At 62.2% G+C, this 57,047-nt stretch carries 51 protein-coding genes, 3 pseudogenes and 1 riboswitch; of the genes and pseudogenes, 28 read left to right on the top strand and 26 right to left on the bottom strand.

What is annotated here, in order from left to right; all coding sequences use genetic code 11:
* Positions 1-86: 86 nt before the first annotated feature.
* From L286_RS41760 to L286_RS41750, 3 genes are all read right to left on the bottom strand, one after another.
* Positions 87-1,352: a glutamate-5-semialdehyde dehydrogenase gene (locus L286_RS41760; RefSeq protein WP_020817567.1), complete on the bottom strand. Its 1,266-nt coding sequence runs from the start codon at positions 1,350-1,352 to the stop codon at positions 87-89.
* A 285-nt stretch (positions 1,353-1,637) separates the two neighbouring features.
* A complete protein-coding gene (locus L286_RS41755; RefSeq protein ID WP_021223886.1) occupies positions 1,638-2,282 on the bottom strand; it encodes a class I SAM-dependent methyltransferase in 645 nt (214 codons plus the stop codon).
* Between the two features lie 149 nt (positions 2,283-2,431).
* Positions 2,432-4,723 (bottom strand): CDC48 family AAA ATPase, encoded by a 2,292-nt coding sequence (locus tag L286_RS41750; RefSeq protein WP_021223885.1) that lies wholly within the window; start codon positions 4,721-4,723, stop codon positions 2,432-2,434.
* Positions 4,724-5,061: 338 nt separating this feature from the next.
* On the opposite strand from L286_RS41750, the gene L286_RS41745 reads away from it, so the two are divergent.
* Both L286_RS41745 and L286_RS41740 read left to right on the top strand, forming a co-directional pair.
* Complete coding sequence (locus L286_RS41745; protein WP_013041435.1) at positions 5,062-5,943, top strand: LysR substrate-binding domain-containing protein; 882 nt, start codon at positions 5,062-5,064, stop codon at positions 5,941-5,943.
* A gap of 77 nt (positions 5,944-6,020) precedes the next feature.
* Positions 6,021-7,184, top strand: a complete 1,164-nt coding sequence (locus L286_RS41740) for a GGDEF domain-containing protein (RefSeq protein WP_013041434.1) — start codon at positions 6,021-6,023, stop codon at positions 7,182-7,184.
* A 42-nt stretch (positions 7,185-7,226) separates the two neighbouring features.
* Here the strand turns inward: L286_RS41740 and L286_RS41735 are convergent, their stop codons facing one another.
* On the bottom strand, positions 7,227-7,898 hold the full coding sequence (locus L286_RS41735; protein ID WP_007684379.1) for a glutathione S-transferase family protein: 672 nt from the start codon (positions 7,896-7,898) through the stop codon (positions 7,227-7,229).
* Positions 7,899-8,382: 484 nt separating this feature from the next.
* Between L286_RS41735 and acs the strand changes: the two genes are divergently transcribed.
* On the top strand, positions 8,383-10,326 hold the full coding sequence (gene acs, locus L286_RS41730) for an acetate--CoA ligase (RefSeq protein WP_031285983.1): 1,944 nt from the start codon (positions 8,383-8,385) through the stop codon (positions 10,324-10,326).
* Between the two features lie 20 nt (positions 10,327-10,346).
* Positions 10,347-10,859, top strand: coding sequence for a cytochrome b (locus L286_RS41725; RefSeq protein WP_007684382.1), 513 nt, complete (start codon positions 10,347-10,349; stop codon positions 10,857-10,859).
* A 283-nt stretch (positions 10,860-11,142) separates the two neighbouring features.
* On the opposite strand, the gene L286_RS41720 is transcribed toward L286_RS41725, so the two are convergent.
* Entirely contained in the window at positions 11,143-11,439 is a 297-nt protein-coding gene (locus L286_RS41720; protein ID WP_020817572.1) for a hypothetical protein, read from the bottom strand.
* A gap of 83 nt (positions 11,440-11,522) precedes the next feature.
* A riboswitch (TPP riboswitch) is annotated at positions 11,523-11,633 on the top strand.
* 55 nt (positions 11,634-11,688) lie between these two features.
* On the opposite strand from L286_RS41720, the gene L286_RS41715 reads away from it, so the two are divergent.
* The 8 genes from L286_RS41715 (at position 11,689) to L286_RS41675 (ending at position 19,347) form a co-directional block, all read left to right on the top strand.
* Entirely contained in the window at positions 11,689-12,096 is a 408-nt protein-coding gene (locus tag L286_RS41715) for a DUF2065 family protein (protein ID WP_020817573.1), read from the top strand.
* An 11-nt stretch (positions 12,097-12,107) separates the two neighbouring features.
* On the top strand, positions 12,108-13,967 hold the full coding sequence (gene thiC, locus L286_RS41710; protein ID WP_025161211.1) for a phosphomethylpyrimidine synthase ThiC: 1,860 nt from the start codon (positions 12,108-12,110) through the stop codon (positions 13,965-13,967).
* The gene (locus tag L286_RS41705) at positions 13,968-14,408 is read left to right on the top strand and encodes a hypothetical protein (protein WP_020817575.1); all 441 of its coding nucleotides are present in this window, start codon (positions 13,968-13,970) and stop codon (positions 14,406-14,408) included.
* A 297-nt stretch (positions 14,409-14,705) separates the two neighbouring features.
* Positions 14,706-15,974, top strand: coding sequence for a tyrosine-type recombinase/integrase (locus tag L286_RS41700; protein WP_020817576.1), 1,269 nt, complete (start codon positions 14,706-14,708; stop codon positions 15,972-15,974).
* A 50-nt stretch (positions 15,975-16,024) separates the two neighbouring features.
* Positions 16,025-16,363, top strand: a complete 339-nt coding sequence (locus L286_RS41695) for a type II toxin-antitoxin system RelE/ParE family toxin (protein WP_020817577.1) — start codon at positions 16,025-16,027, stop codon at positions 16,361-16,363.
* A gap of 4 nt (positions 16,364-16,367) precedes the next feature.
* Positions 16,368-16,691, top strand: a complete 324-nt coding sequence (locus L286_RS41690; RefSeq protein WP_020817578.1) for a helix-turn-helix domain-containing transcriptional regulator — start codon at positions 16,368-16,370, stop codon at positions 16,689-16,691.
* Positions 16,692-17,401: 710 nt separating this feature from the next.
* On the top strand, positions 17,402-18,895 hold the full coding sequence (locus tag L286_RS41680) for a hypothetical protein (protein ID WP_125445803.1): 1,494 nt from the start codon (positions 17,402-17,404) through the stop codon (positions 18,893-18,895).
* A gap of 26 nt (positions 18,896-18,921) precedes the next feature.
* The gene (locus L286_RS41675) at positions 18,922-19,347 is read left to right on the top strand and encodes a hypothetical protein (RefSeq protein ID WP_020817581.1); all 426 of its coding nucleotides are present in this window, start codon (positions 18,922-18,924) and stop codon (positions 19,345-19,347) included.
* A gap of 709 nt (positions 19,348-20,056) precedes the next feature.
* Here L286_RS41675 and L286_RS41670 read toward each other — a convergent pair.
* Genes L286_RS41670 through L286_RS47555 form a run of 6 tightly spaced genes read right to left on the bottom strand, consistent with a single transcriptional unit; the run spans position 20,057 to position 26,263 of the window.
* Complete coding sequence (locus tag L286_RS41670) at positions 20,057-20,764, bottom strand: hypothetical protein (RefSeq protein ID WP_020817582.1); 708 nt, start codon at positions 20,762-20,764, stop codon at positions 20,057-20,059.
* Between the two features lie 24 nt (positions 20,765-20,788).
* Positions 20,789-21,058, bottom strand: a complete 270-nt coding sequence (locus L286_RS48655; RefSeq protein WP_125445804.1) for a hypothetical protein — start codon at positions 21,056-21,058, stop codon at positions 20,789-20,791.
* Positions 21,059-21,070: 12 nt separating this feature from the next.
* Positions 21,071-21,598 carry a hypothetical protein gene (locus L286_RS41665; RefSeq protein ID WP_125445805.1) on the bottom strand — a complete coding sequence of 176 codons (528 nt, stop codon included), beginning with the start codon at positions 21,596-21,598 and terminating at the stop codon, positions 21,071-21,073.
* 3 nt (positions 21,599-21,601) lie between these two features.
* Complete coding sequence (locus L286_RS41660) at positions 21,602-23,815, bottom strand: peptidase domain-containing ABC transporter (protein ID WP_020817584.1); 2,214 nt, start codon at positions 23,813-23,815, stop codon at positions 21,602-21,604.
* The gene (locus tag L286_RS41655) at positions 23,812-25,071 is read right to left on the bottom strand and encodes an HlyD family secretion protein (RefSeq protein WP_020817585.1); all 1,260 of its coding nucleotides are present in this window, start codon (positions 25,069-25,071) and stop codon (positions 23,812-23,814) included. Before L286_RS41655 ends, L286_RS41660 begins: the two co-directional genes overlap by 4 nt.
* Before the next feature lie 13 nt (positions 25,072-25,084).
* A complete protein-coding gene (locus L286_RS47555; protein WP_025161210.1) occupies positions 25,085-26,263 on the bottom strand; it encodes a JmjC domain-containing protein in 1,179 nt (392 codons plus the stop codon).
* Positions 26,264-26,487: 224 nt separating this feature from the next.
* Between L286_RS47555 and L286_RS41650 the strand changes: the two genes are divergently transcribed.
* The 11 genes from L286_RS41650 to L286_RS41605 all read left to right on the top strand — a co-directional run bounded on the left by L286_RS41650 (position 26,488) and on the right by L286_RS41605 (position 37,294).
* A complete protein-coding gene (locus L286_RS41650; protein WP_115288577.1) occupies positions 26,488-27,150 on the top strand; it encodes a sigma-70 family RNA polymerase sigma factor in 663 nt (220 codons plus the stop codon).
* 133 nt (positions 27,151-27,283) lie between these two features.
* Entirely contained in the window at positions 27,284-28,231 is a 948-nt protein-coding gene (locus L286_RS41645) for a FecR family protein (protein WP_200862223.1), read from the top strand.
* A gap of 340 nt (positions 28,232-28,571) precedes the next feature.
* On the top strand, positions 28,572-31,487 hold the full coding sequence (locus L286_RS41640) for a TonB-dependent receptor (protein ID WP_084498553.1): 2,916 nt from the start codon (positions 28,572-28,574) through the stop codon (positions 31,485-31,487).
* A gap of 116 nt (positions 31,488-31,603) precedes the next feature.
* Entirely contained in the window at positions 31,604-32,383 is a 780-nt protein-coding gene (locus L286_RS41635) for a Slam-dependent surface lipoprotein (protein ID WP_025161209.1), read from the top strand.
* Between the two features lie 72 nt (positions 32,384-32,455).
* Positions 32,456-33,964, top strand: a complete 1,509-nt coding sequence (locus tag L286_RS41630; RefSeq protein ID WP_020817591.1) for a surface lipoprotein assembly modifier — start codon at positions 32,456-32,458, stop codon at positions 33,962-33,964.
* A gap of 46 nt (positions 33,965-34,010) precedes the next feature.
* Entirely contained in the window at positions 34,011-34,616 is a 606-nt protein-coding gene (locus L286_RS41625; RefSeq protein WP_020817592.1) for a biliverdin-producing heme oxygenase, read from the top strand.
* Positions 34,600-35,019, top strand: coding sequence for a YbaN family protein (locus tag L286_RS41620; protein ID WP_021223878.1), 420 nt, complete (start codon positions 34,600-34,602; stop codon positions 35,017-35,019). The genes L286_RS41625 and L286_RS41620 overlap by 17 nt, the downstream gene beginning before the upstream one ends.
* Complete coding sequence (locus L286_RS41615) at positions 35,016-35,885, top strand: energy transducer TonB family protein (protein ID WP_200862224.1); 870 nt, start codon at positions 35,016-35,018, stop codon at positions 35,883-35,885. The genes L286_RS41620 and L286_RS41615 overlap by 4 nt, the downstream gene beginning before the upstream one ends.
* A 157-nt stretch (positions 35,886-36,042) precedes the next feature.
* The gene (locus tag L286_RS49405; protein ID WP_235181743.1) at positions 36,043-36,261 is read left to right on the top strand and encodes a LysR family transcriptional regulator; all 219 of its coding nucleotides are present in this window, start codon (positions 36,043-36,045) and stop codon (positions 36,259-36,261) included.
* The gene (locus L286_RS41610) at positions 36,258-36,989 is read left to right on the top strand and encodes a LysR family substrate-binding domain-containing protein (protein WP_235181744.1); all 732 of its coding nucleotides are present in this window, start codon (positions 36,258-36,260) and stop codon (positions 36,987-36,989) included. The genes L286_RS49405 and L286_RS41610 overlap by 4 nt, the downstream gene beginning before the upstream one ends.
* Positions 36,986-37,294 (top strand): hypothetical protein, encoded by a 309-nt coding sequence (locus L286_RS41605; RefSeq protein WP_020817595.1) that lies wholly within the window; start codon positions 36,986-36,988, stop codon positions 37,292-37,294. Before L286_RS41610 ends, L286_RS41605 begins: the two co-directional genes overlap by 4 nt.
* Before the next feature lie 18 nt (positions 37,295-37,312).
* Here L286_RS41605 and L286_RS41600 read toward each other — a convergent pair whose 3' ends face one another.
* The 5 genes and pseudogenes from L286_RS41600 to L286_RS41580 form a co-directional block, all read right to left on the bottom strand.
* Positions 37,313-37,534 (bottom strand): DUF2274 domain-containing protein, encoded by a 222-nt coding sequence (locus tag L286_RS41600; RefSeq protein ID WP_020817596.1) that lies wholly within the window; start codon positions 37,532-37,534, stop codon positions 37,313-37,315.
* Positions 37,531-38,736, bottom strand: coding sequence for a TrbI/VirB10 family protein (locus L286_RS41595; protein ID WP_020817597.1), 1,206 nt, complete (start codon positions 38,734-38,736; stop codon positions 37,531-37,533). Before L286_RS41595 ends, L286_RS41600 begins: the two co-directional genes overlap by 4 nt.
* A pseudogene (locus tag L286_RS41590) lies at positions 38,733-39,083 on the bottom strand (TrbG/VirB9 family P-type conjugative transfer protein); the annotation flags it as partial. The pseudogene L286_RS41590 and the gene L286_RS41595, both read right to left, overlap by 4 nt.
* Positions 39,084-39,261: 178 nt before the next feature.
* Entirely contained in the window at positions 39,262-39,561 is a 300-nt protein-coding gene (locus L286_RS41585) for a DUF736 domain-containing protein (protein ID WP_020817599.1), read from the bottom strand.
* A gap of 293 nt (positions 39,562-39,854) precedes the next feature.
* On the bottom strand, positions 39,855-40,109 hold the full coding sequence (locus L286_RS41580; protein ID WP_020817600.1) for a hypothetical protein: 255 nt from the start codon (positions 40,107-40,109) through the stop codon (positions 39,855-39,857).
* Positions 40,110-40,235: 126 nt separating this feature from the next.
* Between L286_RS41580 and L286_RS48110 the strand changes: the two are divergent.
* A pseudogene (locus L286_RS48110) lies at positions 40,236-40,995 on the top strand (IS5 family transposase).
* On the opposite strand, the gene L286_RS41565 reads toward L286_RS48110, so the two are convergent.
* Together L286_RS41565 and L286_RS41560 are read right to left on the bottom strand one after the other, a co-directional pair.
* Positions 40,985-41,566 (bottom strand): HEPN domain-containing protein, encoded by a 582-nt coding sequence (locus L286_RS41565; protein ID WP_020817602.1) that lies wholly within the window; start codon positions 41,564-41,566, stop codon positions 40,985-40,987. The pseudogene L286_RS48110 and the gene L286_RS41565 sit on opposite strands and share 11 nt — an antisense overlap.
* A gap of 172 nt (positions 41,567-41,738) precedes the next feature.
* Positions 41,739-43,797 (bottom strand): annotated as a pseudogene (locus tag L286_RS41560) (ParB/RepB/Spo0J family partition protein).
* Between the two features lie 740 nt (positions 43,798-44,537).
* Between L286_RS41560 and L286_RS41555 the strand changes: the two are divergent.
* From L286_RS41555 to L286_RS41540, 4 genes are read left to right on the top strand one after another with little or no spacing between them, the layout of a single operon-like run.
* On the top strand, positions 44,538-45,845 hold the full coding sequence (locus tag L286_RS41555; RefSeq protein WP_025161205.1) for a site-specific integrase: 1,308 nt from the start codon (positions 44,538-44,540) through the stop codon (positions 45,843-45,845).
* Entirely contained in the window at positions 45,842-46,861 is a 1,020-nt protein-coding gene (locus L286_RS41550; protein ID WP_152520536.1) for a sce7726 family protein, read from the top strand. Before L286_RS41555 ends, L286_RS41550 begins: the two co-directional genes overlap by 4 nt.
* Positions 46,862-46,868: 7 nt before the next feature.
* Positions 46,869-47,810, top strand: coding sequence for a sce7725 family protein (locus L286_RS41545; RefSeq protein WP_020817605.1), 942 nt, complete (start codon positions 46,869-46,871; stop codon positions 47,808-47,810).
* Between the two features lie 5 nt (positions 47,811-47,815).
* On the top strand, positions 47,816-48,838 hold the full coding sequence (locus L286_RS41540; RefSeq protein WP_020817606.1) for an RES family NAD+ phosphorylase: 1,023 nt from the start codon (positions 47,816-47,818) through the stop codon (positions 48,836-48,838).
* Positions 48,839-48,854: 16 nt separating this feature from the next.
* On the opposite strand, the gene L286_RS41535 is transcribed toward L286_RS41540, so the two are convergent.
* From L286_RS41535 to L286_RS41505, 8 genes are all read right to left on the bottom strand, one after another.
* Positions 48,855-49,700 (bottom strand): DUF4238 domain-containing protein, encoded by an 846-nt coding sequence (locus L286_RS41535; protein ID WP_020817607.1) that lies wholly within the window; start codon positions 49,698-49,700, stop codon positions 48,855-48,857.
* Positions 49,697-49,996, bottom strand: coding sequence for a hypothetical protein (locus tag L286_RS41530; RefSeq protein ID WP_020817608.1), 300 nt, complete (start codon positions 49,994-49,996; stop codon positions 49,697-49,699). The genes L286_RS41535 and L286_RS41530 overlap by 4 nt, the downstream gene beginning before the upstream one ends.
* Positions 49,997-50,131: 135 nt before the next feature.
* Positions 50,132-50,359 carry a helix-turn-helix domain-containing protein gene (locus L286_RS41525; protein WP_020817609.1) on the bottom strand — a complete coding sequence of 76 codons (228 nt, stop codon included), beginning with the start codon at positions 50,357-50,359 and terminating at the stop codon, positions 50,132-50,134.
* Positions 50,356-50,511 (bottom strand): DUF2274 domain-containing protein, encoded by a 156-nt coding sequence (locus L286_RS49625; protein ID WP_084498551.1) that lies wholly within the window; start codon positions 50,509-50,511, stop codon positions 50,356-50,358. Before L286_RS49625 ends, L286_RS41525 begins: the two co-directional genes overlap by 4 nt.
* The gene (locus tag L286_RS41520; RefSeq protein ID WP_013039035.1) at positions 50,508-51,410 is read right to left on the bottom strand and encodes an ArdC family protein; all 903 of its coding nucleotides are present in this window, start codon (positions 51,408-51,410) and stop codon (positions 50,508-50,510) included. Before L286_RS41520 ends, L286_RS49625 begins: the two co-directional genes overlap by 4 nt.
* Positions 51,411-51,454: 44 nt before the next feature.
* Positions 51,455-53,680 carry an integrase gene (locus tag L286_RS41515; protein ID WP_013039034.1) on the bottom strand — a complete coding sequence of 742 codons (2,226 nt, stop codon included), beginning with the start codon at positions 53,678-53,680 and terminating at the stop codon, positions 51,455-51,457.
* On the bottom strand, positions 53,677-55,464 hold the full coding sequence (locus tag L286_RS41510) for a hypothetical protein (protein ID WP_013039033.1): 1,788 nt from the start codon (positions 55,462-55,464) through the stop codon (positions 53,677-53,679). The genes L286_RS41515 and L286_RS41510 overlap by 4 nt, the downstream gene beginning before the upstream one ends.
* Positions 55,461-56,852, bottom strand: coding sequence for a tyrosine-type recombinase/integrase (locus tag L286_RS41505; RefSeq protein WP_013039032.1), 1,392 nt, complete (start codon positions 56,850-56,852; stop codon positions 55,461-55,463). The genes L286_RS41510 and L286_RS41505 overlap by 4 nt, the downstream gene beginning before the upstream one ends.
* Positions 56,853-57,047 lie beyond the last annotated feature (195 nt).

Here is a 57,047-nt window from a genome sequence, read left to right as displayed (position 1 = left end):
GCTGAGCGCAGCGAAGGCTTCGACTTCGCTCAGCCTTGCCCTTCGACAGGCTCAGGGCGAACGGAGGTGAGGTTAGGCGGTCAAGGCTAAGGCCGCGCTTGGCCCGTTCCGCGCACCAGCCATTTGTAGGTGGTGAGGCCTTCCAGCGCCACCGGTCCCCGCGCATGCAGGCGTCCGGTCGAGATGCCGATCTCCGCGCCCAGTCCGAACTCGCCGCCGTCCGCGAACTGGGTGGAGGCGTTCCACATGACGATGGCGCTGTCGACCGCGTTCAGGAAGCGCTCGGCCTTTTCCGCATCCTCGGTGATGATGGCGTCGGTATGATGGCTGGCATGGGCGGCGATATGGGCGAGCGCTTCGTCCAGCCCGTCCACCATCCGCACCGACACGATGGCGTCGAGATATTCCGTATCCCAATCCTCGTCCGAAGCCGCGACCACGCGGCTGTCCAGCGCCTGCACGGCTTCGTCGCCGCGCACTTCGCATTTCGCGTCGAGCAGCGCCTTCACGATGGCCGATGCTTGGCGGTAGGCCTTGTCGATCAGCACCGTCTCGGTCGCGCCGCAAATGCCGGTGCGGCGCATCTTGGCGTTCACCACCAGCTTGACCGCCATATCGGGGTCGGCCGCGCCGTCGACATAGCTGTGGTTGATGCCGTCCAGATGGGCGAGCACGGGCACCCGCGCCTCTTCCTGCACGCGGGCGACCAGGCTCTTGCCGCCACGGGGGACGATCAGGTCGATGAACTCGGCGGCCTTCAGTAACGCGCCCACGGCGGCGCGGTCCGTGGTGGGGACCAGTTGCACCGCGTCGGCGGGCAGGCCCGCGGCGACGATGCCCTCCACCATCGCGGCGTGGATGGCGCGGTTGCTTTCCTTCGCCTCGCTGCCGCCGCGCAGGATCACGGCGTTTCCGGCGCGCAGGCAGAGCGCGGCCGCGTCGGCGGTCACATTGGGGCGGCTTTCATAGATGATGCCGATCACGCCCAGCGGCACGCGGACGCGGGAAAGCTCCATGCCGTTGGGGCGGACCAGCCTGTCGATCACGCTGCCCAGCGGATTGACCAGCGTGGCCACCTGATCCACGCCAGCCGCCGTCGCGAGGACGCGGTCCTCGTCCAGCTTCAGCCGGTCGAGCATCGCGGGCGACAGGCCGTTGGCGGCGGCATTTTCCATGTCGCGGGCGTTGGCGGCGATGATCTGCGGCGCTTGGTCCCTCAGCGCCTGCGCGGCGCGGCGCAGCGCGTCGATCTTCTGCGCGTCGCTGGCGGTGGAAAGCTGCGCCGCCGCGGCGCGGGCGCGCGCGCCCAGGGTCGCGATCAGCATTTCAGGGGTCTGGGTCAGGTCGTTCATCAACTATCTCGCCGTGTTTCGCGCCTGGGCTTATCATGAAGCGTGGCAAAGCGAAACCGTCGTTGCGGCTGCGGCAGGTCGATGAAGCCTGAAGCCGACAACCGGGCCATGGGTCGCAATATGGCCCGGCTGCCAGCAGGCAGAAGGAACTGCCTATTCCGCTCGCCTAGCGACCCGTCCGGGCCAGCGCATACCCCAAACAGGGTATAGGCGCGCCGACGCCGCGAAAAATTCGCAAAAATATAGTTAATTCAATGGGGAAGCAAAAGCATCAGGCCGAAAGCATCAGGCTGCCTGGGCCAGGATTTCCCGCTTCATCGCGACGAACATCCGGCAGGGCGGGATGTTGCGCCATTCCACCCGTTCCCGAATCTCCTCGAACAGGGGGGAGAGCAGGCGGCGCATATAGCCGGAATATTGATAGACCAGGAAAGCCCCGCCATCCTTCAGGACCGACCGGGTTTCCGCGCAGATCGCCTGCCCCACGCCGTCGGGCAGGGTGGAGAAGGGAATGCCGGACAGGACATAGTCCGCCTGGGCATAGCCCGCTTCCTTGATGAAGCGGCGGACGTCGGCGGCGGAGCCGTGGACGATGCGCAGCCGGGGATCGGCGATCTCCGCCTCCAGATAGGCGACGAAATCGAGATTGAGGTCGATGGCGAGCAGCGTCGCGTCAGGGTGCAGCCTGTCCAATATGGGCCGCGTGAAGGTGCCGACGCCCGGCCCATATTCCACGAACAGCCGGGTCCGCTGCCAATCCACCCCCTCCAGCATGCTGTCGACCAGCTTCCGCGATGACGGGATGACCGATCCGATCATGCCCGGATGCTTGATGAACTGCCGGAAGAACATGCTCCATTGACCCAGGAAGGTGGAGGATCGCTTGCCGGGAAGAACCCGATTTTTCTTCTTCAAAGGAATGGAGGCCATTCATTCTCGCCTGTCTGCCTTGCCCGTCGACTCGCAAAAATCGCACAGGCATGCAAGCGCCTTCGCGGGGGAGGGCTGAAATCGATAGGAGTTAAGCGCCACATGTTCCTGCCTTCGCAGGAACATGTGGTGCGGGGGGAACCGCAGGGTCAATCCCTGGCGCGCCCCCGCAGCATGCCCGGCGACACGAAGCCGATGGGATCGATCTGCATCACGCTCTGCTTCAGCGTCGCCTGTATCTGCTCATATTCGCGCTCCATCTCCGGCGTGACGGAGGCGCGGGTGTCCTCCAGCGCGGCTTCGAAATGCGCCTGGCTGACCTTGTCGACAGACAGCGACTGGCGCAGCGCGACCAGGCCGGCGCGGCGGACCAGATCCTCCAGGTCGGCGCCGGTGAAGCGCTCTGTCCGCTCGGCCAGCAGGTCCAGATCGACATCGTCGGCCAGCGGCATCTTGCCCGTATGGATGGACAATATCCGCCTGCGCCCCGTCCGATCCGGAACCGGGACATAGATCAGCTCGTCGAACCGCCCCGGCCGCAACAGCGCCGGATCGATCAGCGTCGGCCGGTTGGTCGCGCCGATGACGACCACGGACTGCAATTCCTCCAGCCCGTCCATCTCGGCCAATATGGTGTTCACCACCCGCTCCGTCACCTGCGGTTCGCCCAGGCCCCCGCCCCGCGCCGGGACGAGGCTGTCCAGTTCATCGATGAAGATGACGGTCGGAGCGACCTGCCTGGCGCGGGCGAAGAGGCGGGCGATCTGCTGTTCGCTCTCCCCATACCATTTGCTGAGCAGGTCGGACGATTTGGTGGCGATGAAATTGGCCTGCGCTTCCCGCGCCACGGCCTTCGCCAGCAGCGTCTTGCCGGTGCCGGGCGGACCGTAGAGCAGGAAGCCCTTGGCCGGACGGATGCCGATGCGGCGGAAGGCGTCGGGGTCTTTCAGCGGCAGTTCCACCCCTTCCTTCAACCGCATCTGCGCTTCGTCCAGACCGCCGATATCGGCCCAGCCGATGTTCGGCGCCTGCACCATCACCTCGCGCATGGCGGAGGGCTGGACGCGCTTGATCGCGGCCATGAAGTCGTCGCGCGCTACGGACAGTTCCTCCAGCACGTCGGGCGGGATCGTTCCCTCCTCCAGGTTGAGCCGGGGCATGAAGCGGCGCACGGTTTCGATCGCGGCCTCGCGGGTCAACGCAGCCAGGTCCGCACCGACAAAGCCGTAGGTCATGCGCGCCAGTTCGCCCAGGTCGACGCCGTCGGCCAGCGGCATGCCGCGGGTGTGGATGCCCAATATCTCCCGCCGCCCGCGCTCGTCGGGCACGCCGACGATGATCTCCCGGTCGAAGCGGCCGGGACGGCGCAGCGCCTCGTCTATCGCTTCCGGCCGGTTGGTGGCGGCGATGACGACCAGATTGGTGCGCGGCTCCAGCCCGTCCATCAGCGTCAGCAATTGCGCGACCAGCCGCTTTTCCGTCTCGCCGGTCACATTGCCGCGCTTGGGCGCGATGGAATCGATCTCGTCGATGAACAGGATCGACGGGGCCGCCTTGGCCGCCGCCTCGAAAATCTCGCGAAGCTGCTTTTCCGATTCGCCATAGGCCGAACCCATGATCTCCGGCCCGTTGATCAGGAAGAATTCGGCTTCCGATTCATTGGCGACGGCGCGGGCGAGACGGGTCTTGCCGGTGCCGGGCGGGCCGTGGAGCAACACGCCCTTGGGCGGATCGACGCCCAGCCGTTCGAACAGTTCGGGATAGCGCAGCGGCAGTTCCACCATCTCGCGCAACTGGTCGATGGCCTCGGCCATGCCGCCGACATCGTCATAGGTGACGTCGGCCCGGCGGGATTCGCGGGGCTCCTCATATTCGGCGCGCAGTTCGACCTCGGTCTCCGCGTCGATATGGACGACGCCCTTCGGCACGGTCGACACCACCACCAGCCGGATTTCCTGCAGGGCATAGGCGGGCGCGGCGAGCATCTGGCGCAATTGGGGCGGCATGTCGCCGGGGGGCACCTGCTGCTGCCCGGCGGTGGCGACGACATCGCCGGACGCCAGCGGCCGCTGGAAGAAAACCCGCTTCAATGCCTCCGGATTGCCCTGCAACCGCAGATTGTTTTGTGCAGGCGCGAAGACGACGCGCTGGGCGGGGCGGGGATCGACCTTCCGGATGACCACGAAGTCGCCCGATCCGACGCCCGCATTGGCCCGCTGAAGCCCGTCGAGGCGAAGGACGTCCAGCCCCTCATCCTCCTTGTAGGGCCGGACCACGCGCGCGGGGGTGGACCGCTTGCCCGCGATCTCCACCACATCCCCTTCGGCAAGGTGGAGTTCCGCCATTACCGCCAGCGGCAGCCGGGCGAGGCCGCGCCCCGCATCCTCCGGCCGGGCGTTGGCCACCTGTATCCTGCGTCCTGCGGTGTCTTCTTCGGCCACTTCGCCTTCCCCGTTCCGTTCGCTGCGTAACGAGATAGGGAACGTCGCGGCGGACGGAAAGGGGCCATGGACAACCCCGGGACGAATAAAAAAAGGGCTGGTCCGAAGGCCAGCCCTGAAAGTTTCTAGGAGAGGATGCCTGAAAGGCCTTTTCTATGTGCACTGCGGGATGTATTTTCGCAAGTGCGAAAAGAATAGAGGAGTTGCAATTTTTGCATCTTGCCAACCACCCTGTTTTGCTGCTCAGTGGAAGAAGGATGCTTGGAGCCGGTTTGCGCGCCGTTCGAAAAGAAGCAATGACGCGTCGCAGCGGACCGGCCGGATGAACATGACGGTTTATGCGTAGATTGCCGCCCCTTACGGCCCTGGAGGCCTTCGTTCAGGTCGCCCGCCTTGGATCGGTCAAGGCGGCGGCGGAGGAACTCGCGCTCTCGACGCCCGCGCTCAGCCGGCGGGTGCAGGCGCTGGAGCGGTTCATCGGCCGCCCGCTGTTCGACCGCAAGCATCAGGCGCTGGAGATCAACGCGGACGGGCAGCGGCTGCTGGACGACATCGCCCCGGCGCTCGATTCGCTGAGCCAGGCGCTGGAGAATATCCAGAGCGGCGGCAACCAGTTGCGCCTCAGGCTGGCGGTCATGCCGCTGTTCGCGACGCAGCGGCTGTTTCCGCACCTGGGCGCGCTGCGCCAGCGGCATCCGCAGCTTCACATCGACATAGAGACCACCCCCTATGCCGTGGCCCGCCTGGGCGAAGGGCTGGACGCGGCGATCGTGCTGGCGAAGGACATCGATCCCGCGCTCTACGCCCATGAACTGGACCATGACGAGGTCTATCTGATCGGGCGCAAGGCATTGCTGGAGGCGCCGAACGCGCTGACCGCCCCGCAGGAGCTGGCCAACCACACGGTGCTGCTGCATCGCGACATGGCGCTCGCCTTCGATGCGTGGAAGGACACGGTGCACCTGCCCGACCTGCAACCGCTGGCGATCGACAATTATGATTCCGGCCAGTTGATGCTGGAGGCGGCGGCCCAGGGCCTGGGCATCGCCGTCATGCACGCCAGCCATTATAATGAAGCGCAGGATTCGCGGCTGGTCCGGCTGTTTCCCGAACATCGGGTCGAAAGTCCCTATCGCTATTTCTTCGTCTGCCGCCCGCGCGCGCTGCAAACCCGGGCGGTGCGGATTTTCCGCGACTGGCTGATCGGCGCGGACATATAATCATGGTCGATCAAGGTCTTGGCGCTTTTCGCTTGGGGCGTCCTTAACCTTGTTTATTCCCGGTCGTTCTAGCGGACATGACTGGGGCATCATCTTCCGCAAACGCGCAACATGGTCTGACCGACCGCCTGGCCCGCTGGGCCCGCGGCCTGTCCGGCAAGGCCGACGACGAAGCCATGGACCTGCCGGAGCAGCCGCAGCGCGCCCGGCACGGCAGCGCTTCCAGCCGGGAAATCATCCGGCGCCGCAAGCTGTACGAGGATATAGGCGACTTCCTGTTCGCCCATGACCTGGACCTGACGCCGCTCAATTTCGGCGTGGCCCATGATTATCTGACCGGATCGCATATCGGCGTGGAAAAGGCCGTGAAGGCGGTGCTGACCGAACGCGGCAAGATCACCAACGGCTGGGTCGAAAATGTCGCCGCCGAACAGCGCAACGACGAAGTCACGCCCGAAGCGCTTGCCTCCATGCTCGACAAGGTCGAGGAAAATCTGTCGCAATTCACCGGCCTGATGACCGAATCGCGCAATTCCGCCAAGGATTATGGCGCGGCGTTGCAGGAAGAGGTGAAGGGCCTGGCCGCCGGATCGGACAGCCAGCCGGTGCTGGCGCGCCTGGTGGCGCTGACCCGGTCCATGGTGGAAAAGACCCGGCAGGTCGAAACACAGCTTCGCGACAATCAGAAGCAGACGCAGCTCCTGAAATCCAATCTGGAAAGCGCGCGCCGCGCCGCCGAGCACGACCATCTGACCGGCCTGCCCAATCGCCGCGCCTTCGAAGGCACGCTGCGCGAGGAACTGGCCCAGGCGCAGAAGGAGGGGCAGCCGCTGGCCGTCGCCTTTTGCGACATCGACCATTTCAAGCTGATCAACGACACCCATGGCCACGACACCGGCGACCGGGTGCTGAAATTCGTGGCGGGACTGTTGTCGAAGGCGAGCAACGACCAATGCCATGTGGCGCGCCATGGCGGCGAGGAATTCGTCATGCTGTTCCGCGGCAAGACGGCGGCCGAAGCCTGCGAGGCGGTGGACGGCGTGCGGCAGGATCTGTCCACCCGCAGCCTGGTCAACCGTTCCAATGGCGAGCGGATGGAAAGGGTCAGCTTTTCCGCCGGGGTTGCCAATGTGCTGGCCTATGAAGACCCCCGCGCCGCGCTCAAAGCGGCGGACCGGGCGCTCTACCTGGCCAAGGAGCATGGCCGCAACCGGGTCTACCTGGCCGCCGAACTGGACTGACCGCCCTCTCCCCCTCCCGCGGGCGGGAGGGGAATGCCTGCCTCAAAAATCCGGCTTTTCATAATGGGGCGGCGGGGTGATCACCTCCATCCGCTCCGACAGCAGGGGCCGGAAGGACGGACGCGACTTGAAGCCGGCATACCAGCGCTTCACCGTCTCATGCCCGGCCCAGTCGATGCCGCCCAGATAATCGGCCACGGAAAGATGGGCCGCCGCCGCGATGTCGGCCAGGCTCAGCGTTCCCCCCGCCATCCAGGCGCGATGGTCGAGCAGATAGTCCATATAGTCCATATGGACGTTGGCCCGCTTCATCGCCTCGCGCAGCACGCGGGCATCGGGCGGCGCGCGCTCGATCAGGCGCTTCTTCATCCGCTCGTGCAGCAGCGGGCCGACGACATCGCCGTAGAAATTCTGGTCGAAAAAGGCGGTCAGCCGCCGCACCTCCGCCCGGCCGGCCGCCGTGCCGGAGATCAGCGGGAATTTCTCCACCGTCTCCTCGAAATATTCGCAGATCGCCTGGCTGTCGATCAGGGTGACGCCCTTTTCCTGATCGACCATCACCGGCGTCGTGCCGGCCGGATTGAGGTCGAGGAACTCGTCACGCCCCTCCCAGGGCGATTCGCGCACAAGGTCGTAACCCACGCCCTTCTCGCCGAGCAGCAGGCGGACCTTGCGGGAAAAGGGGCAGAGCGGAAATTGGAAAAGTTGCCACATATTCCCCTCCTGTTAGGCCGGGCAGGCCCTTGCGAAAAGCGGCAAATGGCGGATGCCGCTCAAAACCCGGCCGGCCACGGCCGAAACCGCGGCGCGGGAAGCGAGATCCCATCCTCCTGCGATCGCGCCCTGGCTGGGGTGCGTGGACAAATTCCAGACGGGGCGGACTGAGCGATCTGGGCATCGGCGGACGTTTCCCTATTCGCAACCCGGCCCCTATTCGCAGCCCGGCCCCTATTCATCACCCCGGCCCCTATTCGTCACCCCGGGCTTGACCCGGGGTCCCGCTTTTCTTGTAACCCAGCGCCCAAAAGGCAGCGGAACCCCGGATCAAGCCTGTCCTGAGCATGTCGAAGGGGCAGGAAGTGGCGCTCCGCCTTTTTGGCGTCGCGTCGTTTCAAGCGGAAAACCAATTCCCACTTTTCCGCGCGATGTTCTAGGGAGTTGCGCAAGCGAGGGTTTCGCAAAGGAAAGGATGCGCGCCATGTCTGACGATTTTTTCCCGGTTCCTGCCGAATGGGCGGCCTCCGCGCTGTTCGACCGGGATCGGCGCGCGGCGGATTATGCGCGGTCGGTCGAGGATGCCCACGCCTATTGGCTGGAGCAGGCGGGGCGGCTCGACTGGGTGAACTTTCCCGCGAAGACCAATGAGAGCAGCTTCGACGAGGCCGATTTCGGTGTGAAATGGTTTGCCGACGGCGTGCTGAACGTCAGCGCCAACTGCATCGACCGGCATTTGGCCACCAGGGGCGACCAGACCGCGATCATCTGGGAACCGGATTCGCCGGACGCGCAGCCGCGCCGCTTCACCTATGCGGAGGTGCATGAGCAGGTCTGCCGCTTCGCCAATGTGCTGAAGGCCGCGGGCGCGAAGAAGGGCGACCGCATTACCGTCTATATGCCGATGATACCGGAGGCCGCCTTCGCCCTGCTCGCCTGCGCCCGCATCGGCGCGATCCACAGCGTCGTGTTCGGCGGTTTCTCGCCCGAGGCGCTGGCCGGGCGCATCGCCGATTGCGATTCGACGCTGGTCATCACCGCCGACGAGGGCTGCCGCGCCGGCAGGAAGGTGCCGCTCAAGGCCAATGTCGACGCGGCGCTCAAGCTGTGCACCAGCGTCCGCAAGGTCGTCGTCGTCCAGGCGACCGGCGGCGCCATCGCCATGGAGGAAGGCCGCGACCTGTGGCTGCATGAAGAAGCGGCCAGGGTATCCGCCGACTGCCCGGCCGAGCCGATGAACGCGGAAGACCCTTTGTTCATCCTCTACACGTCTGGCTCGACGGGCAAGCCCAAGGGCGTGCTGCACACGACCGGCGGCTATCTGCTCTGGGCCAGCCTGACGCATGAACTGTGCTTCGACTATCGGCCGGGCGACATCTACTGGTGCGCGGCGGACATAGGCTGGGTCACGGGGCACAGCTATATCGTCTACGGCCCGCTGGCGAACGGCGCGACGACGCTGATATATGAGGGCGTGCCCAACCATCCGACGCCCAGCCGCATCTGGGAAGTGGTGGAACGGCACCAGGTGCAGACCATCTTCACCGCGCCCACGGCGCTGCGCGCGCTGATGAAGGAAGGGGACGATTTCGTGACCCGGACCAGCCGCGCCTCGCTGCGCCTGCTGGGCACGGTGGGCGAACCGATCAATCCGGAGGCGTGGCGCTGGTATCATCATGTCGTGGGCGAGGATCGCTGCCCGATCATCGACACCTGGTGGCAGACGGAGACGGGCGCGGCGATGATCGCGCCGATGCCGGGGGCGACCGACCTCAAGCCCGGCTCCGCCACCCTGCCCATGCCCGGCGTCGTGCCGCAGATCGTGGATGCGGAGGGCAAGGTGCTGGACGGCGCGGCGGAGGGCAATCTGGTCATCGCGCAAAGCTGGCCGGGGCAGATGCGCACCGTCTGGGGCGATCATGAGCGCTTCTTCCAGACCTATTTCACCACCTTTCCCGGCAAATACACCACCGGCGACGGGGCGCGGCGGGACGAGGACGGCTATTATTGGATCACCGGCCGCGTCGACGACGTCATCAACGTGTCGGGCCACCGCATGGGCACGGCGGAGGTCGAAAGCGCGCTGGTGCTGCATGAGGCGGTGGCGGAGGCGGCGGTGGTGGGCTTCCCGCACGACATCAAGGGGCAGGGCATCTACGCCTATGTGACGCTGAACAGCGGCGAGGAAGCGAGCGACGAACTGCGCCAGGCGCTGGTCAAATGGGTGCGCGGCGAAATCGGGCCGATCGCGACGCCCGACGTCATCCAGTTCGCGCCGGGCCTGCCCAAGACGCGCTCCGGCAAGATCATGCGCCGCATCCTGCGCAAGATCGCGGAGGGCGAGGTGTCGGCACAGGCGCTGGGGGACATTAGTACACTTGCCGACCCGTCGGTGGTGGATAATCTGGTCGCCAATCGTCAGGGGTAACGATCAGGCAGGAGTAAGGGATGGATCGCTACGGTAAGGTCGCTCGCGCGCTGCACTGGATCATGGCGATCCTCATCCTCTTCAACCTGTTCCTGGGCTTCGCGCACGATGCCTTGCCCCGGGATTGGAAGGTGATGCCCGTCCATAAATCGATCGGGCTCACCGTCCTGGCATTGGCGGTCGCGCGCATATTGTGGCGCTTCACCCGCAGGGCGCCGGCGCTGCCCGCCGGAATGCCGGCCTGGGAAAGGGGCGCGGCCCATGCCACGCATTTCGCCTTCTACGCCTTCATGCTCGTCCTGCCGCTGACCGGATGGATCATGACCTCCGCCGGGGACCGGCCCTTGAGCTGGTTCTTCCTGTTCGATGTGCCGAAATTCGCCGTTTCGAAGGGCGACGCGATCGTCGGAATTTCAGGCGAAGCGCATGAGATATTGGGTTTCGCCTGGGCGGCGCTGCTGGTCCTGCACGGGCTGGCGGCGATGCGGCATCATTTCATCCTGAAGGATGGCGTGCTGCGGCGGATGATCTGAACGGGGCGATGGGCGGACGGCCGACCTTCTTCCCGCCCCGACCGGAACCGCCTTCTCCTCCCCTCATCGCAGACCCGGATCATGCGTAACCCAAAGGCGACAGTCCCCTGAAAAAACGTCCTATTTTTCCAACGCAGGCGGATTTGGCCTGTCCTATTCCGCTCCGGCCGGCATAGGCAGCATCTCTCTTTGAAACGTCCGGACGCATGGCGCCCATGCTCACGCGCGCGCGGGCACGCGCGCGCGCATATGGTGTGAACTTCGGCGGAAAACGGCCAAAATCTCACCCCTTGATCCGCCCCACCATCGCCTGCCCAGCCATCCTCTGCCGCAGATAGCGCCGCTTCAGCACAACGCTCGCCACCAGCAGCGGCACGCCCAGGATCACGCACAGCGCCCCCAGCATCGGCGGCCAAAGCCCGAACAGGCTGTGCAGGTTCAACGCGGAGGGCGCCAGCACCAGCAGGAACCCCGCCGTCAGCAGCCATAATCCCCAACGGCGTGGCCTGACCGCCACCATGCGCATCTCATGCCGGTGCGCCTTGCGCCCTTCCTTCGTCGACAGATCGGGATGCTTCATCGCGGGCCGTTAAAGCGGAAAAGCCCGTCTGCTGTCCAGCGCCACAACGGGGCTTTCGCTCGCGCCCGGCATCGGCTACATGCGGGACATCCCCGGGGGACCGTCCACAGACGGTTGAGAGGCGGCTGACGTGGCCGCGACCCGCTGAACCTGATCCGGATAAGACCGGCGTAGGGAGGGAAGGGCCATCCGCATCCGGCAGCCCGCGCCCGTCCTCCGCCCCAGAGCGCGAAAGGAGGACGGCACGACATGGACACGATTTCCGTTCTGACCCTGCGCCTGGCCGAAGCCATCGGCCTCTACATGATCGTCGTCGGCATGGGCGGCCTCACCGCGCCCCGGCGCTGGCGGCAGATGATGGACGATCTGGAACGCTCGCCGGGCCTGGTGATGGCGCTGGGCTTTCCGGTCTTCGCGGTCGGCGCGGCGCTGGTGCTGATCCACAGCATCTGGCGCGATCCGCTGTCGATCATCGTCTCTGCCATCGGCTATGCCGCGCTGGTCGAAGGCGCGCTGCTGCTCGCCGTTCCCGGCCCCCTCATCAAGATCGGCCGCTGGTCGCTCAACTTCACCCGCGCCTGGGCGATGGTCAGCATCGTCCTCGGCATCCTCCTCTTCCTCGCCGGCCTCACGGGCCGCGCCACCGTCATCGCCTGAAAGGAACCCAAATGGCAGACATACCAGCACGAACAGAGATGCGCGTCACCACCGGCCCCATCCGTGGTTCGCGCAAGATCCATGTCGGCCCGCTCAAGGTCGCCATGCGGGAAATCGACCTGGAACCCGGCAGCGGCGAAGCGCCGGTCCGCGTTTACGACACGTCCGGTCCCTATACCGACCCCAACGCCCGCATCGACATCATGGCCGGCCTGCCCGCGCTGCGCCGGGACTGGATCATCGGTCGCGGCGATGTCGAGGAATATGACGCCCGCGCCATCCAGCCTGAGGATAATGGTCTGAAGGGGCCGGACCGCAGCGGCGGCGTCCAGGCCTTCCCGAACACCGTCAAGCGTCCCCTGCGCGCCAAGGCGGGGGCCAATGTCAGCCAGATGCACTATGCCCGCCGCGGCATCATCACGCCGGAGATGGAATATGTCGCGGAGCGCGAGAATCTGGGCCGCGCCCGCCTGGCCGAATATGTCCGGGACGGCCACGACTGGGGCGCATCCATCCCCGACTATGTGACGCCCGAATTCGTCCGGGAGGAGGTCGCCCGCGGCCGCGCCATCATCCCCAGCAACATCAACCACCCGGAATCGGAGCCGATGGCCATCGGCCGCAACTTCCTGGTGAAGATCAACGCCAATATCGGCAATTCGGCCGTCGCCTCCGACGTGGCGAGCGAAGTCGACAAGCTGGTCTGGTCGATCCGCTGGGGCGCCGACACGGTGATGGACCTGTCGACCGGCCGCAACATCCACGACACCCGCGAATGGATCATGCGCAACTCGCCCGTGCCCATCGGCACCGTGCCCATCTATCAGGCGCTGGAGAAAGTCGGCGGCATTGCCGAGGAACTGACCTGGGACATCTTCCGCGACACGCTGATCGAGCAGGCCGAACAGGGCGTCGACTATTTCACCATCCATGCGGGCGTGCGCCTGCCCTATATCCCGATGACGGCGAAGCGCGTCACCGGCATCGTCAGTCGCGGCGGGTCGATCATGGCGAAATGGTGCCTCGCCCATCATAAGGAATCGTTCCTCTACGAACATTTCGACGAGATCACCGAGATCATGAAGGCCTATGACATCGCCTATTCGCTGGGCGACGGCCTGCGCCCCGGCTCCATCGCCGATGCCAATGACGAGGCGCAGTTCGCCGAACTCTACACGCTGGGCGAACTGACGAAGCGCGCCTGGGAACAGGATGTGCAGGTGATGATCGAAGGCCCGGGCCATGTGCCCATGCACAAGATCAAGCAGAATATGGACAAGCAGTTGGAGGCCTGCGGCGAAGCGCCCTTCTACACGCTTGGGCCGCTCACCACCGACATCGCGCCGGGCTATGACCATATCACCAGCGGCATCGGCGCGGCGATGATCGGCTGGTACGGCACGGCGATGCTCTGCTACGTCACGCCCAAGGAGCATCTGGGCCTGCCCGACCGCGACGACGTGAAGGTCGGCGTGGTGACGTACAAGCTGGCCGCCCACGCCGCCGACCTGGCCAAGGGCCATCCCGCCGCCAAGGTCCGCGACGATGCGCTGAGCCGCGCCCGCTTCGAATTCCGCTGGCGCGACCAGTTCAACCTGTCGCTCGACCCCGACACGGCGGAGAAATATCACGACCAGACGCTGCCCGCGGAGGGCGCCAAGAGCGCGCATTTCTGCTCCATGTGCGGCCCCAAATTCTGCTCGATGAAGATCACCCAGGAAGTGCGCGATTTCGCCGCCAAGCAGAACCAGCCTGCGGACAGCTTCATCGCGGCGGAGGATGCCGAAAAGGGCATGGCCGAGATGAGCGAAATCTTCCGGCAGACCGGCAGCGAGCTCTACATGGGCGCCGGTGGGCGGGAGCATGATTGAGTGCGGCCGCCTTTGACCGGGCATGGATTGACGGCGACTCTGGCCGGGGCGCTCCTGCTCCTGGCCAGCGCTCCGGTTGACGCTGCGCCCCGAAAGGGGGCCAGCGAGGAGACGGTGAAGCCGGACTTTTCCTCCATCGAGACCGCCGGCGCGGCGAAGGCGCTGGCGGCGCAAGGGCGGCTTGTCCGGGTGCTGCTCTTTCCCGCCGAGGTCGGCGGGCGGACAGTCCGGGAGAATATGATCTATATCACGCCCGAAGCGGCGGCGGCGCGGGAGCTGGTGATCGGGACTCTCGTCCGGCTGATAAGCGAGGGCAGCGTGGACAAGATGGAAGTGACGCCGGCCTATAGGGGGCGTAGCCTTGTTCCGGCGGCGATCACCCTGCGCGCCTGGCACAGCAGCAAGGCCGGCAGTTTCGAACCGACGATCCAGATCTGGTAACTGGGGGATGTCCGCCTCAGGGCGAACATGCGTCCGTCGCCACAGGGAGACTTAGTGTCCATTCCGGGAAAACTGGAGCGGGCGAAGGGATTCGAACCCTCGACCCCAACCTTGGCAACTTCGATATCCGCCTACTCCACAGTTTTCGATTATACGATTTTCTACGATATTTTAATTAGATATTGATTCATTCTGCGACGCACTATCCTCCAATTCGCTGCGAAACGGCTCATTTCTATTACGTCCTTATTACTTTTGGGTCGGCCGAAGCCCGCGTAATAAATTGGAGAGCTTCCGATGGCGCAAGCCAAGCTGAACAAGCGGACGATTGATGCACTCGTCCCCCCGAAGGCGGGCCAGGACTTCATCTGGGACACCGAGATCAAGGGCTTTGGAGTCCGGGTCGGCTCCACGGGCGCGAAGACCTTCGTGATCCAATATGCGAACACAGAGGGGCGCCTGCGCCGCATCAAGATTGGGCGCTTCGGTGTCCTCACGGTCGAGCAGGCGCGCGATCTGGCCAAGATCAAACTCGGAGCGGTTGCCGCTGGTGAAGATCCAGCGGAAGAAGCGCGCCGCGCCCGCAATGAGATGAATGTCGCCGAACTTTGCGACTGGTATCTGACCGAAGCACGGGCTGGCCGAATCCTTGGTCGCAAGAACCGGCCGATCAAAGGGCCATCGCTCGACATGGACGAGAGCCGGATCAGAACGCACATCAAGCCGCTGCTTGGCAAGCGGATTGCACGGCATCTGACGATTGCCGATGTCGAGGCGATGCAGACCGATGTTATGAACGGAAAGACCGAGAAGGCGCGGACAGGTGGCCGTGGTGGCAAGGCCACCGGTGGCCCCGGTGTAGCCGCACGCTGCGTGGGAACGCTCCAGGCGATTCTCGGACATGCCAAGCACAAAGGACTTCTCGCCGAACATCCGACCAAGGGGGCGAAGAAGCTGGCGGGGAAGAAGAGAACGCGGCGCCTCAGCGTTACCGAGATCGAAGCGCTGGGCAAGGCGATGGCCTATGCCGAGCACAACGGTGAAAATCCTACTGCGCTCGCGGTGATCCGCACGCTTCTCCTCACTGGCTACCGCCGCGAAGAAGCGCAGGCGATGCAGCGGACCTGGGTCAATCCGATGGGCGGCTTCGTCGCCTTCCCGGATACCAAGGGCGATGCGCAGATTCGCGCGATCGGGCCGGAAGCGATCAAGGTCGTTGTCGCGCAAGCGGAGATCGCGGGCAATCCCCACGTGTTTCCATCGACGGCGGCAGATGGTCCGTACACGGCGGTCAGCGCCTGCCTCAAGCGGGTCTGCCAGCTCGCCGGCCTCGCCGGTGTCACGCCTCATACCTTGCGGCATACCTTTGGTAGCATCGCCGGCGAACTCGGTTTCTCGGAACTGACGATCCGGGCAATGCTGGGCCATGCGTCGCAGAATGTGACGCAGGACTACATCCATATCGACGAAGCCTTGAAGCTCGCCGTCCGGTGCACATCGGACGAGATCGCTCGGCTGCTCGCTGAGGGCGCGGCCAAGCTTGATCGGCTGCGGCTGGTCGCCTGATCTCCCTACTGGACATTTGGTAACGTATATGTTACTTGAAAGGCGATGAGTTGATCGTTCAGGAGTATATTCGCGAGGACGGCTCAAGCCAGTTCCGATCATGGTTCGATGATCTCGATTCCCAGGCTTCGGCCAAGGTGGCGACTGCCATCGTTCGGATGGAATTGGGCAATCTGTCGAACGTCAAATGGATCGGTGGCGGGCTCGGGGAATGCAGGATCGATTGGGGACCGGGCTACCGCCTCTATCTCGCCCAGGATGGGGATGACCTCATTATCCTGTTCGTGGGTGGGACGAAGAAGCGGCAGCAATCCGACATCGAACGGGCCGGAGTGCTGCTGAGCGAATATAAGGCCCGCAAGGCGGCGGCCAGGAAAGATAGGAAGTGACGAGATGGTACTGACCCGCGATTTCAAGGAAACTGTGAAGGAGCGCGCCGCGCGCGATCCCGCCTTCGCCAAGGCCATGCTGGATGAGGCCGCAACCGCGTTCCTCAATGGCGAGCCGCACATTGCGCGGTTGATCCTGCGCGATCTGGTCAATGCGTCGGTCGGCTTCGAGGAACTGGCGACCGAGACCAACCGCCCGAGTAAGAGTCTGCACCGGATGCTGTCGGAGAAGGGCAATCCGAGCATGGATAATCTCGCCGCAATTTTCGGTGCAGTACGCAAACGACTGGGCGTCGCCTTCGAAGCCCATGCGGTTGAGGCCATGTAGGCAGGGAAGAACAAGACTTGGCTGTCCTCAATTCGGTGCTTTGTGAGACCGCTCTTGGCTGAATGCGGCGGTTGAGCGAACCGGTGTGTTCCGCACCATGTATGCATCAGCTTTGCGTCCCCGCTGTTACCAGTTTCATCGCCCCTACTCAGAGCCTTCTTGCCGTTGTGATGCGCTTGTTGATGAGGGAGCAGGGGCAGGTTGATGATAGCGTTTTTCCTTTTTGCGCAGGCGTCGTTGCCCGTGATAGGGGAGCCATCTCCGCATGCGAACATGCCGTCCAGCAGTTGGGCGACGCTACGGATTGAACCGTCCTTCGCGGAAACCCGCACGGAAATAGCCATCGGTACGTTGCGGTATGATCGCGACAAGAAGCAACTCGACTATTGGATGCGCCGCGAGGTGCGAGGGAGCCGAGGTGGCGGCCTAACCGTTCGCTGGGCTGACAGCCGTACCTGTGCAGTCATGCGCCCAGCAATCAGCGCCATGCGGCATGCTGGATCGACGCATGTTGCGCCGCCTGGTTTTGTCGAAAGCTCGCCTCCGCCCCTGGACGGCACGCTATACACTCTTGAGGCGCCCGGTGTTTATCCTGGAGGCCCCATCGCTACGCTGCGAATTACCGCAAACGTTGGAACCCCGCTCGCGGCTTGGGCCGAGCGCCTGCAATCCGACATGGCGGGTTGCTGGACGGCGAAGGCGCCTTTGGCATGAGCGCCGTGATCAAGGCGATGATCCGTCGATTTGGCCTGTTCTGTCTTGCACTCGGGGCTATGACCCCATCCGTTGCCCATGCCCGCTGGATGGAAGCCCGATCGGACAATTTCATCGTAACCAGCGACGGCAATGAAGCCGATCTGCGCGAATCCGCAACGCTGCTAGAAAACTATGATCAGTTGCTTCGGTCACTGACGGGCACCAGCGCGCCACCATCGCCTGCTCGTTTGAAGGTCTATATGGTCAGTTCCGCCGGAAAGCTGCGTCAGGTCGCTCGCCTCCCCGATGGCGCTCGGGGTGTCTATATGGCGCGGGTGGGGGGCACGGCGGCGCTGGCGGTCCGGGGTGATCGCCCCGGCCTAGGCGGCGAAGAAGTGCTTCTGCATGAATATACCCATCATTTCATGACCCGCTATTACCCGGCGGCCTATCCGGCATGGTACAGTGAAGGCTTTGCCGAATATGTGATGACCGCTCGCTTTCTGGCTGATCGGATCGAGATTGGCCGTCCCAACCCGGGTAGGGCGGCATCTCTGCTGAATGGAACGTGGCTGCCGGTCGAGCGCATCTTCGCTTCGGGTCGCAGGGGGTTGTCCGCTGCGCAGCTTCCGCAGTTTTATGCGGAAAGCTGGCTGATCGTGCATTATCTCTTTGCCGCACTCGAGCGGCGCGAGGCTCTGATCCGCTATCTAGCCGATCTGCATCGCGGCATCGCCGAGCCGGCGGCGTTCCGGAGCGCCTTTGGCAAGGATCACGCCGCATTCGAAATCGATCTCAAGCGCTACAGGGACGGCGGCCTCGGTTTTGGATCGATGGGCCGCCATCAGGGGCCGTCCCCCGCGATCACGGTCAGCGCACTGCCGGCATCGGCTGACGATCTTCTGTTGCACCAACTCGCGCTCAATCTTGGCATGGCCGACCCTGCCCTCGAGGCGGAGACGCTAGCAGCGATCCGCACGGTTGCCGCGCGTTATCCCGACGATCCCTATGCCCAGCGGGTGCGGGCGCGAGTGGAGATAGGCTCAGGGGATCGAGCCGCCGGTGTCGCTATGATCGACAAGTTGATTGCGCAGATGCCCAGCGATGCGGAACTGCTCTATTATCGCGGGATTGCGGACTTCTTCACCGGACGTCGTGATGAAGCCCGACGCCCGGAACTTTATGCGGCCGCACATGGCTGGTTCGCAAAGGCCGTCGAAGCGGACCCCGGTTATTACACCGCACTTTACCGGCTTGCGCTCACCGCGCCGGACACGAGCGCGGGGCGGACGGATAAGGTCGTCGGACAACTCCTGGTCGCGCACAGGCTTGCGCCGCTGGTTGGTGACATAGCTATCGGAGCGGCAACGGCTCTGGTGGCCCGCCGTCGATATGCGGAGGCGACGGCCGCTATCATGCCGATCGCCGCCAATCCTCACGGCGCCAATGTCCAACGCGCCCAAGCGTTACTCGACAGGATTCAAGTGGAAGCAACTGACAGGCAATGACTCTCATTCCAACGAATTGGTGCGCTATGCTGATTGCCAGCCTTGCTGCTCTTTTCCTGGCTGGGAGGGCTCATGGCGACCGTTCGATTTCGGCGGCCCCGATGCAGAAGGACCATATAGCAGATCTCGCCCGGAGAGCGCATGCCGGTGACATTGCAATTATTGGTATGGGCGAGAGGAACCGAGAGCCAAGGCCCGTAGTCGATGTTGATGCAGCGGGTTGCAGTGTTGCCTTCAAGACCGCCATTTCCACCGCCGGCTTCCGCGCGCAGATCGCGGATTTTAGTCGCGATCTAATAATTGAAATGGTCAGTTCGAATGAGGTCCAGGTCATCTACAAGCGCGACCCGTCACAAGGATTCACATTGCGCTCACGACGTGGGGACACTTCGCTCCACGATGAACTGCGGGGTATTCAGGAGGTCTGTCGCGCTGCCAATATGCTCTTCTGAACCGATGCCGCATCATGCGGGCCTGTCAGGATTTATATGTCTTTCGACAGGCAGCGGCACTTGGAAAAAGCGAGAGTCTAATGTCGCCTGGTTCATCAGGTGCCCGTACGGCTTATATGGGGCGCGTTTTTGACGCCCCATATAAGCATTTATCATCAACCTTATGCCGTTGACGCTGTCCCAGTTCTGCCACCGGCCAGAACGAGAGATCCGGCGCTTCTAGCTAACCAAACCAGAAATCTTCCGGGGAAACCCGCTCTTCTCCGTGGAAGGTAGTTCCGCCTCCCGCTTTAACCGTAAAGCTTCCAACAGAATATATAATCCTGTCACTCGGCCTTCTGACGGAATAAATGCGAACCCTAAGTTCCTCACGCTCTACTCCACAAAAGGCGACTAACTTCCGGATTCCGTCACCGCGCTGCAGCACTTCAGACAGTGCCGTACTTTGGACCGGTAGAGCCCTTCCATTTAGGCTTAACTTAGTCACCGGCAAATCACGGCCGGTGCCACCCGCTCCTTCACTGGCTATTTGAAGTTCAAGGCTACCGCATCTCGCCACAAAGTTTGAGCTATAGGCAGCCCTCATATCCGGGCCGGTCGAAACGGTGATATCGCCTCCGCTGCTGCCTTTCCCAGGAACCACGCTCTGGCTAGAAAGAGCCAGCAGCGCGCTGATGAGAGTTATCATGTGTCAGATCCTCAAACCGACCTAGAAGCCGCAAGAAGGGCTGTTCTGGTTCTTATCGGTATTGTCGTACGGCCTGACCTTATTGTCCTGGTCGGTGGAGATGTAGCTCAACATGTTGCTGTCGAAAGTCTTTCCACCGATCGTTTTGCCCGCCAAGGCATCATAAGTGTCCCAATCATGTGCCGAAGGGAGGCGTTGGTCAGCACCGCCGGTGCCATATGGCTGATTATGGATTATCGCGAGCACGTGAGCACCGGGAGGAAGCGTTGCCGTGTTGAACGCCACCTCGCTACCGTTCTGGCTTGTAAACGGCGGTGTGAACAAGACGTGTCCGCCATACTCGTAAATGAACGCTCCATACTCCCATTTCCAGGCATTTCCGGTGGCGTCGATCGCGTCTGCCGCCGCCTGTGCCGCATTGTTCACGCGATCGACAGAGATGTTTGATGCTGAGAATGTCGTTTCGACGCAAGGAGTGTCGGGGGTGTCAGGATAGTCATCCTCGGGGCCGTTGCCTCCACCTCCGGCACCAAACCCGCCGCCGCCAGTCACGATCGGAGGGGTGTAATAAAAGTTATTCGGTAACCGCTGGCCGTTGACAATGATGTCGTCGCCCTCAACAGGCGGAGGAACATCATCCGTGTCCTCACCTTCGCCGCCTGCGATGAGATCAAGCTCGTCTTCCATGAGAAGGCGGAGTTCGGAAAATTCACCACTGAAGTGTCGCATGATAGCCTCCTATATAACGGGTATTCAATGGTTTTTCTTCGGCGGATTACGTGCGCGACGTTTTTTTACGAAGTTGTTAACAGTTTTGTAGGAGATGACGGTAAATAGACCGCTTAAAATCAGAATGGCCGCTAACATCGTCCACATATGGCCAAAGTCCGGGTTGCAAGGAGAGGGTCGCCCTTCGCAACCACCTCCTCCCATCACTGATCCTACAAATATCACGAACGCCGTAAACAATCCGATCAATAAAATTGGGATTGAAGCTACAACCCCCCAGTTTATCTGTTTCATGGCGATATTACCTTATCCTCCACAGGACATATTGCTGCCCTGCATTTGATTTGCGAAAGACTTGGCATTTATCTCAAATTGATTTCCATCATACATTCCTGCCCCGAAGAATCCGCCATACACCGATGATATTCCATACAGAGAATAGAAATCATCACCATACTGCCTGAATTGAGCTGCATGAAATACTTCTTCGTAGGCCGCCTTGTTCTGGAATGTAACAAAATCGTTGAACAGTTCCGGTTTCACATAAATTGTGTTGCCTTGTGTAACAGCGGCAGTGCCGGATTGTAGCCAAGCTACCGCAGTGTATATATTCTCTGCGCCATCAAGCCCTGATTTGAAGGTAACCTGCCCCAGGAAATCATTAGGCATCCCCTTAGCTTGAAGCTGGTTCCTCAGGAAATTGATCTGGCAAGGATCAAGAGCGGCATCGGCTGGAACGTCGTCGGTATCCTCGCCTTCGCCACCCGCTATCAAGTCCAGTTCATCCGCCATCAGGGGACGGATTCCTTCAAATTCACCACTAAAATGCCGCATAATCTATCTCCTTTGTTGGATGAAGAGTTCTTGCTTGCCGCTTGATAAGACTGCCGTGTCCTCCTGGACTTCATGATCTGATGATGTCGCCACGATGGAACTTCTCTCATCCGGCGCCTGAGGGGCGACTCGGATCGCCTGACCATCGACAATCTGGTAGATGATGTCGGCCATTCTGATCGTTTCAGGACGGTGCGCTACGAGAATACGCGTGCCGCCAAGCTGTTTGATGGCTTCGACCACACGGCTCTCTGTGGTCACGTCGAGATGAGCCGTGCCTTCATCGAGCATCAGCACGCCGGGATTGCGATAGAGCGCGCGCGCGAGCAGGACGCGCTGCTTCTGGCCGCCGGAGAGGTTCGATCCCATATCGCCCACGGAGGTTTCATACTTCATCGACATGCGCATGATGTCGTCATGGATGGCGGCGCGACGACAGCAATCGATGACGCGGTCCATGTCATAGTCCGGGTCGAAGAAAGCGATATTCTCTGCCAGAGACCCAGCAAACAGCGTGTCCTCCTGGCTGACAGCGCCCAGATGCATGCGATAATTGCGAGCACCGAATTCCTGGATCGGAATGCCGTCGATCAACATCCTGCCCGACGTCGGTTGCAGGAGGCCGCACAATATCTTGAACAACGTCGTCTTGCCCGCGCCGGAAGGTCCAACGAGCACCGTTGTTTTGCCCGGCTCAATGCGAAGCGACACCCCTTTGAGGACAGGCGGCTGCCCAAAACCATAGGAAAATGTCACATGTTGTAGCTCGATGACGCCGATCTGGGAGAGCGGGGCGCTTCCCTCTTCCGGTTCGCGCTGCTCCAGCGCGATGTCGGAGATGCGGTCGAGATGGACATCCAGCAGACGATAGTTCAGCAACTGGTCTATCAGCCGCGTCATGGCCCCTATGAAGCTCTGCTTATAGGCTTGGAAGGCGAAGACCATACCGAGTGTGATCGATCCGCCCAGCACCATCCGGATCGCTACATAGATGAACAGCAGATTCTCGATGGCGACGATGAAGCTGTTTGCGGTGTCGAAGCTGCCCGTTAGGCGACCCAGCCTGATCGTGCCGTTGACGACGTCAGCCTTCCTGTTTTGCCACTGGCGCTGGCGATTGCCTTCCTGGCAGAACATCTTGATCGCAGAGATGCCGCGAATATTCTCGATGAAGGCAGATGTCTCCAACGCTTGGGCGGTCAGCACATTGGCGTTGGCCAACTTCATCGACTTGAACGATGCGAGCTTCAGAAGCGCGTAGATGAACACGACCCCGCCGGTGAGGCTCGCCAGCACCGGCGAGAAGACAATCATCAGGCAAATCGTGGCCATTGCCAACGCGCCGTCGACGACCGAGCTTACCAGCCCTCGGGTTAGCAAATCCGTGATCGGCTGAAGCGAAGAAAAGCGCGACGTCACGTCACCCAGGTGCCGTTTCTCATACCATGCGGTCGGCAGGTGGATGGCATGGCGGAAAAGGTTCACCGCTGTCTGGATGCTCAGGCTGTTACTGAGACTGAGGACGAGGCGGCTGCGCACCCACATCGCGGCCGCGTTCAGGAGAAGAATGCCCGCAAAGCCAATGGCGATGATATTGAGGAGGTCGAAGTCGGAGCCGGGGAGCGCGGTATCGATCGCCAGTTGCGTGTAGAAGGGCACGACGAGCGTTACGATCTGCATGATGATCGACAGGGCCAGTATTCGCGTCAGCGCCGGCCCGATTCCCCGGATGCGCGACCATAGTTGGCTGAGGTGCAAGCGGGTGCGCTTGACCACCGGCGTAAAGGCCGTGCCTGGTGTCAATTCCAGAACGATGCCGGTGAAGTGGCCCGAAAGCGCCGCTTCGTCGAGGAGCAGCATGCCATTTGCAGGGTCGAGAACCGAATATCGCGTACCCCGCAGGCCTGGCCGCACCTGATCGAGCACGACATAATGGTTGAGGTCCCAATGCAGGATCGCAGGCAGCGAAAGTTGTTGGAGTGAAGCTATGTCGCTTTTCAGCGCGCGACTATGAAATCCCATCTGATCGGCGATCGCAATCAGATCCTTGAGCGAGCTACCACGAGTCGATAGTGGGAAACGGCGGCGCCAGGCGGATAGGTCTAGCTTATCGCCATAATGGCGCGCGACCATCGTCAGGCAGGCGAGCCCGCATTCACCGCCCTCCGCCTGACGGACATATTTGTCATGCCCGAAGAGAAAACCGCTGCCGCTCATGTCCGCTTTCTCACCGAATTAAGCGGCTGCAGGAGCCAGTCCACGAAAGACCGTCGCTCTAGGATCACCGTACCCTGCAAGGTCATGCCTGACTGGAGCGGCACAGGCTTGCCAAAGGCGGGCACCGTCTCATTGGCGAGGCGTACACGGATGAGGTACACCGGCTCCTCAATCTTCACCGGCACGTCGATTTCGCCGGGCGCATAGGCAGTCCGCGAGATTGAGGTGATGGTCCCGGCAAACGTGCCGAACTGTTTGTAGGGGAAGGCATCGTAGGAGATGCGCACTTGCTGCCCCATGCGGATGAACCCCACGGCCTTGGAAGGCGCATAGAGTTGTACCTGGAAAATCGAGTGCTGTGGCAGGACGCTCAACAACGGTACGCGAGGATCCACGCTGCGCCCCGGCGATGCCTGAAGGGCTGTGACGCGGCCATCAACGGGCGACAGGATCATGTAACCGACATCAACCCTGGCGCGCGAACGCTGTTGGATGAGGGAGCCGAGTTCACCCTGCAGTTCGGCTCGCTGGCGCAACTCATCCATCGGCAACCGCCGCAACTGCGCGGCGGTCTCGTTATGCCTCGTGGTGAGTTGAACGATCTGCTGCTTGATCTGCTCGGCGCGCTGCCGCTCGGCCAGCAAGGATTGCCGCCGCCGATCCATGTCCATCTGGCTGATGAAACCTTTCTCGGCGACAGGCGTGATCCGCCGTAGTTCGTCTTCCTTCGACCGGATGATCGCTGCCTGAATCACCGACTGCTCGCGCAGCGTGGCCTGTTCGCCCGCGTTCGTCTCGAGCAAACCCAATAGTTTTTCCCGTTCGGAGGAGAGCGCGTCGTGCGCGGCTTGCATCTGCGCCTTGACGCTATCCGTCTGGTCGGTGAGCGCCGTGAGACTGTCCTTGGCGGCTCCGCGCCGCTCCTCGTCACGCATGTCGACGCCGATGAAGGCGAGGGGCTGACCACGGCGCACGGCCGAGCCCTCGCGCACGAGAACACGCTCCGCCACGCCGGAACGGAGCGCGAAAACCTTGGCGGAAGGTTGGGAGGTCATGACCACGCCGGGCACGGCCTCTGTTCGGGGATAAGTCGCGGTCGTTGCCCAGACAATCAACGAAAGGCTGATCGCACCCATTGCTATGACAAGGCGAGAGCTGATGTGGCTGTCGGACAGGACGACATCGCCGTAGAGGCGCTGACGACGCCGTTCAGTCACCTGTTCCCGGAAAAGATTGTTCGCCGTTGAGACGGTCATGGCAACGCCCCCGTTATGCGAAGGCAGGGATCGGGGTTGCCTGCGGCACGGCGATCTGGATGATGTCGGCCTTCGCCAGGTCGCGGATTACGGCTTCCAAGCTTCCGGGTTCAACGTCCGGCATTTCCTGTTGAAGGCCATCCAGATCGAGCGCTGTGTGACGCGCGAGAAGGATCACGACACGGTGATGATCGCCTGTGAGCTGTAACGGTGCACCATTCACGTCAAACCGCTCGGCGTTACCATCAGCGTGGCGCGTATTCAGCATCAGCCGGGTGCCGGTGGAGAGCGGCGTTTCGGCCTGCTTGAGGAGATCTGCGATATTGAATGGGGAAACCACGCGCTCACGTTGGCGCGAACGAGCATAGAAGGCCTCCAAGGTGGCGGGGTGCATTAGCGCCTCGCTGACCGCCGACACGGCTTCGGCCACATGGCGGGGATCTTGCGCATCGCCCATCACCGCGTGGCGAACCTCGAGAAGGCCGGGCAGGATCGAGCCGCAGGCCCAGACGAAATAATCGAGAATCAACGGCGTGTGGATCGCCACCGTCAGGTGGAGAGTATCGCTGCCTGCCACCGGTTCGACCTTGTGCCACCAACCCCGGGGCACATATAGTGCATCGCCCGCTTGCAATATCTCGTCGATCACCGGCGCGCTGGGAAGCTCGTCCTTGCGATCGTTGCTGACCTGGCTGCTGATAGGAAGGGGGTGGGTGGGCTCGTAGATCCGCCAATGTTTGCTGCCGCCGATCTGCAAAACGAAGACGTCATGCGTATCCCAATGGACGTTGGTCGCCGGCTCGCCGCCCAGGCATGCGTAAGCGTTGGATGTCGTCTGAGCGCCTACAAAGCGGCCGATCTCGGTGCAAACTTCCCTGACGATAGGCGAGACGAGTTCGATCCGGTTCAGCACGACGGTAGCGCCTTTGGACATCATCTCATAAAGCCGCTCCTTACGAATCCGGCGAGTCCTGATCCCGATGTCCACATATTCTTCGACATAGTGGGACGGATCGACGCGGCCATTATGGAGCACTTTTAAAAGCTCTCGGGTAGGATCCTGAAGATCCAGCGCCGCATCGATTGTCGACCAACTGAAAGGTGACGGATCAAAGCACTGACGTACGATCCAAGGCTTCCGCTCGAATAATTGTTCACGGAATTCCCTTCGGTTCAAACCGAAATTAAACATTTCTACCCCCAAGCACTTCTGCTTTAGTATTATTATAGATATATTATTTCCATTCATCAGTATAAGGATTTCAACTGAATCATGGGTTTGAAGCGCGTCCCTGTTGTGAGAAATGCTATATTATGTCTGGTTGCGGTCAACTCCATTTAATTTCGCTTCGGACAATAAAGTCCCGGAATTTCAGGCGAGTTGTTCGTTGTTTATGCCGCATCGAATGAACTATCATGATTGCCCCCCTGCGGCCGTTCCGTCCTGCCGAAATTTGTCGGCCTCGAAGACAGCGCCAGCGTGGCTTCGGGCATTTGCGATTGGTTCGCAACAAAGATAATGCTACTCGCGCTGGTTGGTATCGTCGCAAGGTAGGGGCGTCGTGTTGGGTGTCTAAAATCGATAGCCTTCAGGTATTTCTTGCTGCTCAAGCGGACCTTCTCCGTTACGCAACGCGGATCACTGGCGATTCTGCAGAAGCGCAAGATGTGGTTCAGGACGCCTGGTTGCGCTTCCGCGCGACCGCTAGCTCGCGCACCCTTGAAGAACCGAGCGGCTATCTTTTCCGGATAGTCCATAACCTTGCGCTGGACAGGCAGCGGCGGGATGGACGTGAAAGTCGTATCTTCACAACCGAAGCAACCGTTGCGACCGAGCTTATACCGAGCGACGAACCCTCCCAGCAAGCGAGCACGGAAGCGAAGGACGAACTCGCCATGCTATACAGAGCCCTGGGACAATTACCGGTCCGGACCCGCCGGGCATTCGAAATGCACCGCTTCGAGGAAATGAAGTTGATTGAGATAGCGCAAGAGCTTGGCATATCGAAGAGTCTCGCCTCGGAACTGGTGATCGAGGCCGTCGAATTCTGCAAGAAGGCCCTGCGGCGGCGCCATTGAGCCATTCTCCGATAAATTTCCGGAAATGTGGGAGTCTCGTTCGTTAAATGCATAAAGCGATGGAAGCCGCGCGCGGTCTGCTCAGATGGAAAATGCTGGAAACAGGATGACTGGGGAAAAGGAGGTGGACCCAATGGGGAGCGATCTCAGTCGCCAGGCCACCGCTTGGCTGGTTCAGCTCGAGGATGAGCCGGACAATGAGGCACTGCAAGCCCAATTCATAGATTGGCTCGCCACCAGCCCCGCGCACCTCGCCGCATGGGAGGAGACCGTGCATGTGTCGGGGTTGATGTCGATCGCCGGTCCTTTACGCGCGAGCACGCCACCGTCGCTGTCGAGGCAACGAGCTTGGCTTCCAAGGTTGGGGCGCGTCAGGAATTTCGCGGGGCTGGCACTGGCGGCATGCTTCGCGTGGTTCGTTGCACCCGACCTTTCGCTTTGGGTGCGCTCGGATGAGATCACTCGAACCGCCGAACTGCGTGTGGTCAGGCTCAAGGATGGTAGCATTGCCCATCTCGCTCCGTCGACGGCTATCGCCTTTACCGGTGACGCGAAGGGGAGAAGGCTGGATCTGCTGCAGGGCGAAGCCTGGTTTGATGTCGCGCATGACGAAGCGCGGCCGTTCCGCGTCGTGGCAGGGGATAGTCGGGTGACGGTCCTCGGCACGGCCTTTTCCGTCGAAAAGATAGGCAGCAACACCGCCGTCGCGGTTCAACGAGGACGTGTGGCGGTGGAAACGCGCGATGCTGCGTCACCTCGCCGTGTCGTGCTGATTGCGGGTCAGTCAGTATGGATAAGTGAAGGCACTGCATCACGCAGCACGATCAGACCGGACAGGGTCGCGTCTTGGCGTGAGGGGGTGGCAATCGTCAACGATCAGCCGATCGGGGACGTCATCGATCAGATCCGGCCTTGGTATAAGGGCTACATCGTTGCCAGAGGGCCTGGGTTGAAGAACCGGCGGGTCAGCGGCCTCTATGATCTGCGCGATCCCGATCTGGCGCTGGAGGCGCTGAGGCGAGCGCACAATGTGACGATTTCGCGAGTGTCTCCTTGGCTGCGGATCGTCACCATCGGCTAAGCCAGCACAAGAAAATTCCCTCTCCCTTCATTTTTTCCGGAATGAGGCGGCGTTCAAACGTTGAAGTTATGCAACTGCATCGCAATAGCGATTTGGTTGGTGGTCAACGTCGATGCGGGGGTGGGTTAGGTGAGTTCGGGGAGCAGCTACAGGAAGTTCGGAAGCCGCCCGTTTTGGGCTGGGGCACTGCTCGCTTCGGCGGCGGTCGCTGGAGTGAGTGCGCCGACCGTGACTCAGGCGCAGTCGGCCGCGCCGGAGCGCGCGCGCGTTCGACATAGCGCCGCAGCCTGTTGTCGATGCGCTGACAGATTTCGGGCGGCAGTCGGGGCTGCAGGTTAGCATGGATGCCGATCAAGTTCGGGGCCTCTCGTCCCCAGGCGTTCAGGGCACGATGACGCCTTCGCAAGCGCTCCAGCGTCTTCTTGCCTCCACCGGTTTGGCGGCCCACATCGAGGGCAGGATCGTTTCGTTGCGCAAGGTCTCGGTCACTGCAGTCGATCAACCTCGGTCCGACACTATCTTCCTTGGTTCTCTTCGTGTCGAGGGTGCGCCCGTCGAAACCGCTGCTTCTGAAACTGGTGCTGAGCGCGATGCTCGGCAGAAGGCCTCCATATATGATCAGGACATCTCATCGACCTATGCCGGCAAGGAGGAGATCGAGCGCTACAAGGGCGTCAACACTGCCGACGTGCTCAAGGGCATGGTCAACGTGTTCAGCGGCGACGCCCGCAACGGCGGCGCGCTCGATCCCAGCATCCGCGGTATCCAGGGGCCGGGCCGGGTGCCGGTCATCATCGACGGCGCCGAACAGGCTCTGACCGTTTGGCGCGGCTATAACGGCGCGAGCAATCGCAGCTATGTCGATCCAAGTCTGATTTCCGGCCTTCAAGTGCTGAAGGGGCCGGTTTCGACGCGGGGCGTCAACGGCTCGACCGGCGGTGCCGTGGTCATCAATACGCTCGATGCGACAGACATCCTGAAACCCGGCAGAAATTTCGGGATCGAGCTCAAGCTCGAAGGCGGCAACAATGCAACCAATCCACGCGTGCCGACGCTACTGACGGGCCAGGATTATCGGACGATACCGGGCTTCGTCTGCACGGGGATCGGTGCCTCACCGACTTACGCCTATTGCGACCCTTCGCTGCGAGTGAACTTGCGCACGCCCGATGACAACGAATCGTTCTCAGCCGGAGATCGTGCGATCCGTTTGGCTGTTGCGGGCCGCGTAGGCGATTTCGATCTCTTCGGCGCCTATGCGTTCCGGGAACGGGGCAACTACTTCTCGGGAAAAACGGCTCCGGGCTATTACAGCCAAGAAGATCTCCCGCTCAACTCGCACACGTTCGTCCGCAAGCTCGGACTCAACTACGAGCCGGGTAACGAGGTTCCCAATACGTCAAGCGAGTTGGAGTCCTTCCTAGTCAAGTCGACATGGCGGATTGCGGACGATCAGGCGCTGCAGATCGGTTTCCGCGACAGCAAGTCGACCTTCGGCGACATTCTGCCGTCGCGCATCTTCACGGTGGACGGGCCTGCGTTCGGGAATGTCCAGTGGCCGCTCAGCAAGGTGCATGCGAAGGCCTATAACGCCGAATATAAGTGGCAGCCGGACAGCCGCTGGATCGATTTCCGCGCTACGGCCTGGGCTACCGATACGGTCAGCGACACCTACAGCTCGGGCGGATTTCCCAATGCGGCGGCCGACCCGCTCTTCGGAGGCGATCCGACTATCGTTAACACCGCCATCTCCAATTCCGACAATGACCGGTACGGCTTCACCGCCAGCAACCAGCTCAACCTGTCATCAAAACTGAGTTTCCTTTTGGAAGGAAACTGGCAGCATGAGCGCCTGCGGTCCGGTGACGAATATTCGACCGCTGCCGCCAATGGCTGGCGGCAATTGCCGCGCGCTGGGCGGCGCGAGGAATATCGCATCAACTTCAGCGGAGAATGGCGGCCGACGAGCTTCATCAAGCTCAATGCTGGCCTGTCATACTCCGGATACTGGGCTGAAGACGACTTCCTGCCGGAATATCTAAGGCAACAGGGCGGATCGATCAGCCGGCCAGTTACGACGAGCTGGAGCACATCCTATCAGACTGTCGGCTCCAGCTTCGCCGATTATGAGACCTATTGGCGTAGCCAACTCGCCGGCTTTGGCTTTTCTTCCGAGGATATCGAAGCGTTCCTTCCCGCTTTTGTGGCAGACTATGATCCAAACATCCCTTTCAACATAACTCACAACGGCCCTGACTGGGCTCCAGATGTTGAGGGTCGATTCAAGCGAGCCGACAACATCTGCCTCAATGGCTCACTGAGCAGCGTCGCGAATTATTCGGGAACCTGCGTCGCAATCGCGAATAACACGCTCGTTCCCATCACAGAGACCAGACGAAAGTCCGGCCATGGCTGGGCGCCGACGGTTTCGGCCACCGTTTATATCAGCAGTGCGAGCCGGGCCTATGTCCGCTACGCTGAGGCCTATCGCTTCCCGAGCATGTTCGAGAGCACGATTGGGTTCTCGGCCTCGATCAACCCGCTGCGCGATCTGAAGCCCGAGCGTATCCGGTCTTGGGAAGCTGCCTGGATTCAGGATCTTCGGCCGCTGTTTCGTCTCGGTGAAGGGCAGCATGCTGATCTCAAGCTGACCTGGTTCCACAACACCACCCACGATGTGATCGAGCGGAGCACCGGCTTGATGTTCAGTAACATCGACAAGCAGATGATAGCCGGATTCGAGATGCAGGCGCGCTTCGACAATGGCAGCTTCTTCACTGACCTCAGCGCCAGCCACATGACCACCAACAAGGTCTGCGATGAGAGCGTCGCAACCCAGTTAGACCCGTCGCGCGGCCGCATTCCGGATTGCGTCAAATATGGCTTCCTGTCGGGCTTCCTGCTCACGCAGGCAACCCCCGAGGAGACGGTCAACTGGACGGTGGGAGGGCGCTTCTTCGACCGCCGGCTCGAAGTCGGTGGGCGCTTCACCTGGTATGCTGGCTATGACAATCCGCAGCTCGCGGAATTCACTAATGCCGACGACTGCATCGGCGGATGCTTCCTCAACATCCCCTACACCTGGGGCGAGATCATCACGCTGGATGCCTATGCCAAGTTCAAGATCAACGACCGTTTCAGCGCCGAGCTGTCGGGCCTCAATCTCAACAACAGCTATTATCTCGACCCTCTGTCACGCTCCATGCTGCCCGCGCCGGGTCGAACGGTGCGGCTCAGCCTGACCGGGAGGTTTTGACCGAGATTCAGGGCTGCCGCCCACATCCATCAATCCTCGCAAGACCGGGATGATGGGTGACGACCCTGGATGAACGCGCTCGAAAGGTCGGGCGCTCCAACAAGCAGGAGAATAGTATGAACTTCGCACATCTCAAAGCCTTGGGTCTGGCACTCGCCCTCTCGAGCGCAATGGCTGGAGCCGCCCAGGCTCAGGTCGTCGGCGGAACCAGCGATTCCTCCAAGGTGACGATCGCCGCCAGTACCGTCGTGGGGGGACCCCACTCTGCCGGCAAGGTCGGCATCCATGTGCCCAATCTCGCGGCAGGCCAGTATATCGATTTTCAGGGCCTGCAGAGCGTCCTTGGGACGGATGCCAATGGCGTAACCACTTTCACCGCAGTCACCGGCACCGTGACCGATCACAGCCAATATGGCCGCTTCGATTTCGCCAAGGTGAGCGGCTATGATATCTATTTTGGTGAGTGGAAGCAGACTGCGAGCGTCTCCGCCGGCGATCATACCGTCTATTATGGTGGCACAGGGGCATCGACCTCAGTCCCGTCCAGCGGCTCGGCCAGCTACTCGGTCAAGGGCATCAGCGACTATCAGGGCAAGGGCATTCTGAACGGCACGTTCAATGCATCGTTCACCGGCAGCGGCGGCACGCTCACGGGCAGCCTGGCTAATGCTGGCGGAACCTATGGCGTGAACATCGGCACGGCGACCATCACGTCTGGCGGTGCCTTCGCAGGCGCTGGCGGAAGCGCGACCGGCGCCGGCGGTACACCGCTGGCCTCCAGCGGCGTGGTGAGCGGCCGCTTCTTCGGCTCGAACGTCAATGCGCTGGCGGGCACCGTCGCGTTCAGCGGTACGAACCGCCAGTACAGTACCGCTTTCGGCGGCACTAAGAACTGATCACCCATGTTGGGACCGGGGCCTCCAAAGGGGCTCCGGTTTCCGTCACCAATGATCCGGCCTGGCGTCTTTATGGACATATCAGCCTTTCGCATTTTGATCTCGTACGAGCCGCTGTTGCTTGCTCTGGCGGCCAGCTTGTGGGCGACCGTTGCCAACACGCAGACGACAAGCGGGCAGGACACGCGCCTGCGGCTTGACCAGCAGGTCGATCGCCAGCGCGTGAACCAGGAATCCCGCGCGATCGAGGACGCTGAAGCGCTCGACGGTGATACATCTTCGCTGACCGTAGACGGTCAGACTTACGCGGTTGGCAACACTGTCGATGACATCGGACAAGCTCTCTATATCTCAGTGACGCGCAAACAGTGGCCCGACGTTCGCCGTTTCCTCGCCGCCTATCAGAAGCTGGATGGGCATGATCCCATGCTGGTCGAATATGCTCTTGGTGCGCTCGCGCGCGAGAAAGGCGACCTAGCTACCGCGGAACGGCATTATCGGGCGCTGTTGGCGATAAAGGCGGATTTTGTCCCCGGTAGGCTGGAACTCGCACGCGTCCTTTTCGACAATCACAAGGATCGTGAAGCTGACAGCGCCTTCCGGGCAGCGCGCGATATGCTGGCCGATGATGGGTCACAGGCGCAGGGTGTGATCGGCACGGTCGATGCCTATCTGGGGGCGCTCAAGCGCCGCAGGAGCTGGCAGGGAAGCCTTGCTGTCGGGCCCGGATACAGCAGCAATCTCAATCAGTCGTCGGCGAGCTACACCTGCCTGCTGGCGACCGACGACGGCACCTGCCTTGTCGACCGACAGGTTCCGCCCGCGATCGCGGCCGCTGGCGTCAACTTCGAAGCCACGCTCGCGAAAGATGTTCCGTTGAGCGGACATGGCGGCCTCCGGGCGCGGGCGATCCTGTTCGGCGATGTCTATCCGGAACATCATGCCTATTCCCAGGCGACGGCGATCATGCGTCTAGGCTATCAATATCAGGCCGCCCGCAACGCCGTCTCCCTCTCGCCCTCATTCGAGATCGGTTCGCTCGGATCGTCGGAGCTCTACAGTGCGCCAGGTCTGAACGCGGAATGGACGCACACGGTCTCGCCGCGGTCGCTCTTCAAGGTTGAGGGAAATTACCGGGATTTCCGTTACCGCGATGCGGCTTTTGCTCCGCAAAATGGGCCGCTCACGGATGTTGCTATCACAGGATGGTATTCGCTGACGCCGACTTTGACCGTGTTCGGTGGACCCGATGTCATTGTGAAGGACACGCCAAGCCTTGTCGAAGCCTATCGCCAATGGGGTGGTCGGCTAGGGATCAACAAGGCTTTCGGCAATGTCGCGAGCCTCTTCCTCATGGGATCATATCGCTACCGCCGCCACCGCGCTTACAGCGAATTGTTCGAGGCGCAGCGCAAGGATCGCCAATTCAACGTTATCGGGATCGCCCGTCTACCCATCCTGAAAGTCGGGCCGCTCGTTCCCGAAATCGTTGTCCAGCACACCCGCGTCGAGAGCAACATCGACTGGCTTTATTCCTACAAGCGCACGACCGCGAGCGTGAGGCTCAGCTATGCCTTCTGATCGCCCGTGGCGCTCTTCCCATCCACATAACACAGGAGAAACACTCATGACCGTAGTGACTGCTGAACTTCCCGGTGACGAGCAAAGCCGCGCGAAGCGGCTCAAGGCGCTTACCAGCATCGTCCATGAGGGCGTCGATCGCTCGATCATGTCGGCGTCGTCTTTCGCCAGCATCGAGCGCTACAAGCATTTTCTAGCGATCCAGTATCTGTTCCACCGCGACGTGGCCACCCTCTATGCCGACCCACGGCTCCAGGCCGCTTTCCCCGATCTCGTCCAGCGCTGCCGGTTGCCGCTCGTCATGGCCGACATGGAGCATCTCGGTGTTGCGGTGCCTGAGGCCGGCTTGCCTGCTTTCGGTGCCAATGATCCACTGGACATGGGCACCGCGCTGGGCTGGCTCTATGTCGCCGAAGGGTCTAACATGGGCGCGGCCGTGCTGCGTAAGGAAGCACAGAAGCTCGGGCTGACCGATGATATCGGTGCGCGTCATCTTGCGCCCGCGCCCGAAGGACCTGCGCCCCACTGGCGCGCATTTACCGCCGCGCTGGATGCAGTCGAACTGAGCGAGGATGAGGAAAAGCGTGCCAAGGAAGGCGCACTGGAAGCGTTCGCGCGGGTCCAGGCCCATGTGGATGCACGGCTTGACTGAGGCTACCAACGCCGACCTGCTCCGGCGCGGCCGCACGAGTCGCGCTGGTTGGCTCGTCCTGGGCCTGGCGCTGGTGGCAATCGGCTTCATCGGCATCTTCGTGCCGCTGCTTCCGACCACTGATTTCATGCTGCTGGCGCTGCCCTGCTTCGCGCGGTCCTCGCCCCGGCTCGAAGCATGGTTGCTGGGTCATCCTCGCTTCGGGCCGGGGTTGCGGGCGTGGGGCGCGGAGGGCGCAGTGCCCCGCCATGCCAAGATCGCGGCGTGCATCGGCATGGCGGTGGGGTTCGGGCTGTTCTGGCTCCACGTCAGGCCCGGCCTGCTGACCGACGCCGTGGCCGCATTCATGCTGTTCTGGGCGATCTGGATCATTCGGCGACCCGAGCCGGGAGAATCACGATGAAGCCTGGAGGTTATCGCGGGGCGCAGCTTGCGGCTGCGAATGATGAAACGGCTCTCTTTGAGGGCCGTGTCGTCTTCCGAACCTATTATGTTGACAGCCCTCGGCGACGGGGAAACACGCTGCCCACGCCTGTGGCGAGACTGGAAAATGGCGAGCTGTCGCGCGGCCAGAGTCGGTATTGCGATCAGCCGATGGACTGGCGCACACGCCTATTCGGCCTTGCCGGGACTGTCTCGATCATTGGGCTGGTCCTTGCCGCCGCCTTGTTCACTTGGAAGGCCGTTTATCAGCCCGCGCGGGCCACCTCCCAGCCGCTGACAGTGATAAAGCTGCAACCGCTGGCGGCTCCCCCTGAGCCGGTCCGCAACGTAGCGCCAGGACCGGAACAAGTGGAAAAGCAGGAGGCTGAGCTTGAGCCCGTCATCGAGCCGGGCCCGATCCCCCTCGTGCAGCTCGCCGCGCCGACGGTTTCGGCAGACTTGCGAGAGCCGGGAAAAATCGTTGATCCCGGCCCCGCCGTGCCGGAAACGACCGCGCCCAAAAGCGTCGTCGCGCCGAGCGCCAACCGATTGTCCAATGACGCCCGCCCCAATTGGGAAGGCTTGATCCTGGCCCATCTGGAAGGCTTCCGCCGCTATCCTGCCCGCGCTCGGGCCGCCCGCCAACAAGGGACTGTCTCGATTCGCTTCAGAATGAATCGCGCCGGCATGGTGCTGTCATCGGCTATCGTAAAGAGATCCGGTTCGTTCGATCTCGATCATGCCGCCCTTGATACACTTCGGCGCGCGCAGCCTTTACCACATATTCCGGTAGATATGCCCGATGAAGTCGAACTGTCAGTCCCTGTGGAATACTATCTTCACTGAAGGAAAATTCAGTGCCGATCAGCGATCTTCATGATTCCGGCCCTGTCGAATGCTACGTCGCCGTAGGCCAACCATTAAACGCGCACTGTTTCGGGTGCTTGGACGAGTGCCCTCATATGATTTCGGTAGGCAAGCTAGACGTAGCCGGTCTATGTAAATGATCGAGTTGCGTCAGCTCCGCTACCTAATCGCCGCCGCAGAGGCAGGGAGCTTCAGTCGGGCCGCTCGCGGCATGAACATTAAACAGCCTACTCTCAGCCGGCATATCATCGACGTTGAGAAACGGCTTGGAATGACGCTGTTCGACCGCAGAACGCGCGGAGACACCCTGACTCCTACGGCAAAATTTATCTGCACGCGGTGCAACGGATCGTGAAGGAATTCGAGGAACTGAACGCTTGGGTGCGGGCCACGCAGAATGGTCATGCCGGTAGGCTGGCTATAGGCTTCTACACCTCTTGCTCCGCCGGCAATCTGCGCGCGACTCTCAGCGAGTTCGACGAACGTCATCCGGAGGTAAAACTGCGCGCCTTCGAGCGGGACCGCGCGATGCTGCTGGCGGGCATCGAAAGCGGCCTGCTCGACATCGCGATCATGATCGGCGAGGCACCCTATCCTAGCCTCACGAGTCGGCCACTATGGAGCGAGCGCATCCTGGTAGCGATGCCGGAAAGTCATCCGCTGACTGAGCGTGAACGCATCTACTGGACCGATCTGATCGGCGAACGGTTCCTGCTGACCGAACGAGATCCCGGCCCGGAGACGCGCAACATGCTTTTGGGCAAGCTTGGAATGCCCGGTTACACGCCGGAGCTTGACATGGAAGACATCGGACGCGATTCGGTACTCAGCGCCATTGCACTCGGCGGGCGCCTCTCAATCGTCGTGGAATCCGCGCTCGGCATCCAGGTTCCGGGAGTGGCATTCCGGGAGGTCCACGAGACCAACGGGCATATGCGGGTCGGATTCTCGGGTTATTGGCGGGAGGACAATGAGAACGCCGTGCTGCGGCGCTTCCTCGATTTCGTGGCCGTCCGCTATTCTCTGCCACCTGTGCCGGGGCCGCACCCATCGACAGAGCAATCGGGAAAGGAACCGTCATGACGCGTGGCCGGACGCTCATCATCGTGCTGGTCACGCTGACCCTCGGGTTTGGGGTTGGCTTCGTGCTGCGCCCGGTGATCGTGCCGGTCGGTCCAACGGCAACTGCCACGAGTCCGCCCGCCGCAGCGGTGGCGCCAGCCGCACCGCGCGGAACACAGTATTTCGCAGTGCATCTCGACGAGGCGCGACAGGTCGTAACGCAATGCGCGGAAGGCTCGGTAAGGGGCGACGAATGCGCCAACGCTGAGCAGGCCGTCGTCGAGGCGGAAGGTCGGGATCGTTTCAAGCGGTTCATGGGAAACTGAAAGCAGGCGAACACGCCTTCACGTCTCCTGCGCGCGGCGTCGGCGGAAGGCCCGGTCGGTTTCCATGAACCGGGTGAGCATGGGTGCTATCAGTTTCTCGGGCAGGACCGGCGCTGCCCCGGTCTCGGCGGCGAGCGCCGCAGCGTAGGCGACGAGATCACGGTGAACCGGCGCGGGCAGTTCCACGGAGAGTTTGACCGGACGGTCGTCGGCCAGCGGCCCGAGCTTCAGTTTCGTCATCGCATCGCTCCGATGGGTTCGAGCACCAGGTCGCGTGTAATGATCACGCGCAAGGGGTGCCCCGGCCGGATGGTGAGCGTCGGCTGCACATTGAGTTGTCGACGTACGATCTGTTGGCCGGTCTGATTGATGGTGTCCTGCGATCCACGCCGCAGCGCGCGGGTTAGATCGTCCTCGCTGTCGGCGCCCAGCTCGGCACCCATGCCGAGCAATGTCGAGATGGCCGCCGCCCTGAGCAGATTGCCCCAATGCTGGTTCACTCGATCCTGTAGGCCCGCAAAGCCGGCTCCGTCCGCGCCAGGCTGACGCTCGAGAACGATCGAGCTGCCATCCGGCATGATGAGCCGGTCCCAAGCCAGCAGCACGCGGGTCTGCCCGGCGGCGATCTCGCTGTCATACTCGCCGATCAGCCGCGCGCCCTGCGGGATGAGAAGGATACGGCCCGTGGGGCTGTCATAGACATTCTGCGTCACCTGCGCCGTGATCTGGCCGGGAAGGTCCGACCGGATGCCGGTGATGAGCGCGGCCGGGATGATGTTGCCGGCCTGAACGATGTTGGGCGACGTGGGCGGGGTCAGGCGCTGGACGCTTACAGTGCGCTGGTTCGACGCCTGCGCCATGAAGGCCTGCTTGGCGGCCTGATCGTTCTGAGCGGCGCTCGCCGGCTGCGGTTGCGGCGCAGCTTGCTCTGGCAGGACCAGCGAAGACGCTGGCGCCGTTCCGATATTGCCAGCGTTCCCGCCAAGGAACACGCCGCTCATGCGCGCCACGTCGCGCTCTTGCTGCGCGCGCGGGCGGGCGGCTTCTGCGGCCTGGGCACGCGCATCGGGCTGCGCACCAACCGGAGGCACCGGGACATTCTCGCCGCGCCGCTGGGCGGAGACGATGGGACCGCCGAGGTCGCCGGGGAGCGGCGGCCCGAGCTTCGGCGCCTGAGCATAGTCCCTCGGTCCAGAGGTGATGGTCTCGGATGTGGCGCGGCTGTCGGTGCTGTAGAGTTCCTTCGCTTCCTTCTCGCCTGCCGGTCTGAGCGCATAGATCAGCGAGCCGCCGATACCGAGGCCGGCGGCGATGCCCATCGCGGCCAGTGCTTTGCGCGACAGACGCATGACGCGAGGGGGATCGCCGCGAACCTGAAAGGCTTGGGGATCGGGACGCGGCGCCAGCGGTTCGGGCGGGGCATTATCGATGGGGTCGTTCACGGCCGCCGCTCCCTTCCGTCGTCGCGCACGATGCGGACGCGCTGCTCGCTGCGACGCTCGCCCAAGCGGAGCTCAGCGGCGGCGAACAGGCGATCGATCACCATGTAGCGGCCTCGCACGCGATAGTTGACCAGCTCGGCACCGCCGGCTGCGCCAGCCACGAACAACGGCGGCATCTCGCCTTGCGCGATCCCGCCCGGGAACTCGATGAAGACCTGGCGACTATCGTCGAAGGCGCGAACTGGCTTCCACGGCGCGCGGTCGCCCTCGATGCGGTAGCGAAAATTGAGCGCAGACACTTCCACGCCGTTCGCCACCGGCGCGGTGTTTGCCGCCGCGGCGTTGCGGCCTTATCGGGTCGCTGGTGAAGACATCGAGGAAGCGTCACTGGAGTCAGTTCTGTCGACCAGCTTCACTTTTGTGTGCGGCGTGATCGCTACGAGCCAGGAGTATCTGGCGCCCCTTCCTTTCCCAAGTTGACGGCCGAGCGCCCCGCTCGGTTGAGCGGGGCGTCGTCGACCCCGGCTAGCGGGACCAAATGAGGGCGTATTCGCCAGCGGTCTCGGTTTCGGACAGGGTCGCATAAATGGGAGCCGGGAAGATCGGGTCGTCCAACTTGACCGAGATGTAGTCGCGGCCTTCGCGGCTCGCCTTCTTCCAGGCGGCGCCGATATCCATGTCGCCGACGCTGGCCCGGAAGTCGGGGGATTTCTCGCTATCCTTCTCGACCGGGCGAAGGGTCGCCTTGGTGTTGAGCGTGAGCGTCTTGATGACGCCGGTGAACTCGCCCGTGGCATTGGCGGTGAAGGTGCCGATGGTGGCCATGTCGTAATCTCCTGCTTGCTCGGACCGCGTCCATCGCGGCCTCGATGGTGGTTCACGGGCCGGAGCGATCGACCGCGCATCCCTGCGGGACCGCAGCGAAGCGGAGGATAGCGGGGCGCAGCTTTTTTGATCTCGCGATGCAAAGCCGCAGGCGGCGGAAAAAAGCTGCGCCTCCGCCATTGCGCTCCGGGAGAGCGAGGCTAAGCCGTCTCCGGTCAGACCGACCATGCAAGAGGCCATGTGGGCAGCGTGCGTCACACGATCAGGAGGTGATGGCGGGCAACGGCCCTGCGCTATGGCAAGCCGTGCTTGGCGCATGCAGCCTCGATGGCGTCTTGGATTTGCTCCGCTACACCGGGATCGGCCGGCTTGCCCTTGGGAACCTGGACATTCGCGAGGAACCACCGAGCAATCTCGATGCCTTCGGCTGCCCAGCGCGGGTCGTCGCTTGCTAGCGGGTCGAGGATGTGCCGGATGATGACAGGATTGCGGGCCGAACTCCCGCTTAGCATGGGCTCGTGCGGATAGCCCTCCGGTGCGAACGCCATGTTGAGGTTCAGGGCGGCATGGCGCCGATCCGATTCCTCCCTGGCCCAGACTAGGCTCAGGACCTATTAAATGGCTTGCAGAGATACAGATTGGTTGATTCGATGGCGTCGCAAGGAGGCGTTGCCATGAGTGATCTGATCTGGCTTTCAGAGGCGCAGATGCGCAGGATCGAGCCATATTTTCCGCTGTCTCACGGCGTTCCGCGGGTGGATGATCGTCGGATCATCAGCGGCATTATCTTCGTCATCAGGAACGGTTTGCGATGGCGCGATGCGCCTGCCGACTATGGTCCGCCCAAGACGATCTACAATCGCTTCATTCGGTGGAGCTGGCTCGGGGTGTTCAATAAGATCTTCTCTGCCCTTTCAGCGAAGGGCGGGAAGCCCGACCAGTTGATGATCGACGCGACGCACCTCAAGGCACACCGGACGGCGGCCAGCCTGCTCAAAAAGGGGCTGTTCCCAGACGTATCGGACGCACCAAGGGCGGCCTGAACTCGAAGCTCCACGCTGTATGCGATGGCAAGGGCAGGCCATTGGTCATGCTGCTGAGCGAAGGGCAGATGAGCGACTATAAGGGGGCCGCCCTGATGCTCAACGCCCTGCCTCGGGCCAAAGCTCTGCTCGGTGATCGAGGCTACGACGCCGACTGGTTCCGCAAGGCGCTCGCTGAACGCAACATCACCGCCTGCATCCCGTCAAAGAAAAACCGTAAGGTCCCGATCCCACACGATGCCGTGCTCTATCGCCAGCAGCACAGGATCGAGAATATGTTCGGCAGGCTCAAGGATTGGCGGCGCATACACACTCGCTACGACCGCTGCGCACACACCTTCATGTCCGCCATCTGCATCGAGCAACCGTTATCTTCTGGCTCAATCAATGAGTCCTGATCTTAGGTCATCAAGCGGCATCGCCATGCGACCATAATATTCGGCCTGCTTTGTCAGAATGTCGCGATGCGTCACGGTGGGCGCGCCGGGATCGTTGCGTGGGAACATCCGCTGGTCGAGCGGGCAAATTAGCCTGCGGAGGGCGAACACCATCGCGTCGAGCATGTGGACGTCTTCGCTTCGGGTCGTATAGCCATAGATCAGATAGCGGTTGTCGGCGTTCCCGTTGCGCAGCAGGTGCGCGATGAAATCCTCAGCCGAGCGCTCGAACCAGTGGTGGATGTCGAGATCGGCAGGGCGCTGAAGGCTATCGGGGAGCAACGGCCCGGCGAGGGTTTTCACGTCTGCATAGAGCCGCACAATGTCGTGGCTATAGCCCTTCGACGAACCGCCGTTCACCAGCAACACGGCTTTCAGATATTTTTCGAGCGCGTGGACAGCCAGCCAGAGGAAGTCCGTGTTAAGCTGGTTGATCGCGCACCAACGCGCCGCGATGTAGTTCTCGTCGGCTGTGCGCACGAACAATTCGTGGACGAGATTATTCTTGGATGCCGAGACGCTCACTCGCCGCCTTTCATACCGAACAGGCCGACTTGGATTCGGCCCCTCATTTACTTAGTCCGCGACGTGGCGCCATTCAAAAGCAAGAGCGACCGCGCCCGAAAAGGGCGAGGTCGCGATTTTGCGGACAGCGAGTGAAAGGCCGGGACCGCTCGCGCGGCCCCGGCCTATGCCGCTATTCGGCAGCGATGGCATAGGACGCTTCGCCGTCCTCCGCTTCGGACTGCTGCTCTTCGGTCCCCTCAATCTCGGCCTCGACGGGTCCGGGTTGCTCCACCTCCGGCTCGGGCGTCCGCAGCACGGCGGGAAGCCAGCCGGTCCCGGCCAGAAGCTGTTCGGCGGCTCGCGCCATGTCCGGCTTCTTCATGTCCGCGATACGGCGGGCGGCGTCCTCCGACACGCCTTCGGCCACGGCCTCGACGATATGCGCCTTGGTGACGCGGCCAAGGTAGCTATCCACGGTCGGCGTCCAGTCCTTCGACACGTCCAGCGACAGCGCGCTCGCTAGCCTGTCTGCCGTTTGCAGCGACCGGGGCTTGCGATCCCACGGCAGGCGCAGCCCGTTGACGGTGCGGGCGGCGCAATGCGCCAGCAGCGCCAGCCGCTTCTCATCGTCCAGTCCGACGATGAAGCCCCACAGGTCCGCCACGTCGCGCGGCATCCGCTCGGCCCACGCTTCATGCGCCTCGCTCGCCCTCGCCGCTAAGGGCGTGTCTTCGATCCCGTCCGCATGGCTCCCCAGCGGGGGCACGGTCGGACGAACCTCAAGGCAACCGGCCTCGGCATAGCTGTAGAACGACTGCGCCGTGAGCGTGTGGGTCAGCGCGATCAGCGCCATGTCGGGCCGCTCGGCCAGCGCTACACGAAGCGCCAGCGTCCAGTGGGCGGACAGGTCGCGGGTGAGGCTGTCGGAAATCGGCTTGCCTGGTTCCTCGTCCTCTTCCTCGACCGGCTCGATCTCGCCGCCGTCATCGTCCTGCTCGGTCTCGGCTTCGCCGCTGATGCCGTCGCCGCTGTCCTCGCCCTCGCTTTCGGGCTGCGGGAAGGCCAGCGCCTCGTCCTCGGGCCGGATAAAACCGCGCTCGATCCGCGCCGCGCCGTCATGGTTGAGCACAACGAACACGCCGCCATGCGCTACCGCATTGCTGTCATAGACGTAGCGCTTGGCCGAAAGGGCGTCGATCTCGTCGGACACCGCCTCCAGCTTCGCTGCAACATCCTCGGGCATCTCGTCATAGGACGAATAGCCCTCGGTAAGCTCGTCATGCTCGGTGGACAGCGCTTCCAACCGGGCCTCCTCGTCGTCGGACAAGGCGACGGTCTGCTGGTAGACCCGCCGCATCCCGTGGGCGTGGGGATAGTCGATATGCGCCTCGGCCCATTTCCAGCCCTCGGCCTGCACGGTCGCGGCGACCTCGCGCAGCTTTTCGATGGCGAGCATATCGAGCAAGCCCGCATCCTCGAAGAACCCGCCCCGGTCCTCGCTGAACAGGTCGCGGATAATGTTACCGCCTGCCTCGACATAGGCGTCGGCCCCGACGAACACCGCGGCGATCATCGGCAGACACGTTGGCGGCGGTCATGTCGCGCCGGATGATCCACGGCTCGCGGTTGTGATGCAGGTTCTCAAAAACCTGCTCTTGCCGGGCGTGGTCCTCCGAAATCCCGAAGGCCATAAGCTGGTCCAGCGTAAGCCCGTCCTCGCGATAGACCTGCAACAGCTTGGGCGACACAGCGCCGAGGCGAAGCCGCTGCTTCACGACATGCGCCGACACGCCGAACCGCGCGCCGATCTCCTCCGCGCCCCAACCATTGGTTTCCGAAAGCTCGTGGAACCGCTCGAATTGGTCGGCAGGGTGCATAGGCTCGCGGGTTACGTTTTCGTCGAGGCTGACCTCGGCGGGATCGTTCTCCGTATCGAGCCAGCACCGGATCGGATGGGTTTTCTTGATCTGCTTGCGCTTGGCGCGCAACAACTGCGCCAGCCTGCGGCCTTCGCCAGCGGTGACGAGATAGGAGCCGGTCGGCGTCCCGTCCTCACGGACCTCCGGCTCGATCACAAGGTTCTGGATCATCCCCTTGTGCTGGATGCTGCCTGCCAGCGCCTCGATGGTGGCCTCGCTATGCGGCACCTTCCGGGCGTTCTTGGGGGACTTCTTGAGCTTGTTCAGGGGCACGAAAATCTCGATGCCCGACACAGGCTCGGCGGCTGCGGTTTCGGTCACAGCGTTCATCACACTTCTCCTTAAAACCACACTCACCCCGGAATGGGGTGGGCGGCGAAGAAGCTTGCCGTTGGCCCGCCGGCGGAGCCGGGCAGCACCCGAAGGGCCGGAACGCAGAGGAGGTAAGCGCGGCACGCGCGTTGCGGCCCGGCGCGGCGGGCCTAAAGGGAAGCGTCGCCCACCCCATCGCGGGAGTGAAACGACCAACGACGCGATCAGGCCGGCGCAGCCCTGGCCCGATCACCGAAGCTTCAGGAAAACACAAATCCGCCGAGGCGGATTGCTGAATGGGGTGTTGCGGGGCGGAACCCCGCTCGAAGGGGTACGGTGAGACATCGGCTCACCGTCAGGGGAAGGCTTTCCCCTCCGGAATCGTCGCCACTTCCAAGCCAAGGACGCCGAATGTGCGCCAGAATAGTCCAGATACACGCTCCGAGCTCATTACGTCCTTATTACGCGATGCTTGCGAGTGCCCCACGTAATAGAAAAACCCTTCCGTCGAAGGGTGCATCTAACTAATTTTCATAGGAAATCTGGAGCGGGCGAAGGGATTCGAACCCTCGACCCCAACCTTGGCAAATTTAGGGCGATGCTATTTCGGGTTACGCTCGACTACGCTGTAGCGTGGCAAGTAACTGTTTTCGCTCGATTCCAGATGTGCTACACTCTGCTCAGATACGACCCAATGCGCATGACCGTGGACCCGCGGTGGACCCGCAGGCGATACGGGTCCACATGGAGCGATGCAAGTGGGACAACGATCGACAGTCAAGCTTACCCGCGATCTCTGCGAGAAGGCAGAGAAGCGCGCAGAGCAGTACGAGCTATGGGATTCGGAGATCGCCGGCTTCGGCCTTCGGGTAATGGCGAGTGGCGTGAAGTCCTTCGTCGTGCGCTATCGTGTCGACGGCGGCGGTCGCACGGCCAAGCGCCGGACCTACACGCTGGGCCGGTTCGGTGCGTTGACGATCGATCAGGCACGGAAGGGTGCCAAGGCTATCCTGGGCGCCGTCGCGAACGGGCAAGACCCTGGCGAGAAGCGGATCGCCAAGCGCGGCGAGATGCTGATCTCCCAGCTGCGCGACCTCTATGAGAAGCGCGGTTGCGTGATCCAGCGGGGCAAGAAGATCGGGCAGCCGATGAAGCCGCTCACCAAGAAATACACACTCGCGCGTATCGACCACCACATCATCCCGCTTCTGGGCCGCAAGCGTATCGGCGACGTCACCATCGCCGACGTTGAGCAGTTCTCCAGCGACGTTACCGGCGGTAAGACCGCCCGTGACGAGAAAGTCGGCTTCCGCCAGCGGATCATCGTCAAGGGCGGCGAAGGAGCAGCCCGCAAAGCCGTCCGAGACCTGTCGGCGATGTACAGCTTCGCAATGCGACATGAGCTGACCGACCGCAATCCGGTCGACAAGGCCGCCGTCCGCAAGACCGACAATGCGCGCGAACGCTTCCTCACGCTGGAAGAAGTAAAGAAACTGGGCGAGGCATTCGACAAGCTCGAAGCCGAGGGCACGAACCCCAAGGCAATCGCCATCTCGCGGCTGTGGGCGCTGACTGGCTGTCGACGCAACGAAATCGCCGGCCTCAAATGGCAGGAGGTCGATCTCGAACGCGGCTTTCTGATGTTGGAGGACAGCAAGACGGGCCGCTCCGTGCGCCCCCTCGGCCGCGCCGCAATCGAAATCCTGCGCGGCATCGCTCGATGCGATGATTCCGATTTCGTATTCCCGGCGACGGCGGGCGAATCCTTCTTCCAGGGCACCAAGGGTATCTGGCCCAAGGTGAAGAAGCTGTCCGGTTTGCTCGACGTCACCCCTCATACGCTCCGCCACACCATGGGTTCGACCTCGACGTCGGCTGGCCAGGCGCTTGCAATGACCGGAGCCATTCTCGGCCATCGCAATCCGCGTTCGACGGCGATCTACGCCCATATCCAACTCGCGCCGGCAAAGCGGGCCGCTGAGCGGGTATCATCCAAGATCGCCGTTGCTCTGGGCCGGTCGGCCGCTCCGCCGCGGCGCAGGACGCCGAAAAGCGTCACGGCATGACGCAAGTGAGCGTCTCTCTGCCAGCCCGGCATCTCGAGTTCGGCGATTTCCGGGATTCCGCCGCCGACCGTTCTTCGCTAAGGAGATCGCAGCCGCCCGGTGCGACGGGGGGCTCGTGCGGGGGAAAAGCCATCTACAGCGCAGCGCAACTTTCCGCCTTGACGCGCCTGTTCTCCGCAACCGTGTTCCGTGAAATGGCGAAGAAAGGCCGGTCCGGCCTGTTCCGCCGCCTCCTTGACCAGACCGATCTCCTGGAGCGGGCTGACGCCAACACGACCGTCGGCGATACATTCGACTCGGCCTTCGATATCCTGAAGGTCGCAGGCCACCGTGACGAATATATCTATCGCGCGGCGATCAGCCACAAAGTGCTGATGGGCACCCATTCGCTCCGCACCGCCTCGATGCTCAACGAGTTTCGCGCAGGAAGCTGCAAGGCCGACCTTGTCATTCTGAACGGCACCGCGACCGTCTATGAGATCAAGTCCGAGCGCGATTCCCTAGCGCGCCTTGCCAACCAGGTCGAAAACTACAAGCGCGTGTTCGCCAAGGTCAACGTGATCGCGAGCGAGGGCCATGTTGATGGCGTGCTCGCGACCGTTCCCGACGATGTCGGCGTCATGTGCCTGTCGAAGCGATACCGTATCTCGACGGTGCGCGATGCGGTCGATTGCCCAGCCCGCATCTGCCCGGTCACCGTCTTCGAATCGCTGCGGTCCGCGGAGGCCGTTGCAATCCTCAAAGCGCTGGGCATGGATGTGCCGCAGGTTCCGAACACGCAAAGGCACGCGGCGATGCGCGATCTCTTCGCTACGCTCGATCCGACTGCGCTCCACATCGAAATGGTGCGAACCCTGAAAAAGACGCGCGATCTTGCGCCGCTTGGCGAACTTGTCGATCACCTGCCCGCGTCGTTGCAGGCGGCTGCCCTGTCGGTATCGGTGCGCCGCGCCGACCATCCGCGGCTGGTCGACGCCGTCGCAACGCCGCTTCATGCGGCATTGGCCTGGAGCTGACCTGCGCATGTATCACCCGTATTTTCGTGGAAAGCAGTTCGAACTTCTGACCATTCGGGAAACTGCCGGTTTGCTGGCGGCGAAGAATTTCGTCCCGGTGATAGAGCCGGTCAAGGAGTCGCTCGGTGGTCTTGAGAAGGCGCTCAAAGCGATCTGCGATGCGCATGGGCAGGCGATTGTCATAGTCAATCCCTATCATGGCGATCACCAGGATGACGGGACCGGGATTACCCAGCTGCTGCAACAAGGCATGTTCGGCGGTGCGATTTCCGCCGGAATTCTTCTGCGCGGCAGCATGAACCTCGCCGATGCGGTCACCTGCCACCAAGCCCATCTGAGTCATAATCCGACCTTCATCCATGCGGGCTTCACCGAGCAGAAAAGCCTGGCCGGCTACTTGGGCAGTACGCTGCCGCAAACCCGGCATGTCTTTATCGAAGACCACGCCAACACGCTCTACCGCAAGCACTTCGAAGGCAGCACGCGGATCCTGATCCGCGACGGCTTCAAGCCGCGCAAAAACGCGGAATTCACGAAGATCCCGGTCGAGGAATTCTCCGAGCTGCACCTTACCTTCCAGAGCGACCTTGGAATGAACGGCTTCGGCGATTTCCTCATGGTCGGCGATGTCTTCTCCGAAGGTGGCGGCCCAGCCTATGCCGTCGCGATCCACCTGACCTTCATAGACCCTGAGGCCGACGAAGTCATGTACATCTATCATTTCGTGTCGACGACGAACGATACGCCCACCGACCCTGCCGGCAAATTCGGGCAGGCATTGCAGAAGCTCATCCTCAAGCTCAATTCGGGGACGTCGAACCTCCTCGAAACGAGTGCGATCAAGGAATTCCGCGACCTGCACGCCAAGGGCCACTTCCCCGGCCTCGGCTATGTCAAAAAGCTCTCGATGAAGCATCATATCGAGACGCTCGCCGACTATCTTGGCTAAGCGCCATGGCCCAGCGCTTCTGCTGTCCTGAATGCTTCGACGATCGCGGCCTGCGCGATCAGCTGTTCCCCTCGCTCGATCCGGTTCGAGGGACATGCGATTTCTGCGGCACGCACGACACGCAGCTCGTCGAGCCGAACAAGCTCGCCACCTATTTCGAACTCCTCGTCAACGTCTACGAGCCGAGCGAAGACGGAAAATCGCTTGCCGAGTGGCTGAAAGACGACTGGCAGCTGTTCAGCCATGAGCGCATGGACCTCGCCCACGCCAAGGAATTGCTTGGCGAAATCCTGGACGACGGCGAAATCGTCCGGCGCAGTTTCGCGCCGTCCGCGAGCTATATCAGTGAAGGCCTGGCGCAGTGGGATAGGCTGCGCGACGAGATGATGTATGCCAACCGCTGGTTCCTCGGGGTTGCCATCGATCTCGATCGGCTTCGCCAATTGCTCGACATGTTGCTGGCTCCGCCTTTGCCCGAAATCTGGTATCGGGCGCGCATTCGCACGGAGGATGAGATGTTCCCCATCGACAAGATGGGGGCACCGCCCAAGCGCCGATCTTCACACGGCCGCGCCAACCCAGCAGGCATCCCCTATCTCTATCTCGGGTCACTGCCCGAAACAGCAGCGGCCGAGATCCGGCCGCACACCGGCGAAGTGGCCTGCGTCGCCGATTTCACCATCCCGCAGATCAAGGCCGTGGACCTGCGCAATCCGCGCAAGTTGGTGTCGCCTTTCATCCTGAGCGATGCCAGCGAGATCGGCCAGCTGCGCGCGGACCTGCCCTTCCTGGAACGCCTCGGCGAAGAGCTGACGCGGCCGGTGCAACCAGCGGGCGCGGCAATCGACTATATTCCGAGCCAGTATCTTTGCGAGTTTATCAAGAAGAGCGGTTTCGATGGTGTCGTGTACCGCAGCTCGGTCAGCGACGGTATAAACCTTGCCCTGTTCGATCCAGCACAGGCGACTGGCGGCGCCGTATCCCTCTTCAACGTTACCAAGGTCTCGGTTGCCGTGGCCGCGGCATAGGCCCGCACTTACCCGGTTACAGTCGGCGAATGGATCGCGCGAAGCGCCGTTCAGTATCAAACTTGTTCTGGGTCGAGAACAGGAAGCGCGTCGCCATGAAAACCTGTCCGCTATTCTCGCTGTCGACCATCCCATCGTCGATCGCGACCGGGGACAGCTTGTCGGCGTAGCGATCGAGCTGGTCCCATGGCGGTTCGTCCGGATAGCAATAGAGGATCAGGTCGGGCGCCAAGGCGAAGCCCGCATATGTGCCGGGCGTATAGATCCCGGCCCGGACCCAACGACGATTGTCGGCGCTCCGAAAGGTTATGGGATTGTCGGAGGTGACGAAGGGGGTCGGCGTTTCGTTTCGGGCGAACAACCAATGTGATGTCCGAATGTGCGCCGCGAGTCCGTTTACGAGCGCTTCGTCCCACAGCAATTCAGTGTGCATCTGTTGGACGGCGTCTGGTGTGGGTGCCACTGCAGCATCGGCATGGCTCAGTCTCGCCAAAATATCGCGCGTATCGGCCGTCCGCAGGTATTGAACGGCGAGGAACAGCGAAACGATCTCGCGGTTCACCGCCGGTATCGGTACCTGGTCCAGCGGCTCCATGTCGCGCAGCCACTCGATCCACTGCCCGGTAATGGTTGCTACCTCACCTTCAAGCGCGGAAAGCTGTCGTTCCATTTCGAGCGGATCGTGGCCGTCAGCTTCATATTGCGTGAGGCGGTAGAATTGCGTTTCCGCCGCGACCGAATTGGCTCCGGTGCGAAAGACGCGATCGGCGTCCCTATCCCAAACCCACAATCGCTGCGTCGCGTCGACAAATCGCCGCAGATGAAATTGCGGCACATAGTGATGGAGTTTGGGCGCATTCACCGCCGGTCGTATCGGCTGGGCGCCGCAAAGCGCAGCTGACCATAGGGATCGACGACCATGATCTTGCGCACGCCAGCCTCGTTCGCCCGCGCATGTGCCTTATGCATGACGTCGCCCGCGGGAAACTCAAAACCACTGAACCGGCGCGGCGCAAGCCTGTCTGCCGCGATCGGGCCGACCTCATCCATTTCGAGATCAGCCAAAATCGTATCTCCGACCGGCGCACGACCAACATGGACGAGAAACACGCGTTCGCCGTCTTCGATCATCGACGGATCATAAATGAGTTCAGCCATGACGCCCCCTAATTCATGGGAACGAAGATAGAACGAAATGAGCCCGGAATAAAGAGGAAGCGGTCGGCGAACGGCAAAGGTTGCGCCTATCTCCGTCTGCTTGATCCGTTGATTGCGGCAGATGCGGAACGCACGTCAAAATCCCTTGTCCGACGTCGACGCGCGGCGGCGGGCCGAGGCCCAACCCTGCAAATCCTCCAGCGCATAGACGACCCGTTTCCCGAGCTTCAGAAAGGCCGGTCCGCCGCCAACGATTCGCAGCTTCTCCAGCGTCCGCGGCGACAGGTTGAGATAGGCCCCGGCCTGCGCAGTGGAAAAATAGCCCTGAGGCTCGGTGGACGAGATGGCATCATGGCCGCTCATCGCCCGCCCCGGCGAGCGTCCTCGCGCGCCTTCGCAAATCCGCGATCACCATCGAGAAAGGCTGTGAGCATCGCCGGGATCAGTTCGGCGACATATCCTGACAGTCCAGCCCTAATGTGACTTCTACCGCAAATTTTCGGGGCGCTTATCATGCGGCGATCTCCTCAGGCTGGGGCTGCTGGGCGTGCATCCAATCGGCGGCCGCCTGCGCCTTGCTGGCGGCGGTGAAGATGGCGCGAGGGTCGTCTTTGAGTGCGCGCAACCACGATGCTACGTAGGCGGCATGATCGGCCCGCGGATGGTGAGCGATCCTGAGGTCGGCGAGTACGAACGATGCGGTCAGTTCAGCGCAAATTTCCTCGATCGCCAAGCTGTCGCGCTTGAAACGTTCGGCAAAGTTGCGGTCGAGCCGGTGCTTTGCCCCTGTGGCGTGGGCCGCCTCATGCAAAAGCGTGCCCATCTGTGCTGATGCATCCCGAAACGAGGCAAAGGTCGGCATGAAGATGTGATCGAGGTCGATCCGGTAGTGCGCATCGTAGGCGCCCTCGGTGATCGGGATCTTGAGGGCCGCGACGAAAGCTTCGGCGTGCCCGAACCGCTCGCCCTCGGGTAGAACTGCGACAGGTGGGGGTTCATAGCCCTCGACCTGGGCGAGGTTGAACACGGTGAAGGCCCGCGCGAACATGCGGCCGGGTCCGGCTTCGCCATCGTCATGATCATCATCGGCGCGCGATGCGGCCTGTTTCCAGAACACAACCGTCGTTCCGCGTTCACCTTTGCGGACCTGTGCGCCAAGCGATGCCCACTGGCGATAGGTCCCCCAAAGACCGCTGGAATAGGCAGCCGCTTCGGCTGCGATCCAGAGCGCGAGCACGTTGACGCCGCGATAGCGGCGGCGAGAGGTGACGTTCTGCGGCCTGGTGGTGGCAGCGCCATCATGGTGCCAGGGCATGCGCCAATCGCCGGCCCCGGCTTCGATGGCAGATACAATCTCGGTGGTGATGCGCGAATAAACGTCGGCTCGCGGCGTCGCAGGGTAGGATCGGGACATGGCAGGTCTCCACGACGGGCGGAGGGAAACTGTCTTCCGCTCCTTCAATCCGTCACCCGCAAACCCGCCTCCTCTTCCTCTCCCGCCATACCGTTATGCGGTGTGGCGGTACCCGGTGCGATCTGTTCAAGAACACGCTGGATTCTGGCCACCTCGGCCTGAAGCGTCACCCGCTGCGGCTCTGGAAGCCGCTTCTCGCGCAACAACAACCGTGCCTCATCAGCACCGCGCTGCCATGCCGGGCGATGCCGTTCGGCGATGCAGGCATTGGGGCAGCGGACCGGTTCGCACATGGAGATCATTGGCCCGCTTGCGCCTGGCTCCGAACTCCGGTTCAGGCACAGGGCGGTTGCCGGATCAAAGAAGCAATCGGCCAGCGGGCCGACATGCAATGTCCGCGCGAGACTGCCCAGCATGGTGCGCAGACGTGGACGGTCGGCAATCATGGCAGGTAGCGGCGCCAACTCGTGGGCGGCAGTATCAAGCACAACTCCGACCCTGTTCGCGGCAGGTCCGCCAAGGCGTGCGCCACTTTGCCGCTCGTCGAAGTAGACAAGGATATCGTCAATCTGGCCAAGCGCACGCTGGGCTTCGATCTCTCCCCGAAATCCGGACCGGCTGCTGCCAGCATAGCCTTCGAAAGCCGCAACGCTCGCATGCTTGTACTGGATCATGCCGGCAATTGTTCCGAAGGGCCGGTTGGCGATGTGCCAGGCGATTGTGCGGCGAAACTGACGCGTTGTCAGACGCCATGGTCGGCCGTCGGGTCCGGCAGGAATGACGGGTGCCTGCGCGGATCCGAAGTGGTCATTGAGGTGATCGCGGAACCGGTTGAGTTGCCGGACTATCTCTGCAGAGACGTGCGTCTTGGTATTGGCCCGAAGCGTGAGGACTGGCCACAGGGTCGTTGTTCCGCGCGCTTGTCCCGCCCGCGCGGAAAGGCGTTCGAGGACATCGATGGCTTCAGCGACCGGCGCGATGGTAACCCACTCGGTCTCCTCGCCGCCGCCGCGCTTGCCCTTGTAAGCAGTGGACTTGATACGATGCCGCAAGATCGTACCGTCTTCGGCTTTGGTAATAGACAGGCATCCCCGCCTCATGGCTTGGATCTCGCTGTCCCGCATGCCTGAGAGAAAGGCACATACGATATAGGCTGCGGACTGCAGCATGACTTCCTCGAGGGGCAAAACCTTGGCATCGAAGCGGGTGCGCCAAGGCATGCCCGTATCGGGATCGGCAGAATTGGGCGTATCCATGCCGCCAATCTCGGTGCCGAGTTCTGCGATGGCAGCGGCGATGAGGTCTGGTGCACCCGTGGCCAGGCCAAGGTGCATGGCAGGTTCGGCCTGCGCGTTGATACCGGCATGGAGGTGGATCAGGTGGTAGTTGATCGGCGGCGTGACGGCGCCGGTTTGCGGATCTGTTCGCGTTGCGCCGTTATGTGCCGTGGTCCAGATCGGAATGCCGCGCCCATGCTGCCGCAAGGATGCAACATAGTCGAGGAGGCGTTGGCGTTGCCGTAACCGACGAACAGCGGGATCCAGACCTTCCTCAGCGGCAATCAGACGGTTGCGCGTTGCTTCAAGGCAATCGAGTTCTGCCCGTGCGGCAAGGATATCGCCTGCGTAGCAGGTCACGTAGCGCAACGACCAGGAGAGCAGCGGCGTCATGATCGCTTCAGGAATGCGCGGCGTCCGGTTCTCCCCTGCAATATGCTTTGCGCCCGCCACGGAAAACGGACTTCGTCCCGGCCACGGTTCGAAGGACAGGCGCGCAGTCGGCAGATGATGCTGCAACTCGTGCAGGTCAAAGACGATCCGCAGCAGCGCTGCCGCTGCAACTGGGCGCAGCCCGGCTAGGCGCAAGGCTCCGGCGTAGCGATCGACCAGAGCCTGATCGACCCGGGCGAGATCGAAACGCCCCAGCTGAGCCTTGACGAAGTCGAAAAAGCGCAAGGTCCGGTTGGCCTCGCCGCGCACCCCGGCCGGCTCAAGCCGCGAACGGTGACCGGGGAGATCGACATTGAGCCGCGCATGGAGAATCTGGCGCAGGGCATCAGCAATGGATGGGTCTTTGATACCGCCGAAATGTACCGTGACATGGCAGCGCCGCGCGTTGTCGCGAAATACGCCGGGAGCCAGATCCCACACTGGATCGCCGTATCGTGAAATATGCGCGCGATCGCAGCCGGGGCGCAAAGGCGCGGACATAAGCACAGGGAGGGCATCGCGCTCATCGTCGCTCTCCGCCAGAAGCTGGACAACGGTCATGCCCGTGCCTCTGGCGGCAGATAGACCGTGGGAGGGTCGTTCGCGACTTGCGCACGGGCCCTTGTCACGACGTCTTCGGCGAAGGCAGGCAGAATCTGCTGAACGATGCGATCATGGGCATGACCAAACTTGGCGGTCCAATCAGCAGCACTCAGGCCGATCCGCTGAGCGTCGACGAAGGAGAGAAAGGTGAGAATGGCAGGCAGCTTGCGCGCGGTAATGACCGCGTTGCGGCAATCGAGGCAGGCCCAGAACGGTGTAGGGCATGGCGTGCCGGCGGATGCGAAGGGACTGGAATAGAAGTTGCCACAGCTTGCAAGCCAGACGTCTTGTTCGCCATTGAGCAGTGCGGTTGAAATGCCCCCATCATCGGGATCAGGGCTTGCCAACTCGCCGCGCAGCCGGTCCTCGTCTTGAGGAGGCAGGATCATTGGACCAGCGAGCACCTCTTCGAGGGCATCTGCCACGGTTTGCTCGTGCAGCGGTCTGAGGGAGGGAATATCGGCGTAGTGCCGTGCCGCGATATCGACGGTATGACCTACGGCGAAGCGGGCCATGTGGCCTTCGGTCTTGAGATACCACAAGGCCTTGTGCGTCTTGCGCAGATACGAAAGACACAGGTGGAGCGGTTTACCCTGATCATCGGTAATACAATGGCGCTGCGTCCAGGCACTGACCTTCAAGCGCAGTTGACGAATACCTGCGGTGATCTCGCCCGGCTGAAAATAGACCCAAAGGTTATCGCTGGAGTTATGGACCCTGGCCTTGGACGATAGGGCGATGATGCGTCGGATCAGACCGCCAGCGGTGGATGAGCCGCGATCACGCACCCGGATTGTCTTGTGCTCGGCACCGTGTGCCCGCAGCTTGGTGTAGGCGATATCGACGGTACCCCCTGCGGCATTGCGCAGACAATCGAGGGTGAGCGACTTGCAGCACTCCAGCTCAAGCCCTGTCTCGATTAAGAGCAGAACAAGAAGCGGGACGATATCGTCGGCAGTAAGATAGTGGGCTGCGTGGAGGCTCAGGTTAAGCCTGTCACTGGTGAGATCGCGCTTTTTGCGCAGCTTGTACAGGCTCTGAAACGTGGGATCACGGTAGCCCAGAACACCGTATGTCTCGATGGCAGCATGGGCTTTGCAATATGCGCCATCGATCTGCGGCACCTCATCGAACTGCGGCCCCGACCGCAAGCGCGCCTCGATCGCAGCGATATCCGCGCGTGCCGCATCGCGCAGCTGGCGGGCTACATACGGACTGTAGGCATCGCGTGGACGGGAACGAACGTGTGCGTGTGAGCTGACGTAGCGCAGTCGTTCCCGCAAGCCGCAATCGACAAGCTCGGGGCTGTCGTCCGCGATGCGACGAAGGACGGAAACGACCTTGGCGACATAGGTTGGTCCATGCACGCAAGACTTGCCCTGCGCGCTGAGCCATGTCTCAAATCCATCAATGTGATGGGCACGAAGGTCAGCAGGGCCGTTGATCCCGTCGCCTGTCCCGGCCAGGTAGGAAAAGAAGCTTGGCAGCTGGTTGGCGTATGTCTTGAGCGACGAACGTACCATGATGGGGCCGCGCGGAGCAGCCAGCATGAACAGGCTCCGGGCAAATGCGAGCGCCAGGCCGCGTGGCCGCAAGCCCGTGAAATCGACGAGCAGCTCGCCGCCATATAAGGGATGAATCATGAAGCGCAGCGTGCTGATCTGCGACCATGGATCGGCTTGGGGCGCAGCCGTATCTGCCGCGAAGCTGACCTTGCGTCCTTTGCGTGGAGCAGCGGTCATGATCGAAGATAGCCTGGTACGAGTGCCAGCAGTTCTTCGACTGCCGCATCAACGGTATCGGCACGCGTGGCGAGGTGATCGAGATAAATAGAGGTCGTCGCGAGGCTCGAATGGCCAAGCAATCGCTGGACCTGTTGAAGCGGATCGCCGACCAGCTGGCGATAACCTTCCATGGCGCCCACTGGTGCCGCTGCGTCGGCGAGGCGGCGCTGGATCAGCATGGCAAGCATGTGGACTGCAAAGGAATGCCGGAGTTGATGGGGGCTAAGCCGGACCGGGATGCCGGCGTCCGTGCAGCGGCGGCTCGCCCGTGCGAAGATCGCTTCCCACGAGTTGGGCAACACAGGATGGCCCACCTCGGTCAGCCAGAGGACCGCGGCTTCGCGCGGCGTTCCATCGTCAGCGCAAATAACAAGCCTTGCGCGTTCATCCGGTGTGACGACCTCTATGTCCATCGTGCCACCGCCAACGAGATGCAATGCACGCTGCCCGAATGAGGGGCTGTGGATGAAGATCGGGCGGTCGATGGCTTCCCAGCCACGGCGCTGTGCGAACTTGGCGACGGCTGCGGCTCGCTCAACGGCGATGTAGGCGTCAAACACCGGCAACAAGCGGCGCGGCAGCAGCATGCTTCGCCCCCTGTCACCCTTGGTGAGTGCCGCCGGAAGCTCGACCCGCCGCTGACGTTCCGAGCGGGCGTCGCAAACCGGAATCTCAGCTGCGAGCAAGTGGGATGCCTCTTCCAGGCGCAGGCCGGTGGTGACCAGCAGATCGGCGAACAGCGCGTTGCGCGCGCCATTGCGGTCACGCGCTCCAGGACGCTCGGTCCCTTCAACGGTCAGGCCGCGCAAACCAACTTCCCGGAAGGCGCGGTAATCGGTGAGATCGATGAAACGGACGTCGGAACGACGGGCTGCGCGCTCATAGGCGTTATTGCGGCCCGTGACCGCCGCACGGCGCCCATCGTGCGATCGTCGCCAGACCTGACGATGCGTAAAAGGTGTACGCTCGATCAGCCCCTCCCGTTCGGCCCATCGATAAAGCTTGTCGAGCGAGGCAATCGCCCGGTTCCACGTCGATGCAGAAATCCGGAACTCAGCATCGCTGCGCCGCCGGGCACGATGATAGGCACCGACATCATCGGCATCGGCTTGCCAGACAGACTTGCCGCGGGCCGAAGCGAGAAAGCGAACCCAGACCAGAACATCATAACCATGGGCGCGCAACGAGTGTCGCGAACGCGAACCGTTCAGCGGCAAATCGAGGAAGTAGCGCTCAAGGTGGAGATCATAGATCGCACCATCACGCAGAATTACCGGGATGTAGGAGTCCAGGCCATCCGCCGTCCGGCGCTCCTGAATGACGATCGACGCACCTGAATTATCCACAGCTTGTCAGTCCCTCCCCCGGACCCCCTCCCGACTCCAGATCGCACACGTTGCGCGCCTGCGGGACGGTGGTCATCAGGCCGGATTACGCCAGCTTATGGATAGCGCTTCATCCGGCCTGATGCCCCCCTGCGTCGCGCCAAAGCATACCGTTCAATGGTGCGTCAGGCACGGTGCAGACTGTCCAGATAAGGC

Source organism: Sphingobium sp. HDIP04, from assembly GCF_000445085.1.
In the GTDB taxonomy this organism is placed as follows: domain Bacteria; phylum Pseudomonadota; class Alphaproteobacteria; order Sphingomonadales; family Sphingomonadaceae; genus Sphingobium; species Sphingobium indicum.
This window is presented reverse-complemented; position numbering and strand designations above follow the sequence as displayed.

What these genes read in the sequence shown, in the direction of transcription:
- L286_RS41680 (WP_125445803.1), top strand. Translation starts at nt 17,402, where the DNA reads ATGAGCGCCGTGATCAAGGCGATGATCCGTCGATTTGGCCTGTTCTGT.
- acs (WP_031285983.1), top strand. Translation starts at nt 8,383, where the DNA reads ATGTCTGACGATTTTTTCCCGGTTCCTGCCGAATGGGCGGCCTCCGCG.
- L286_RS41650 (WP_115288577.1), top strand. Translation starts at nt 26,488, where the DNA reads ATGATTGCCCCCCTGCGGCCGTTCCGTCCTGCCGAAATTTGTCGGCCT.
- L286_RS41640 (WP_084498553.1), top strand. Translation starts at nt 28,572, where the DNA reads ATGGATGCCGATCAAGTTCGGGGCCTCTCGTCCCCAGGCGTTCAGGGC.
- L286_RS41540 (WP_020817606.1), top strand. Translation starts at nt 47,816, where the DNA reads ATGGCCCAGCGCTTCTGCTGTCCTGAATGCTTCGACGATCGCGGCCTG.
- L286_RS41700 (WP_020817576.1), top strand. Translation starts at nt 14,706, where the DNA reads ATGGCGCAAGCCAAGCTGAACAAGCGGACGATTGATGCACTCGTCCCC.
- L286_RS41545 (WP_020817605.1), top strand. Translation starts at nt 46,869, where the DNA reads ATGTATCACCCGTATTTTCGTGGAAAGCAGTTCGAACTTCTGACCATT.
- L286_RS41720 (WP_020817572.1), bottom strand. Translation starts at nt 11,439, where the DNA reads ATGAAGCATCCCGATCTGTCGACGAAGGAAGGGCGCAAGGCGCACCGG.
- L286_RS41635 (WP_025161209.1), top strand. Translation starts at nt 31,604, where the DNA reads ATGAACTTCGCACATCTCAAAGCCTTGGGTCTGGCACTCGCCCTCTCG.
- L286_RS41645 (WP_200862223.1), top strand. Translation starts at nt 27,284, where the DNA reads ATGGGGAGCGATCTCAGTCGCCAGGCCACCGCTTGGCTGGTTCAGCTC.
- L286_RS41530 (WP_020817608.1), bottom strand. Translation starts at nt 49,996, where the DNA reads ATGGCTGAACTCATTTATGATCCGTCGATGATCGAAGACGGCGAACGC.
- thiC (WP_025161211.1), top strand. Translation starts at nt 12,108, where the DNA reads ATGGCAGACATACCAGCACGAACAGAGATGCGCGTCACCACCGGCCCC.
- L286_RS41675 (WP_020817581.1), top strand. Translation starts at nt 18,922, where the DNA reads ATGCTGATTGCCAGCCTTGCTGCTCTTTTCCTGGCTGGGAGGGCTCAT.
- L286_RS41620 (WP_021223878.1), top strand. Translation starts at nt 34,600, where the DNA reads ATGCACGGCTTGACTGAGGCTACCAACGCCGACCTGCTCCGGCGCGGC.
- L286_RS41625 (WP_020817592.1), top strand. Translation starts at nt 34,011, where the DNA reads ATGACCGTAGTGACTGCTGAACTTCCCGGTGACGAGCAAAGCCGCGCG.
- L286_RS47555 (WP_025161210.1), bottom strand. Translation starts at nt 26,263, where the DNA reads ATGTTTAATTTCGGTTTGAACCGAAGGGAATTCCGTGAACAATTATTC.
- L286_RS41630 (WP_020817591.1), top strand. Translation starts at nt 32,456, where the DNA reads ATGGACATATCAGCCTTTCGCATTTTGATCTCGTACGAGCCGCTGTTG.
- L286_RS41615 (WP_200862224.1), top strand. Translation starts at nt 35,016, where the DNA reads ATGAAGCCTGGAGGTTATCGCGGGGCGCAGCTTGCGGCTGCGAATGAT.
- L286_RS41605 (WP_020817595.1), top strand. Translation starts at nt 36,986, where the DNA reads ATGACGCGTGGCCGGACGCTCATCATCGTGCTGGTCACGCTGACCCTC.
- L286_RS41755 (WP_021223886.1), bottom strand. Translation starts at nt 2,282, where the DNA reads ATGGCCTCCATTCCTTTGAAGAAGAAAAATCGGGTTCTTCCCGGCAAG.
- L286_RS41735 (WP_007684379.1), bottom strand. Translation starts at nt 7,898, where the DNA reads ATGTGGCAACTTTTCCAATTTCCGCTCTGCCCCTTTTCCCGCAAGGTC.
- L286_RS41660 (WP_020817584.1), bottom strand. Translation starts at nt 23,815, where the DNA reads ATGAGCGGCAGCGGTTTTCTCTTCGGGCATGACAAATATGTCCGTCAG.
- L286_RS41745 (WP_013041435.1), top strand. Translation starts at nt 5,062, where the DNA reads ATGCGTAGATTGCCGCCCCTTACGGCCCTGGAGGCCTTCGTTCAGGTC.
- L286_RS41715 (WP_020817573.1), top strand. Translation starts at nt 11,689, where the DNA reads ATGGACACGATTTCCGTTCTGACCCTGCGCCTGGCCGAAGCCATCGGC.
- L286_RS41740 (WP_013041434.1), top strand. Translation starts at nt 6,021, where the DNA reads ATGACTGGGGCATCATCTTCCGCAAACGCGCAACATGGTCTGACCGAC.
- L286_RS41525 (WP_020817609.1), bottom strand. Translation starts at nt 50,359, where the DNA reads ATGAGCGGCCATGATGCCATCTCGTCCACCGAGCCTCAGGGCTATTTT.
- L286_RS41585 (WP_020817599.1), bottom strand. Translation starts at nt 39,561, where the DNA reads ATGGCCACCATCGGCACCTTCACCGCCAATGCCACGGGCGAGTTCACC.
- L286_RS41760 (WP_020817567.1), bottom strand. Translation starts at nt 1,352, where the DNA reads ATGAACGACCTGACCCAGACCCCTGAAATGCTGATCGCGACCCTGGGC.
- L286_RS41725 (WP_007684382.1), top strand. Translation starts at nt 10,347, where the DNA reads ATGGATCGCTACGGTAAGGTCGCTCGCGCGCTGCACTGGATCATGGCG.
- L286_RS41515 (WP_013039034.1), bottom strand. Translation starts at nt 53,680, where the DNA reads ATGACCGTTGTCCAGCTTCTGGCGGAGAGCGACGATGAGCGCGATGCC.
- L286_RS41690 (WP_020817578.1), top strand. Translation starts at nt 16,368, where the DNA reads ATGGTACTGACCCGCGATTTCAAGGAAACTGTGAAGGAGCGCGCCGCG.
- L286_RS41670 (WP_020817582.1), bottom strand. Translation starts at nt 20,764, where the DNA reads ATGCGACACTTCAGTGGTGAATTTTCCGAACTCCGCCTTCTCATGGAA.
- L286_RS41580 (WP_020817600.1), bottom strand. Translation starts at nt 40,109, where the DNA reads ATGGCGTTCGCACCGGAGGGCTATCCGCACGAGCCCATGCTAAGCGGG.
- L286_RS41520 (WP_013039035.1), bottom strand. Translation starts at nt 51,410, where the DNA reads ATGTCCCGATCCTACCCTGCGACGCCGCGAGCCGACGTTTATTCGCGC.
- L286_RS41655 (WP_020817585.1), bottom strand. Translation starts at nt 25,071, where the DNA reads ATGACCGTCTCAACGGCGAACAATCTTTTCCGGGAACAGGTGACTGAA.
- L286_RS41665 (WP_125445805.1), bottom strand. Translation starts at nt 21,598, where the DNA reads ATGCGGCATTTTAGTGGTGAATTTGAAGGAATCCGTCCCCTGATGGCG.
- L286_RS48655 (WP_125445804.1), bottom strand. Translation starts at nt 21,058, where the DNA reads ATGAAACAGATAAACTGGGGGGTTGTAGCTTCAATCCCAATTTTATTG.
- L286_RS41550 (WP_152520536.1), top strand. Translation starts at nt 45,842, where the DNA reads ATGACGCAAGTGAGCGTCTCTCTGCCAGCCCGGCATCTCGAGTTCGGC.
- L286_RS49625 (WP_084498551.1), bottom strand. Translation starts at nt 50,511, where the DNA reads ATGATAAGCGCCCCGAAAATTTGCGGTAGAAGTCACATTAGGGCTGGA.
- L286_RS49405 (WP_235181743.1), top strand. Translation starts at nt 36,043, where the DNA reads ATGATCGAGTTGCGTCAGCTCCGCTACCTAATCGCCGCCGCAGAGGCA.
- L286_RS41600 (WP_020817596.1), bottom strand. Translation starts at nt 37,534, where the DNA reads ATGACGAAACTGAAGCTCGGGCCGCTGGCCGACGACCGTCCGGTCAAA.
- L286_RS41510 (WP_013039033.1), bottom strand. Translation starts at nt 55,464, where the DNA reads ATGACCGCTGCTCCACGCAAAGGACGCAAGGTCAGCTTCGCGGCAGAT.